This is a genomic window from Paucibacter sp. TC2R-5 (assembly GCF_025717605.1).
GTDB lineage: Bacteria > Pseudomonadota > Gammaproteobacteria > Burkholderiales > Burkholderiaceae_C > Paucibacter_A > Paucibacter_A albus.
In genome coordinates, this window is record NZ_JAJIRQ010000008.1 from 57672 (window position 1) to 115342 (window position 57671).

Sequence of the window (57671 nt, forward strand, 5' to 3'; positions counted from 1 at the left end):
GGCAACACACAGCGCTTCGGCATGCCCATGGGCAATGGCGGCCCACACGCCGCTTATATGGCCTGCAAGGACGAATACAAGCGCAGCCTGCCCGGCCGCTTGGTAGGCGTCAGCATCGACGCGCATGGCGCGCCGGCCTACCGCCTGGCGCTGCAGACGCGCGAGCAACATATCCGCCGCGAGAAGGCCACGTCCAACATCTGTACCGCACAGGTGTTGCCGGCCGTCGTCGCCAGCATGTACGCGGTTTATCACGGCCCTGTGGGCCTGAAGCGCATCGCTCAGCGCGTCGCCAGCTTCACGGCGGTGCTGGCGCAAAGCCTGCAAGGCCTGGGCTGGACGCTGGCCAACGCAAGCGCCTTTGATACGCTGACCGTCAACACCGGCGGCAAGACCGATGGCATCCTCGCCGCTGCGGTGGCCGCCGGTATGAATCTGCGCCGCGCCTCGCCTGAGAGCGTCAGCATCTCGCTGGACGAAACCACCACCCGTGCCGATTTGCAAGCGCTGCTCGAGGTGTTCTCGGCCGGCAAGGCCAAGGCCGACTTCAGCGCGTTTGAGAAGGGCGTCGCCAGCCTGATCCCAGCCGAGTTGCAACGCAGCAGCACCTACCTGACGCATCCGGTCTTCAACCGCTATCACTCCGAAACCGAAATGCTGCGTTACTTGCGCGGCCTGTCGGACAAAGACTTGGCGCTGGACCGCTCGATGATCCCGTTGGGTTCGTGCACGATGAAGTTGAACGCCACCAGCGAGATGATCCCGATCACCTGGCCGGAGTTCGCCAATATTCACCCGTTTGCACCACACGATCAACTCAAGGGTTATGCGCTGCTGAACGAGCAGCTGACCGCTTGGTTGTGCCAAGCCACCGGCTATGCCGGCATCTCCTTGCAGCCGAACGCCGGCTCGCAGGGCGAGTACGCTGGCCTGTTGGCGATCAAGGCTTTCCACGAAGCTCGCCATGAAGGTCATCGCAAGATCTGCCTGATTCCTGAGTCGGCGCACGGCACCAACCCGGCTTCGGCGCAGATGGTGGGCATGACCGTCGTCGTCACCAAGTGCGACAAGGAAGGCAATATTGATCTGGTCGACCTGAAGGCCAAGTGCGAACAGCACAGTGCCAATCTGGCCGCCATCATGATCACCTACCCCTCCACTTATGGTGTGTTCGACACCCATGTGAAGGAGATCTGCGCGCTGGTGAAGAGCCATGGCGGGCGTGTCTATGTGGACGGCGCAAACATGAACGCCTTGGTCGGTGTGGCAGCGCCCGGCGAGTTTGGCGGCGACGTGTCGCACCTGAATCTTCACAAGACCTTCTGCATCCCGCATGGCGGCGGCGGCCCGGGCGTTGGCCCGGTTTGCGTGGTGGCCGATCTGGTGCCTTATCTGCCGACACACCGCTCCGGCGGCTATGTCAGCGAGACTGCAATCGGTGCGGTTTCGGCTGCCCCGCTGGGCAATGCGGCCGTCTTGCCGATCAGCTGGATGTATTGCCGGATGATGGGCGCCGACGGCCTGCAAGCGGCAACCGAGGTCGCGATTCTGTCAGCCAACTATGTGGCGGCTCGCCTAGCAGACGCGTTTGACATTCACTTCAGCAGCAATGTGACCAGCCTCAAGGGCGGCGGCGTTGCGCATGAGTGCATTTTGGACATCCGTCCGCTGAAAGATGCGACCGGTGTTGGCGCCGAAGATGTGGCCAAGCGTTTGATCGACTACGGCTTCCATGCGCCGACGCTGTCCTTCCCGGTGGCCGGCACCTTGATGGTGGAGCCGACCGAGAGCGAGTCCAAATTCGAGTTGGATCGTTTTTGCGACGCCATGCTCGCCATCCGAGCCGAGATCGCCAAGGTGGCGGACGGCACTTGGAGCCGCGAAGACAACCCCTTGGTCAACGCGCCGCACACGGCCGAGGCCTTGCTGAAGGCTGAATGGAGCCATGGCTACAGCCGCGAAGAGGCGGCCTACCCGGTCGCCACGCTGCGCCGCCAGAAGTACTGGGTGCCAGTCGGCCGCGTCGACAACGTCTGGGGCGACCGCAATCTGTCTTGCTCCTGCCCACCCATGAGCGACTACGAGGCTTGATCAGCCGCTAGCCGCTCGAACCGACTGCGCGCACCACTGCCGCGCCGTCGGTTTTTTTTCGCAGACATTTTTTGATGGAGGCCCCTTATGGCCGTCTCAGTTTTCGACTTGTTCAAGATCGGTATCGGGCCATCGAGCTCGCACACGGTCGGCCCGATGCGCGCCGCGCGCTTGTTCGCGCTGCGCCTGCGCCACGAAGGACTGCTGGACAAAACCACCCGCGTGGTCTCGCAGATGTATGGCTCGCTGGGTGCGACCGGCAAGGGCCACGGCACCGACAAAGCGGTACTCTTGGGTCTGGCCGGCCATGAGCCGGACAGCGTCGATGTCGAGCAAGTATCGCTTTACCTAGACGGCATACGAGGCGGCAATTTGAGCCTGCTGGGCGAACATCCGATTGCCTTCAACGAGGCCAAGGATCTGGTCTTCTTCCGCCGCCAAAGCCTGCCCTTTCATGCCAACGGAATGCGCTTTGTGGCCTATGACGCGAACGAGGTAGAGATTCAGGAGCGCACCTATTACTCCGTCGGCGGCGGCTTTATCGTCAGCGACGAGGTGGCGGCCGACGGCAGCAAACAAAAGGTCATCGCGCCCGATTCGCAGGTGCTGCCCTACCCTTTCCACAGCGGCGACGATTTGCTGAAGATTTGCAAAGAGCACGGCATCAGCATCGCCGAGATCATGCGCCGCAATGAGCGCCATTGGCGCAGCGACGAAGAGACCCGCGCCGGCCTGCTGAAGATCTGGCAGACGATGCAGGACTGCGTTGTGCGCGGCTGCAAGACCGAAGGCGTGCTGCCGGGCGGCTTCAAGGTCAAACGCCGCGCCGCACAACTGCACCGCGACCTGACGGCCAACCCAGAAGCTGCTTTGCGCGACCCTCTGCAGGTGATGGACTGGGTCAATCTGTACGCGCTGGCCGTCAATGAAGAGAACGCTGCCGGCGGCCGCGTGGTCACGGCGCCGACCAATGGTGCGGCCGGCATCGTGCCTGCTGTCTTGCACTATTACACGCGCTTCTATCACGGCGCCAATGAAGAAGGCGTCATTGATTTCCTGCTAACCGCCGCAGCCATCGGCATCCTGTACAAGGAAAACGCCTCGATCTCGGGCGCCGAGGTCGGCTGCCAGGGCGAGGTCGGTGTTGCCTGCTCGATGGCAGCCGGTGCGCTCTGCCAGGTGATGGGCGGCACGCCTGAGCAGGTCGAGAACGCGGCCGAGATCGGCATGGAACACCATCTGGGCCTGACTTGTGACCCAGTCGGCGGCCTGGTGCAGATCCCCTGCATCGAGCGCAATGCGATTGCTTCCGTCAAGGCGATCAACGCCGCTCGCATGGCCTTGCGCGGCGACGGCACCCACTTCGTCAGCCTGGACAAGGTCATCAAGACCATGCGTGACACCGGTGCCGACATGATGACCAAGTACAAGGAAACCGCACGCGGCGGGCTGGCGGTGAATATCGTCGAGTGCTGACGGCCGCTCTCAAACGTTCAAAGTTTGATGCCGATCGGCGGGTTGTCCTTGGGCAACCAGCGCCGATAGATTTTGAGAAAGCTGCCGTCACGCTTCATCTCGCGCAAATGCGCGACCCACGTGTTGACCGTCGCATCAGGGGTGTCAAGCGAAAAAGCGATATAGCCTTCCGAGCTGGCGTAGCTGTAGACTATCTCCAGCGAATCCTCCGCAATGCCGGCCTTGGCCAGAATGTCAGGCATCGACAGCCGTTCGGTCGCAAAGAAAGGTGCCCGCTTGGCCAACAGCATCTTGATCGCGGTGACCGGCTCACTCACGCTGACCAAGTTTTGAAAGCCCAAGGTTTTCAATTCTTCGGCGGTAAACCAGTCGCGCACAACCAGCACCGCCGAGGCTCGCTTGGCATCTTCCATGCTGCGTAGCCGCATGCCGTTTTGGGCCGGTGCATAGATCGAACTGTAAAAGGTCACGATCGGACCTACCCACTTGAACTGTTTTTCCCGCTCTGGTGTGCGAGCCATCGAAAACAGCCCGACCTCGCCCCCGCCCTTCGCCTCTCGAAAGGCTCTTGCCCAGGGCAAGAATTCAATCGCCAAATCTGACCCTTGGCGGCGTTGAATCTCCTGCACGATCTCCACAGCCAAGCCACGCGGCAGGCCTTGTTCGGTGAAGTTGATCGGCGGAAATTCCTCACTCAAGAGCCGCAAGCTTGCGGCACAGGACGATACCAGGCATAAAGCGAAACCAAGCATTGCAAGGCCTCGTTGAACAAGTTGACAGAGAGACAGCTGCTTGGTCATGAGAGCCCAAGGATAGCAGCGGGAGCTTGGCCGCCAAAAGGAAAGGGGCGCCGAAGCGCCCCTTTTCCACAAGCAGCGCTTGCTCAATCAGTCATCGCCCCCCGGCGCCAGCGTCAAGCCGCCAAGCGAGGCCTTCTCGGCCGCGCCAGACTTGAGCTTGGGCTTGCGCTCCCGCACCAGGTAGGAGTACAGCACCGGCACCACGATCAAGGTCAACAGCGTCGACGTGATGACACCGCCGATGATGGCGCGGCCCATCGGTGCTTGCACCTCGCCGCCCTGGTTGAAAGCCAGCGCCATCGGCAGCATGCCGAACACCATCGCCGCCGTCGTCATGATGATGGGCCGCATGCGCACCAGGCCGGCTTGCAGCAAGGCTTCGGGGATGGTCGCCCCGCCTTTGCGCGCTTGGTTGGCAAAGTCGATCAGCAAAATCGCGTTCTTGCTGACCAGGCCCATCAGCATCACCAGGCCGATCATCGAGAACACATTCAACGTAGAGCCGGTCAAGAGCAAAGCCAGCATCACGCCGATCAAGGCCAAGGGCAGCGAGGCCATGATGGCAATCGGCTGCACAAAGCTGCCGAACTGACTGGCCAGCACGATGTAGATGAAGATCACGGCCAGACCCATCGCGGCGAGCAGACCCTTGAAGGCCTCCGCCTGCTGCTTGCCGGCGCCGTCCACATTGAAGCTCACCCCGGGCGGCAACTGCATGGACTTGATCATCTTCTGCACGTCGGCATTGACATCGCCGGAGGCACGCCCCTCGGTGCCGGCAAACACGGCCTCGCGGCGCTGCAGGTTCTGACGCCGGATCACCTCAGGGTTGAAGACCGACTCGATCGTGGCGACTTGATCCAGCGAGATCGGCGAGCCATCTTTGGCGAACGCGACCGGCAGCTTGAGCATCTGATCAACCCGCTGACGTTGCTCGACCGGCAGACGCAAGAGCACCTCAACCTGATTGCCGTCCGGCGTGGTCCAGTAGGTGGCCACGTCGCCATTGACATAGGCGCGCAGCGAGGCGGCGAGTTGCGGCGCGGTCAGGCCCAGCTCACGCACGGCCGAATCCTTCAGCTTGACAGCATAGGCCGGCAAGCCTTGCTTGACGGTGGTTTCCACGTCTACCGCACCGGGTACCTTCTTGATGCGAGCGACCAGATCATTGGCGACCTCGGTCAAGACGGTCGGATCGGAGCCCAGGATGGTGATCCAGATCGAGCGGTCGCCGCCGACGCTGGCGTCCACGCCGGGCAACTTGGCGATGTCGGCGCGGAAGGCGTCTTCCAACTGCTTCTGGCTGCGCTTGCGGTCTTTCTTGTCCACCAGGGCAATGCTCAAGGTAGCCTGATTGCGGCCGGTACTCATGCCCTCACCGGTGCCGCCGACGCTGGTCGAGATGGTCTTGATTTCCTTGTATTGCGACAAGATCTCTTCGATCTGCGCGACCTTGGTATTGCTGCGCTCCAGGCTGGAGGCCGTTGGCATGCGCAGATTGACCTGGATGAAGCTGTCATCGGTTTTTGGGGCGAACTCGCTGCCGACAAAGGCGCTCAAACCCAAGGCCACGACAAAGCTGGCCACGCCTATCGACATCACCAGGCCGCGCGGCGTGATGGTGGCAAAACGCAGGCGGCGTGGCTGGCTGCGATCACGCAGGCCCTCGGCGTCAAACGGGCGACCAAAGGCCGGCAGCGGCGGCACAAACACGCGGTAGCGCCGGCCCGAAAAGGCCCAGCGAATCGTGCGCTCATAGGCGATGTGCAAAAGGTCCATGCCCCGGTCGGTGGCGCGGATCAGGTGGCCGATCACCGGTACGCGTTTCAGATAGGTGCTCGGTGGGTCTTTCCAAATCGAGCTGAGCATGGGGTCCAGCGTAAAGCTGACGAACAAGCTCACCAGCACCGCCACCGCCACCGTGATACCGAAGGGGTAGAAGAACTTGCCGATGATGCCGCCCATGAAAGCGATGGGCACAAACACCGCGCAGATGGCAAACGTGGTGGCCATGACGGCCAAGCCAATTTCGTTGGTGCCGTCAAACGCGGCGGTGCGGTGGTCTTTGCCCATGCCGACATGGCGCACGATGTTCTCGCGCACCACGATGGCGTCATCGATCAGCAAGCCGATGCACAGGCTCAAGGCCATCATGGTCATGAAGTTCAGCGTGAAGCCAAGCGCATGCACGGCGATGAAGCTCGAGATCACCGCGATTGGCAGCGTCAGGCCGGTGATGATGGTCGAGCGCCAGCTGTGCAGGAACAAAAATACGATCGCCACCGTCAGCAAAGCGCCTTCGACCAGCGTGTGCTTGAGGCCTTCCAAGGAGTTCTTGACGTTGTCGCTGGACGCATAGATCAGATTCAGCTCGACGTCCTTGGGCAGGTTCTTGCGCAGCTCTTCCATCGCCTCCTTGACGCCTTCGCCGGTGGTCACGATATTGGAGTCTTGCTGCTTGAAGACGCTGAAGGTCACTGCTTGCGCGCCATTGATGCGGGCCAGGCTGTCGGGCTCGCGCTCGCGCTCGACCAGGGTTCCCAAATCACCCAGAGTCAGCACCAGATTGCCGCGCCTGGCGACGACGATATTGGCGAACTGCTTGGGGTCTTTGACCCGGCCTTCAACGCGCAGGATTGCGTCGGCGGTCTTGTCGGAGATCAGCCCGACCGGTTGATCGGTATTGGCTTCGCGCAAGGCGGTCGAAATCTCCGCCGGCGTCACGCCATATGCACGCAGACGCAGCGGGTCCAGATCGATGCGCACCTCGCGCAGCACCATGCCGCTGACATCAACCCGCGCCACGCCGTCGACCCGGCCCAGGCGCTTGGCAATGATCAGCTCGCTCATCATCGACAGCTCGCGCGCCGGCCGCGTCTTGCTCATCAAGGCCGCCAGCACGATGGGCTGGTTGTCCTCGATCTGCGCGCGCGCCACGGTTGGCGTCTTCACATCTTTAGGAAAGGCGGCCTGAGCGGCGGCGACGCGGTCGCGCACCTCCTGCATGGCGCGGCCCATATCGGTGTTGAGGCCAAACTCGACCTGCGCTTGCACACGGCCCTCGAAACTGCGCGACATCACCTTCTCGACGCCGGCAATGGTGTTCAGCGCCTCTTCCAGTGGCTTGGCCACTTCGCGCTCGACCGCCTCAGGCGAAGCGCCGGGGTAGCGTACGTCCACCGAGGCGACGGGGATGGAGATATCGGGCATGTTTTCCACGCCCAGCTTGCTGTAGGAAAAAATACCCAGCACGCACAGCGCCACCATCACCATGGTCGCGAAGACCGGGTTCTGGATTGAAACTTTGGTCATCCACATGATCTGGGCCTCAGTTCGACGCGGCGGCGGTGGACTTTGTGGCTTCGGCAACCTTGGTCTTGCTCACCACCACCGAGGCCTTGGCGCCTTCGCGCAAATTGTCAAAGCGAGCCGCCAGCACTTGCGAGCCGGGGCTGAGGCCTTGCAGCACCTCGACCCGACCTTCGCGCGCATCGCTGCGTCCTGTCGTGACGATACGGCGCAGCAAAGCGCCGTTCTCGATCAGCCAAACGCCGTCTTGGCCAGCATTGCTGGTGACAGCAGCCACCGGCACGGTCAGGCGCTGCGCGTCATCGGGCAGCTCCACCTTGGCGACCGCATATTGGCCGGCACGGAACTCTTCCTTGGGGTTGGCCAATTCCAGCGTCACGCCGATCGAGCGCGTGCCCGGCTCGGCCGCCGGGGCGATGCGGCTGATGCGCGCCTCGACATTGCGGTCCGAGCCCTCAACGCGAATTTGCACCGGCATGCCGGGCTTCAAACGGCTGACTTCGTGCGTGCCAACCAGGCCGGCCAGCTCCAGGCGGCTCAAGTCAACAATGCTCAAAATCTGCTGCTCGGGCGACAACTTCTCACCCGGCAGCGCATGGCGTTTGGATACGACGCCGCTGATAGGCGCCACCAAGGCCGCTTGGCGCAGCGTCACTTGCATGGTGTCGAGCTGCGCCTTGGATGTGGCCACTTGGGCGCGCGCGGTCTCAAGGCTTGCCCGCGAGGTGTCGAGCGCGGTAGAGGCGATGAACTTCTGCTCGGCCAGGCCTTGATTGGCCTTGTACTGGCGCTCGGCCTGGTCCAGCTGCGCGCGTGCCGACTCGACACTGGCGCTGCGCTCGGCGACCCGGTAGCGCAGCTCTTCCAGATCCAGCTGGCCCAAGGCTTGGCCGGCCTTGACGCGGCTGCCTTCGCTGACGCTCAGGTTCAGCAGTGTGCCGGTCGACTTGGCACGCACGATGACCGTGCCGGGTGCTACCAGGGGGCCGGAAAACTCGATCAAGGCCGGCATGCTGGTCAGGGTCGGCTTGATCACCTCGGCCGGCACAAACTCCAACGCCACCGCCGCCTTGTCCTCACCTGGCTTGGTCGGCTTGGCAGCCGGATCGCCCTTGCTGGCAAATACTGCAACTGCCCCACCGACCAGCACTGCGGCGGTAATACCGCCGAAAAGCCATTGTTTGCGCATGGAGTCCCCTTATTCATCTATTGCCGAAGTGGCCGCAGTGTAGGGACTGGGCCAGGGCCCTGCGATGGTCATCGTGACGAGTTGCAGAATTCAGGGCACGATCTGCACTCGGCAGCGATCATCTGATGAATGCGTTCTGCCGTCTATCCCAGACCAAGCTGCGCCAACAGCAAACAGCGCTCGCCAAGGCCGCCACCGCCGCCACGCCGAACACCGCTGCATAGCCGGTGTAGGACACCAGCCAGGCGCCGGCCAAGCTGCCCAAAACGCCCGAGCAACCATAGCCCAGGACGGTGTACAAGGCTTGGCCGCGGCCGCGCAATTGGCCGGGGAAATAGCGCGTTACCAGGGCGATGCAGGCGGTGTGCTGGGCGGCGAAGGTGATCGCATGCAGACATTGGGCCAAGAACAAGACCCACAAGCTGCCGGCAAAAGCACCGGTCACGCCAAAGCGCAAGGCCGTCGCCAGCGCTGCCGCGATCAGCCAATGATGCAGGCTGCCGCGCTCCATCACCCTGCCCTGCAAGGCAAACCAGGCAATCTCCACCACCACCGATGCGGCCCACAAGAGCCCAACGATCTGCTTGCCGTAGCCGAGCGAATCCAGGTAGAGGCTGAAGAAGGTGTAGAGCGCGGTGTGTGCCAGCACGGTCAAGAACACGCCGGCAAAGAACCAGCGCACCTCAGGGCGGCGCATCACCTCTGCAATAGGCGGGCTGGGCGCATGCGCCGAATGAGGCTGCTCCGGCTGCTCGGGCAAGCGCCATGCCATCACCACCACCAGTCCCAGCAAGACCAAGGTGGTGATGGCGAAAGCCTGCATTCCGAAATGCTCAAACCACCAACCGGCCAACAAGACGGTGGCCAAGAAACCGACCGAACCCCAGACCCGTACCTGGCCATAACGGCGCGCATCCATGCCGCCCTCGGCCGTCATCAACTGCGCCGCGACCAAGGTTTCCATCAGCGGCACGATGGCCGCGTTGAAGGTGAACATCAAAAAGGTGGCGGCGGCCAGCGTTGTCACCGAGGCCCAAGGCGCAGGCACAAGAAAACCCAAGCCCGCACAAAAGCTGGCCAAGGCGGCCCAACGGATGATCTTGGTACGCTGCCCATGCCGGTCGGCCAAGGCTCCCCAGGCATAGGGCGCAAACAGCCGGGTCCAACTGGCCAAAGAGACCAGCAAGCCGATCGCTACCACCGGCAGACCCAGTTCCTTGTACCAAAGTGGCGCGTAAGGGTTGAAGCCGCCGATGGCTGCGAAGTAGGCACAAGATAGCGCGCTGCAAGCCGCCAGCGTGCGTTTGGACGCTGCGGCTTCAGGCATGGAGTTGGGGCATCAGCTTTGGGCTTGAGATGGAATGCTAGAAGCCGCGATGGCTTCGATAGGCAAGACCACATCGCCGCATTGCGCACGGTGGCGCAAGACGTGATCCATCAAGACCAGGGCCAGCATCGCTTCGGCGATTGGCGTGGCACGGATGCCGACGCAAGGGTCGTGGCGGCCAAAGGTTTCGACCGATGACACCTCACCGGCCCGGTTGATCGAAGCCTTGGGCGTGCGAATCGAGCTGGTCGGCTTGATCGCGAGCGAGGCAACGATGTCCTGGCCGGTCGAGATGCCGCCCAACATGCCGCCGGAGTTGTTCGAGGCAAAGCCTAACGGTGTTAGCTCATCGCCATGCTCGCTGCCGCGCTGTGCGACGACGCCAAAACCCGCACCGATTTCGACGCCCTTGACCGCGTTGATGCCCATCAAGGCATAAGCGATGTCCGCATCAAGCTTGTCGAACAGCGGCTCGCCCAGGCCCACGGGCACGCCGGTGGCCTCCACGCGGATGCGCGCGCCGACCGAGTCGCCGGACTTGCGCAGCGCGTCCATATAGGCTTCGAGCTCTTCAATCTTGCTCGCATTGGCGGCAAAGAAGGGGTTGTTGCCCACATGCTGCCATCCCTCGAAGGGGATCTCCAGCTCACCCAGCTGCGTCATGCAGCCGCGGAACTCGCAACCGTATTTTTCTTTCAGCCATTTGCGTGCCACGGCCCCGGCGCCGACCATGGGGGCTGTGAGGCGGGCCGAACTGCGGCCGCCGCCGCGCGGGTCACGCAGACCGTATTTGCGCCAGTAGCTGTAGTCGGCGTGTCCGGGGCGGAAGGTGTCGAGGATATTGCCGTAGTCCTTGCTGCGCTGATCCTGGTTCTTGATCAAAAGGCAGATCGGCGTGCCGGTGGTCAGGCCTTCATAGAGACCGGACAAGATTTCGACCGCGTCGGGCTCATTGCGCTGGGTAACGTGGCGCGAGGTGCCTGGGCGGCGGCGATCCAGCTCGGGCTGGATATCGGCCTCGCTCAGAGGCAAGCCCGGTGGGCAACCGTCGATCACGCAGCCAATCGCGGGGCCATGGCTTTCGCCGAAATTGGTGACACGGAACAACTCGCCGAAAGTACTGCCTGACATGGGGAACCTGTTTAGCTGGGGGCGGATGGATTCTATCGGCCGCCAAACAAAAAGCGGCCCGAAGGCCGCTTCTTCAAGAATCTCAACGAATCACAACTTGGATTCGCCCGCGCTCTCGGGGTTGTCTTCGAGCGGCCAATCGCGGATATAGGCCTTGAGCATGCGGTTCTCAAAGTCCTGGCCGTCGACCACGGCCTTGGCAACGTCATAAAACGAGATCACGCCTTGCAAGGTCTTGCCGTTCAGGACCGGCATATAACGGGCATGGCGCCCCAGCATCATGCGGCGCACTTCGTCGATTTCGGTCTCCGGCGTGCAGGTCAGCGGATGGTCGTCCATCACGCCGCGCACCCGCAAGGTGCCAACCGAACCGCCGTTCTTGACGACTGCTGCGATGACCTCGCGGAAGGTCAGCATGCCGACCAGATCGCCATGCTCCATCACCACCAAGGAGCCCATATCGCGCTCGGCCATGGTAGTCACCGCCTGCGACAGAGCTTCCTCTGGCGTCACAGTGAACAGCGTGCCACCTTTGACCCGCAAAATATCGACGACTTTCATGCGCTGACTCCTGAATGAGTGGGTCGCCGATATGGCTCAAACCCAAATTTTTTACTGACTAGAAACATAGCACACAATGCGCCCAACTAACACCTGGGAGACACCATGTCAGGCTATGCAGCCCCTGCTTTTGACACCTTGGCGCTACACGCCGGGGCCGCACCCGACCCAAGCACTGGCGCACGCGTGACGCCGCTGCACCTGAGCACCTCGTTTGTATTCGAGAACGCCGAGCATGCCGCCTCGCTGTTCAATATGGAGCGGGCCGGCCATGTCTATTCGCGGCTGTCGAACCCGACCACCGCCGTGTTCGAGGAACGGGTCGCTGCGCTTGAGGGCGGCGTGGGCGCGATCGCCACGGCCAGCGGCCAAGCGGCGCTGCATCTGGCCATCGCCACGCTGGCGGGCGCGGGCTCGCACATCGTCTCGTCCGGCGCGCTCTACGGTGGTTCGCACAATCTGCTGCACTACACGCTGCGCCGCTTCGGCATCGAAACCACGTTTGTGAGACCCGGTGACATTGCGGGCTGGCGCGAGGCAATCCGACCCAATACCAAGCTGCTGTTCGGCGAGACGCTGGGCAACCCCGGCCTGGATGTGCTGGACATTCCGACCATCGCGTCAATTGCCCACGACGCCGGCCTGCCCTTGCTGGTCGATTCGACGTTGACCACGCCCTACTTGATGCGGCCGTTCGAGCATGGTGCCGATCTGGTCTATCACTCCGCGACCAAGTTCTTATCGGGTCACGGCACCGTGGTTGGCGGCGTGCTGGTCGACAGCGGCGCCTTCGACTGGCAGGCCGCTCACGACAAACATGGCCTATTCCCGGAACTGTGCGAGCCCTATGCCGGTTTTCATGACATGGTATTTGCCGAGGAAAGCACCGTCGGCGCCTTTTTACTGCGCGCCCGCCGCGAGGGCCTGCGCGACTTTGGCGCTTGCATGAGCCCGCACACGGCCTGGTTGATTCTGCAGGGCATCGAGACCTTGTCTCTTCGCATGCAGCGTCATGTACAGAACGCACAGAGGATCGCCGAGTTCCTGGATGCTAACGAGATGGTCGAGCGGGTCGGCTTTCCCGGCTTGTCCAGCCACGCCAGCCACGCCTTAGCGCAGCGCCTGCTGCCGCGCGGCTGCGGCTCGGTGTTCAGCTTTGATCTGAAGGGCACGCGTGCCCAGGGCCGAGCCTTCATCGAGGCACTGCAGATCTTCTCCCACCTGGCCAATGTTGGAGACTGCCGCTCGCTGGTGATACATCCGGCATCGACCACGCACAGCCGGATGGATGACGCAGCCTTGGCGCTGGCCGGTATTGCGCCGGGCAGCATTCGCCTCTCGATTGGCTTGGAAGATGCTGACGATTTGATCGCCGACTTGAAACGCGCGCTGAAAATCGCAGCCAAGGCCTAGGAGCAAAACAGCATGAAATTGATCGTCAATGGCTTTGAAGCCTTTGCCTATACCGGCGGCAAGCCGCTGGACCCCGCCCTGCCCGCCATCGTCTTTATTCACGGTGCGCTCAATGACCACAGCGTCTGGACCTTGCTGGCACGCTGGTTCGCCCACCGTGGGCATGCGGTGTTAGCGGTCGATCTGCCCGGCCATGGGCGCAGCGCCGGGCCGGTCTTGAACAGCATTGCCGACTTGGCCGATTGGGTCTGGGCCTTGCTTGACGCCGCTGGCGTTCCGCAAAAGGCGGCGCTGGTCGGCCACAGCATGGGCTCGCTGATTGCGCTGGAGGCAGCGGCCCGCCAGCCTGCGCGAGCCAGCCATCTGGCGCTGCTGGCCACGGCCTATCCGATGAAGGTCTCGGAAGCCTTGCTGAACACGGCGGCAGCGCAGCCCGACAAGGCGATCGCCATGGTCAATCAATTCTCCTTCTCGAGCTGGGCCAGCAAGCCGTCTTACCCGGGGCCGGGCGCTTGGCTGCAAGGCGGCGAAATGGCACTCAAGCGCCGCATCCAGGGCCGGCAAACAGAGGTCAATCTGTTCGAGCATGACTTCAGGCTTTGCGATGCCTACAGCGGCGGCTTGGAAGCGGCAGCCAAAGTGAAAGCACCCAGCACCTTGATCCTGGGCGCGCGCGACCAGATGACGGCGCCCAAGCAGAGCAAGACGCTGGCCGAAGCACTGCCTAGCGCCAAGACCGTCATGCTGCCCGCTGGCCACTCCTTGATGAGCGAAGTGCCGGATGCCTTGCTGGCAGCACTGCGCGTCGCGCTGAAGGCATAGGCACTAGGAATTAGGCCAAGCCCAATATCGGCCGCAGCTCTTTGAGCATGTCGGTCGTCATCGCGCGCAGGTCGTACTTGAGCTGCCAGCCCCAGTCGCGCACGGCCTCGCTGTCGTCGATGCGCTGCGGCCAGCTGGCGGCAATCGCTTGGCGGAAGTCCGGCGCATAGCTGATCTCGAAGCCCGGAATCTGCAGCGCGATCTCGGCCGCAATCTCGGCCGGCGTGAAGCTGACGCCGGCCAGGTTGTAGCTGCCGCGCTGCTTGATGTTTTCTGCCGGCGCTTCCATCAACTCGATCGTCGCCCGCAAGGAGTCGGCCATATACATCATCGGCAAGCCCTGACCCTGTTCCAGGAAACAGCTGTACTTGCCGGTCTTCAGCGCTGAGTGAAAGATCTCGATCGCGTAGTCGGTGGTGCCGCCGCCCGGGGGGGTCTTGTAGCTGATCAGGCCGGGGTAACGCAGGCTGCGCACATCGACGCCGTGATTCTTGTGATACCAGGCGCACCAGCGCTCGCCCGCCAGCTTGGAGATGCCGTAGATGGTGGTGGGGTCCATCACCGTGGTCTGCGGTGTATCCAGCGCCGGCGTCGACGGGCCGAACGCGGCGATCGAGCTGGGCCAGAAGATGCGGTCCAGCTTTTGCGTGCGCGCCAGCTCCAGCACATTCAGCAGTCCCTTCATGTTCAGGTCCCAGGCCCACATTGGGTGCTTCTCGCCGGTCGCAGACAGGGCTGCGGCCAGGTGATAGATCTGCGTGATGCTGTGGCGCTTGACCACGGTGGCCAGCGCCGCCGCATCGGTCACGTCCAGCATTTCATGCGTCAGCTGAGGCACGCGGCCTTCGGGCGCCAGATCGCTGGTGATGATGTTGGCGTCGCCGTGGCGCAGCGCCAGTTCCTGGGCCAGCTCGGAGCCGATTTGGCCGTTGGCGCCGATGATCAGAATCTTGGTGGTGCTCATTGAAATTGCTTATTCAGGCGGTTTTGATCAGACCCAGCTCAAGGCCGGCTTGGGTGAAGGCGGCAACCGCTTGCTCCAGTTGCTCGCGCGAATGCCCGGCCGACACCTGCACGCGGATGCGCGCCTGACCCTTGGGCACGACGGGGAAGAAGAAACCAACGGCGTAGATGCCTAACTCCAAGATCCGTGCACTGAGCTTTTGCGCCAGCACCGCGTCGTGCACCATGATGGGCACGATCGGATGGGTGCCCGGCTTGATCTCGAAACCGGCTGCCTGGATGGCCTCGCGGAAGTAAGCGGTGTTGGCTTCGAGCTTGTCGCGCAGCGCGGTCGAGCCTTCCAGCAGATCAAGCACGGCAATCGAGGCGCCGACGATGCTGGGCGCCACCGTGTTAGAGAACAGATAGGGGCGCGAACGCTGGCGCAGCAACTCAATCACCTCGCGCCGGCCGGTGGTGAAGCCGCCCGAGGCGCCACCCAAAGCCTTGCCCAAGGTACCGGTGATGATGTCTATCTTGCCGAACACATCGCGGTATTCATGCGTGCCGCGGCCAGTCTTGCCGACAAAGCCGCTGGCATGGCATTCGTCAATGCCCAAGAGCGCGCCGTAGCGGTCGGTGATCTCGCGGATCTTGTCGAGCTGGGCAATCGTGCCGTCCATCGAGAACACACCGTCGGTGAAGACCAGGGTGAAGCGCGCACCGGCTTCTTTGGCTTCGATCAGGCAACGCTCCAGGTCGGCCATATCGTTGTGCTTGTAGCGAAAGCGCTTGGCCTTGCACAGGCGGATGCCGTCGATAATGGACGCATGGTTCAGCTCGTCGCTGATGATGGCGTCTTGCTCGCCCAGCAGCGGCTCGAACAGGCCGCCATTGGCATCAAAAGCGGCCGCGTAAAGAATGGTGTCCTCGGTGCCCAGGAAGCGCGCCAGGCGTTGCTCCAAGGTCTTGTGCAGGTCTTGCGTGCCGCAGATGAAGCGCACCGACGAGAGCCCGTAGCCATGGGTGCGCAAAGCTTCGTGGGCGGCCTCAATCACCTGCGGGTGGGAGGACAGGCCGAGATAGTTGTTGGCACAGAGATTGATCACCTCGCGGCCATCTGCGGTGTGCACCAGTGAACCTTGCGGACCGGTGATGACGCGCTCGCTCTTGTACAGGCCGGCGGCGCGAATGCCCTCCAGCTCGGTGTTCAGGTGGGCATAGAAGTCAGCGGCATTGTTCATTGAAGGTCTCCTGATGCACAATTCGTTAAATTGGACGTTGTTCGATATATCGAACCAACGTGCAGTATCCAAGATTACTGATCCGAGGTCAAGTATGTCCGCACCCACCATAGACAGTCTAGAGCCGCCCAAAGTCGGCGCTACTTTGCAGGCTTTACGTCAGGCGCAGGGTTTGTCGCTGGACGAGCTATCCCGCCGCGCGGGTGTCAGCAAGTCGATGCTGTCGCAGATCGAACGTAACCAGGCCAACCCGACCGTCGCCGTGGTCTGGCGGCTGGCGAATGCATTGCGGGTCGAGATGTCCGAACTTTTGGGAGGCGAACGGCCGGCAGCTCCGGCGATCGAGCGGGTCGCCGCACATTCGATTCCGAGCATGAGCAGCCCGGACGGGCTGTGCCAGCTTCGCATCCTGGGTCCGATTGACCTGGCGGGTCAGTTCGAGTGGTATCAGCTGACGATAGAGCCGGGCGGCGCCTTGGACTCGGCCGCCCATGAGCCAGGCTCGCGTGAGCACTTGAGCGTGCTCAGCGGCAGCCTGGAGATCAGCGCCGGCGGCAGCAGCCAGAACTTGCTTGGCGGGGAAACTGCCCGTTATGCGGTGGACGGGCCACACTCGATTCGCAATAAATCAGCCACCGAAGCGGCGGTGGCCTTGTTGGTGGTGCTACACCCCTAAGAGATGGGCCAGACTGATTTTTTCCCAATCGCTGCGCTGCCATAGCGGCGCCAAGGCGGTTGAACGCTGCGCCAGGCAGGCATTCAACAAGGGCGCCGCCGGCGTCTGCTCCGGCACCACCAAAAGCACCAAGCGCTGGGCGCCGCTTTCTTCGAGCCGGGCAATCAGGTCGAGATCGCCCAGCTGATCCAGCACCGGTTCCAGCTGCAGCGGGTCAATGCGCAATCGTCGCGCCAGCCCCAAGCTGCTGGCGCCACCCTCGCCGAGTTGCTGGCTCAGGCGCAACTCGCGCAAGACACCCAAGCTCAACTCCAGGCTCAAGCCGGGCACATCGGGGCGACGCAACATGCCGCTGCTCAAGCTGGGCGCATTGGCGGCCAGCAAGGCGCCCAATAAAACGATCACCCAACCCGAATAGAGCCAGACCAGAAAAATTGGCACGGTCGCAAAAGCGCCGTAAAGCGTTGAGAAGGTCGGCACCGACTTGAAATACCAGGCCAGCACGCTCTTGGCCAAGTTAAAACCCAAGGCTACAAACACACCGCCGGCCAAGGCATGGCGCCAACGCACCACCGTGTTGGGCACGTAATGAAACAGCGCGGCCACGCCGCAAGCCATCACCAACAACTCGATGGCATTGAACATCACACCGACACTGAAGGGCAGTGTGGTGAAGTAATCATGCCCCGTGGTCACGGCATAACTGGTGAGTGCCAAGCTCCCGCCCAGCAGCAATGGCCCCAGGGTCAAGCTAGCCCAGTAGACCAAGACGCGCTGCGCCATGGGCCTGGGCCGCTGCACGCGCCAGATCGAGTTCAAGGTGCGATCTATGGTCAGCATCAAGGCCAGCGCAGAAAAGCCCAAGAAGACCAGGCCGACGGCGCCGAGCCGGTTCGCCTTGGACGCGAACTGGGTCAAGGCGCCCAAGACGGGCTTGGCAATATTGGCCGGAATCAAGCTCTTGACGAAGTACTGCTCCAAGGCCGCTTGAAAGGATGCGAAGATCGGAAAGGCCGTGAACAAGGCCAGCATCACCGTCAACAGCGGCACCAAGGAAATCAAGGTGGTGAAGGTCAAGCTCCCGGCGGTGAGACCCAGATGCCCCTCCCGAAAACGCAGCCGCAGGCTTTGCACGGTCTGCCGCCAAGGCCAGCGATTGAGGGTCGAAATCAGCAGTCGAAGCCAGCTCTTCAGGTCGAGCTTTTCAGTGGAGAGATTGCGCATGCTGGCTATGATGCCAGCATGTCTGCCTCTCACTCCCAGAATCCGCCCTCCCCGGCTGAGCCGCTGCGCACCCAAGCCAGCTCGCGCGAAGCGTTTTCCCGCAACCTGGCACTCGCGGCCTTGATCGCCCTTTTTCTCTTGAGCGTAGCCTGGGAGCTCTGGTTGGCGCCGACCGGCCGGGGCACCCTGGCCATCAAGGCCCTGCCTTTGCTGGTGCCCATGGCGGGTTTGTGGCGCTACCGGCTCTACACCTTCCGCTGGCTCAGCTTGATGATCTGGCTCTACTTTGCCGAGGGTGCGGTGCGCGCCGCCAGTGAAAGCGGCATAGGCATGTGGCTGGCCATTGCCGAGGTGCTCTTGAGCGTATTGATCTTTGTCGCTTGCGCAATGCAGGTCAGGCTGCGCCTGGCTGCGGCCAAAGCCCACACCGCAGCGGCCAATGCCCAGCCAAGCTGAATTTCTGCAAGCGTTGCGCGGCGTCCTTGGCGAGGCCGGTTTGCTGTGCGAGGGCGACCTCAGCAATTACGAGCAGGACTGGCGCCGCCGCTATGAAGGTCGCGCGCTGGCGGTTGCCAGACCGGCCGACACGGCCCAAGTGGCCGCCGTCGTCAAGCTCTGCGCGGCCTACGGGGTCGGCCTGGTGCCGCAAGGCGGCAACACCGGCTTGGTAGGTGGCTCGACGCCCGATGCGTCTGGCGAGCAACTGCTGCTCAGTTTGTGCCGCATGAAGCAAGTGCGGGCCATAGACGCTGCCAATCTGACCATGACGGTCGACGCCGGCTGTGTGCTGCAAGTGGTGCAGGACGCAGCCGCAGAACAAGGCCTGCTCTTCCCCTTGAGCCTGGCTTCGGAGGGCTCCTGCACGATAGGCGGCAACCTCGCCAGCAACGCCGGGGGCACGCAGGTATTGCGTTACGGCAACGCACGTGATTTGTGCCTAGGGCTTGAAGTAGTGACAGCCGACGGGGATATCTGGAACGGTTTGTCAGGCCTACGCAAAGACAATACCGGCTACGACCTGCGCCACCTTTTTGTCGGCAGCGAAGGCACGCTGGGCGTGATCACCGCCGCCACCCTGAAGCTCTACCCCCGCCCCAAGGCGCAAACGACGGCGCTGGCGGCATGCGACTCATTGGACGCGGCCGTGCAATTGCTGGTCCTGGCGCAAAGCCGCGCCGGCGCAAGCCTGAGTGGCTTTGAAGTGATGAATGCGGTGTCGCTGGGCTTGGTGAAAAAACATTTCCCGCAACTGCAGCAGTCCTTGGCCCTCAGTCCCTGGACGGTCTTGCTGGAGCTGTCAGACACCGAAAGTGAAGCCCATGCCAGCGCCATGTTCGAAAGCTTGCTGGAGGCCGCCTTGCAGGCCGGTGTGATCAGCGACGCGGCGGTGGCTGCCAGCCAGGCGCAATCGCAGGCGATGTGGCATTTGCGCGAGTCGATACCGCTCGCTCAGGCGCAAGAAGGGCTGAACGTCAAGCACGACATCGCCCTGCCTGTCTCGGCAATCCCGAGTTTTGTGTCCGGCACCGACACGACCTTGAAGGCGGTTTTTGCCGGGGTTCGTCTGGTCAACTTTGGCCATCTCGGCGACGGCAATCTGCACTACAACGTGCAAGCGCCAGAGGGCGTGCCGGCCAAGGATTTTTTGAGCCAGCATGAAGTGGCCATCAAGCAAATCGTCTATGACGCAGTAGCCGCACATGGCGGCTCATTTTCGGCCGAACATGGCATAGGCCAATTGAAGCGCGCAGAACTGGCCGCACGCAAAGACCCGGTCGCCTTGCACATGATGCACGCCATCAAAAAAGCCCTCGACCCCAAGGGCTTGATGAATCCGGGCCGTATGCTTTGAGCTAAGGCGATGCTCAGGGAGGCATGCCGATGTGTTGCTGCAAAAATCGCTCGACCCGGCCCCAGAAGTCCTTGTTTGTTTCCATCGCCCGCCAGCCATGGCGTTCCTCTGGATAGAGCACCCATTCGACGCTTTTGTGTCCGGCGGCCGCCAAAGCGTCGCGCATGCGCAGGCCATGCTCCATCGGCACGCGGCGGTCCAAAGCACCATATGCCATCAGCAGCGGACGTTTGAGGCGGGCAGCTTGCTTCAGCGGCGAGGTGGCATCCAAGCGCTCGCTGTCCGCGTCCGGGTGTCCGATCAAATTGACCAAGTCATAACTGCGGCCGAGTTCGCTGGCATCGCTATTGAGCGAGCTGAATAGCAGCTTCAAATCCGACACGCCGACCCAGTTGATGCCGCAGCGGAACAACTCGGGCTGTTTGATCAAGCCCATCATGGCCGCATAACCGCCATAACTGGCGCCGGCAATGCAAATGCGATTGGGGTCAGCCGATCCGCTCTTGATCGCCCACTGCACCGCATCGGCCAAGTCATCCTGCATGGCAAGGCCCCATTGCTTCCATCCGGCCCGACTATGTGCAGTCCCATAGCCGCTGCTGCCGCGGAAATCGGGCTCTATCACCAAGTAGCCACGCGAGGCCAGGAACTGCGCCTCGGCACTCCATTCCCAATGATTGCCTCGCACATAGGGGCCACCATGCACGAGCAGCACGGTCGGCAGCATTGCCTTGCTATTGGCGCCGGTGGGCATGCTCTTGGGGCGAGTCACAACCAGGGGCAGACTCAAACCATCGCGTGCGCTGATGCGCATAGGCTCACGCCTGGCCATCTCCTGCGGCTTGATCCAAGGGCGCGCGGACAGCAAGGGCTTGAGGGTCAAGCTGTCGGGCTGGAAGCTGCTGAAGATAGTCGGCTGACGGTCGGAGCTGGACTTGACCAAGACCAGTTTGGCGTTCAGGCAGTCGCGGCAGTCGATTTGGTTGACGGTGGCGGGCAGCGCCTTGTCGACCGCGGCCTGCAGCACCTTCATCTGCGCATCAAACCAGACGCTGTCCCTAGACTCCCCTTCATAGTGAATCCCCAGCAGGCGGCCGGTCTTTTCATCAAACACCAGCTCACCGCTGAAGTCATAGCCCTTGATGTTCATCACATCCTGCAGCGCCGCCTCGGGCTTGGCCGTATCCATGCGCAGCAAGGCTTGGGTGCCTGTGGGCTGGCTTGGGTTGCCGACCAGGTAGAGCTGGCCGCGTGGGCCAGCCTCGTACCAGCTGGGCAGACTGCTGTTGAACCGTTCGTCCTCTCGCCACAGGATCCAGTTGCGAGCATCGGCCGAGGGCAAGTACATCGCGTAGCGATCCTTGTCAATCGCCGTGGCTGCCACCGGGCGCCCGGTCTTGTCGACCAGCCAGGTGTAGACATGGGGCGGCGCGTTATCCAACACCGAACTCTTGCGGCCGTTGCGTGTATCCAGCCGTGCCAACACGGCCGAGGTGAATTCGCCCAGCCCGTTGTAGCGACTCTCTTCAATGATGACATCATCACTGCCATCCTCCAGCACTCGGTGCAGATGCCAGGTCCAAGGCAGCAACTCCTCGCGGCGCTCCTTGAACAGCGAGTTCTTCAGCGCCGCGATACCGTCCGCGTTGACGCTGGGGCGGCTGCTCTCGGCGTTGACCAATTGCTTGAGATTTTCGCCGTCCACATCGATGGCCCACAGACCTTGGGCGACCGGCTTTTCGCTCGCCTCCTGCAGCTGCGCTACGTCAAACACCAGGCGCTTGTTATTGACCCAGAAGACCCGGTTGATGTCGGTATCCCCGAGGCCGATCACGGCCTTGGAGGCCGAGAAATCATGCAAATTGACAACCGCCAGTTGGGTACGGCGCCCCTCGGGCGAGGTGACGATGGCCATCAAACGGCCGTCCGGCGAGAGCACCCCGCCGCGGTACATGGGTAGACGAAAAAAATCCTCTATGGGCGGCAAGCCCTGGCTCGGATTGGCTCCGGCCAGGCCACAGGCCACCCATAGCGAAGCCATCGCCAGCACGCGCTGGCCGACTCTGAAAAGGCTCATTCTTATCGTCCTCCCGAGCTGTGATCGCTCAATGTGGGGCGGACTGTAAGCGGATCAGAACCGGCAACACCCTGGGGCAAGCCCTAGGGCAAAGCCCTGGGCGGCTTGGCTACTTATTGCCCAAGCGAAGCTTCCGCCGCCGCTTTGACGGGCTTGCGGCGAATCAGCGCCACCAGCTTGCCCAGCATGCGCCAGACAAAGCGCACAAACATCAGCGTCAGGATGGCCTCGACAAACGTCATCACAAACGCGACCAAGCCGTTCCAGCGCGCCGATCTGCGCTGGAATTTCGCAAACATGCGGTCGCGTGCGATTTCAATGCTGTCGTAGAAGGTCGGGATCACCAGCAAGGTGAGCAAGGTCGAGGTGATGGTGCCGCCAATAATGGCCACCGCCATAGGCCGGTAGAACTCGCTGCCCTCACCCAGGCCAATCGCGACCGGCAACATACCGGCAATCAGGGCAAAGGTGGTCATCAGAATCGGCCGCAGGCGCTTGCGGCCGGCGGTCATCAAGGCATCTTCGCGGTCCATGCCCTCGGACTCCAACTGACGCGCGGCGTCCAGCAACAAAATCGCATTCTTGGCCACCAAGCCCATCAGCATGATGACGCCGATGAAGCTCATCAAGTTCAAGGTGCTCTTGCTCAGCAGCAAGGCCAGCACCACACCGATCAGCGACAGCGGCAGCGACAACATCACCGCCAGCGGCGCTGTGAAGCTGCCGAACTGCATCACCAGCACCAGATACATCAGGCCAATGCCCGACACCAAAGCAATGCCCATCTCGGTGAACACCACTTCTTGCTGGCGCGAGTCGCCTTCCAGCTCCAGGCCATAGCCGGGCGGAAAGTTGATCGCCTTGGCAATTTTGACGGCATCGGCCGTCACTTCGCCGGGTGAGCGGCCCTGCACATTGGCGGCCACCGCGATCGTGCGCTTGCCGTCGGCATGCTGGATCTTGCTCGGGCCCTTGCCCATGGTGACCTTGGCGATTTGTTCGAGGGGCACCATCACATTGCTGCCGCTGACGGCAATCGGCAAGCGCTCGATATTGCTAGCGTCAACTCGGTCGTCCGGGTGCAGACGCACCGCCACATCGCGGGTCTCCCCGGCCGGGTCAACCCAGTCACCCACCTCAACGCCGGCAAAGGAGACTCGCAATGCCTGCGCCGCATCGGTCACCGAGATACCCAGCGTGTTGGCCAAACCACGGTTCAACTCGATCTGCAATTCGTCTTGCGGGTCCTGCTCAGACAGCCCCACATCGACCGCGCCCTTGATGCCACGCATCTGTTCCATGAAAGCATTGGTGATGTCCAGCAGTTTGCGCGAGTCGGTGCCGGTGAAACGGATCTGCACCGGCTTGCGTCCGCCACCATTCAGGTCATCGGACACGGCATACTCCGCGCCGACCAGGCTCTTGACCTTTTCGCGCAGTTCGTTGGCCACCTCGGTGGCTGAACGCTTGCGCTGGTTGCTCTTGCCGATGTCCACATAGATGCGCCCACCGCCGACGTTGACATTGGAGTTGGTCGCGACCGTCTCGGGCATAGCCCGCGCCAATTGGGCCGCAGCCTCCAGCTTCAGACGCGAATACTCCAGGCTGGCGCTCGCTGGCGTGCGAACCTCAACCGCCACCATGCCGGAATCGGTGACGGGCAAGAAACTGGAACCACCGAATTTGACTTGCAGCGCCAAGGCGCCGACCAAGCTCAGCACCGCAAACACGGCCATCCAGATGCGGTGATGCAAAGCCCAGGCAATCACATGTCCATAACGCTCGGTTTGATGATCAAACCAGTCATTGAAACGAGCCAGTAGGCGGCCAAGCGCGTTCTTGGGCGCCAAATGATGGTTCGGTGGGTCGCCCCAGTAGGCCGACATCATTGGGTCGAGCGTGAACGAGATGAACAAGCTGACCATCACCGACGCGACGACGGTCAAGGCAAAGGGCCGGAACCATTCGCCCGACACGCCCGGCATAAAGGCCACGGGGATGAAGACCGCAACGATGGCGAAGGTGGTCGACGCGACGGCCAAGCCAATCTCGGCTGTGCCCTCAAGTGCAGCGGTGCGCCGGTCCGAGCCGCGCTCCATATGGCGCACGATGTTCTCGCGCACCACGATGGCATCATCAATCAAGACCCCGATGGCCAGCGACAAGCCCAGCAAACTCATGAAGTTCAGGGTGAAGCCGGCCAGCCAAACCGCGATGAAGGCAGCGATCACCGAGGTCGGCAGCGCCAAGGCGGTGATCAGCGTCGAGCGCCACGAATTCAAGAAAACATAGACGACGAAAATCGTCAGGCCCGCCCCCAAGACCAGAGACTCGATCACGTTGTTGAGGCTGTTCTGCGCGTCCTTGCCGCCGTCCTGCGTGACCTCGAGCTTGGCGCCTTCGGGCAAGGTTTTGTTGATCTCCTCAACCAGCTTGCGAACCTTGTTGGCCACCGTGACCGTGGAGGCATCTTTCGAGCGGGTCACCGCGATGCCGACATTGGGGTTGCCATTGCGCAGGCTGACGCGGCTGATTTCGGCAAAGCCATCCTCGATGCTGGCGACCTGCGACAGGCGCACCAACTCGTTGCCGCGGCGTTTGACCACGATTTGCTTGAAGTCGGCCGGCGACTCGAGGCGTCCGATCAAGCGAATGCTTTGATCTTCCAAGGTGCCGCGCACCTTGCCCACAGGCGCGGTGCTGTTCTGATTGCGTAAGGCCGCCACCACCTCGGTCACCGAGACATTGTTCTCGCGCAGCTTTTCGGCATGCAGCAGCACGCTGAGCTCACGCTTGAGGCCGCCGTTGACAGTCACGACGGCCACACCGGGAATGCCGCGGAATTTGTCGGCCAACTGGTCTTCGGCGATGCGTGAAATTTCCGCGTGACTTTGCTTGCTGCTGGAAAGTGCCAGCTGCATGATGGGCTCAGCCGCCGGGTCATTGCGCTCCACCACCGGTTCGCGGATTTCGGTCGGCAGCTTGTAGCGCACGGTATCGATCGCGTTACGCACCTCGTCCGAGGCTTCGATCAAGTTCTTGTTGAAGTTAAAGATCAGGACGATCTGGGCATAACCTTCAGACGCTGTAGAGCGCACGCGGTCAACACCCGAGATGCTCTGCATTGATTTCTCAATGCGGTTGATCACCTCACGCTCGACCGTCTCGGGCGAGGCGCCAGGATAGGCGATGCCGACCACCAGCACCGGCTCTTGCACGTCCGGGATCTGGTTGACCTTCAGCTTCTTGAGTGCCAGCAGTCCCAGGCACATCAGCGAGATGATGATGACGATCGTGGCGATCGGCTTCTTGATGCTGAAATCGGAAAGAAACATGGCTTACTTCCCTGCTGAGGCGGCGCGCGCGGCACTGGCAGCGGCGGCCGCCGCTGCGGGTACGCTGGCCTGGGGCGAAGCCACCTGTTTGATCTTCTGCCCGTCTTGCAAATTGGAGCCGGGCTTGCGCAAGATGCGCTCGCCTGCCTTCAAGCCACTCAGAACGACAAACTCGCCGCGCCTGGCATCGCGCTCTCCGAGCTTGATAGGCGTCTTCTTCAACACCTCGCCGTTGATCACCCAAACGAAGGCCTCATCACCCGCGCGCAACAACGCGCTATCGGGCAACATCAGGCTACTGACGCTGCCTGTTTCGACGCGGCCTTCTGCATACAAGCCGGCCACTTTAGGCGCGCTGCCGGGCGCGAAATCCACCAGCACTTCCAATTGCCGAGTGGTTGCATTGGCGGCCGCCTCGATGCGGCGGATCTTGCCGCTGAAGTTCTTTTCGTCCAGTCCGTTGACGCTGAAACTGACCGTTTGACCTGGCTTCAAATCGCTCATGCGGTCGGCCGATACCAGCCCTTCAAAACGCATGCTGCGCGGGTCTATGACCTTGAATAACTCTTTGCCCACCAGGGCCGTGTCACCGGCCGAAACCTTGCGCTCACTGAGAATGCCGTCAAACGGCGCGCGCACTTCGGTGCGCTGCAATTGCTGGCGCGCCTGCGCCGCCCTGGCTTTGGCCGCGACCTGATCACCCTGAGCGTTATTGCGCCGCTGCTCTGCATCTTCGGTGGCTTGGAGTGAACTCATGCCCTGGGCCTGCAAGGTCTTCAAGCGCTGATACTGGCGCTCGGCCTGCTCGAAGGACTGTGCGGCCACCCGGGCGGATTCATCGGCCGAGGTGAGTTGCTCGCGAATAGAGCTGTCGTCCAGGCGCGCGAGCAGATCTCCTCGTTTGACCAATTCACCATTTTCCTTGAGCACCTGCAGCACTACAGCCGACACCTCGGCGCGCAGATCGGCACGCTTCTCGGGCTGAATGGAGCCGGTGATCACCGGGCCGGAAGAAAAATCTGCCAAGCTCATGGTGATCTGATCTTCCGGGGCCAGCAGCAAGGCAATGCTTGACTTGGCGGCGTCTGCGGAGCTGTCCTTCTTGCCGCTGTCTTTACCGCAAGCGCTGAGGCCCAGTGCAAGGACAAGGGTGAGCAAGGCAGGCAAGGCGCGCAAGGCGTTCTGGAATGGACGCGTCATCTGACGGACTCCGAAAAGATATGTTGATTGGAATCAAGGAAAGCAGCGCGCCAGCATAAACGACAACTTGGACGCATCCGTTCGTCATGGACAGAAAGCCCGCCCTACAGCCTAGAGGCTGCTTACTGAATCGGGCCTTTCAAGGCCGCCGGTAGCAACAGGGGCATGACAGCAATGCCCTCCTCGACCAATTCGGCCACCTCAGTGGCGCTGGCTTGCCCACGGATGCCGTGGGCTTCGGTCTCGCCGTAATGGATACGGCGCGCTTCTTCAACGAAGCGATCTCCAACATCTTCGGTGTTGGCGAGCACAGCGGCGACGGCTGAGAGCAGATGGTCGTGCATGCGGGCGTTCACATGGCCAGGCAACTCGGGCTTGGCCACGCCGGCCGGTGCAGTCGAGGCTTGCGGCGTGATGGGCACGGCCGGTCCGCCCCGCAAGTGCGAGACATTGAGATGCGGTGCGCTGGGCATGCGCGAAATATGGATGTCAGCGCAGATCGGGCAGCTGATCAAGCCGCGCTGCAGTTGTGACTCAAAGTCCGCAGCCGAGGCGAACCAACCTTCGAAGCCATGATGATGGCCACATCTGAGGTTCAGAACCAACATTGCAGACTAAACACTCGCTTGCGCAGGCCGCCAATCAAGCGCCCACTGACCGCTCTGCCAGCGCGTTAGCCACAGCAGGCCAATCAGGGTTTTGGCGTCAGTCATAGAGCCAGCCGCGGCGAAGGCGTCGAGCTCTGCCGTGCTGTGCGTGACGATGTCCAAGAACTCGCCAACATCCAGCGAACGCTGGCCGGCCGTCAGGCCTTTGGCAAAGAAAATCTCAATGCCCTCGTCCGAGTAAGCGATCGCGTTGTGCAAGACCCCGGCGTGTGCCCATTCGCGAGCGCTATAGCCGGTCTCTTCCAATAGCTCACGCTGCGCGCAATGCAGCGCAGCTTCTCCCGCGTCCAGCTTGCCGGCGGGGAACTCCAGCATGACGCGGCCCATCGGGTAGCGGTACTGGCGCTCAAGCAGCAAGCGTCCATCATCAAGAATCGGCACGATCATCACCGCGCCAGGGTGGACGATGTACTCTCGACTTGCCTCCCCACCGTCGGGCAGGCGCACGATATCGCGCTTGACCTTGAGGAAACTGCCCTCGTAGACCGCGGCAGATTGCAGGCAATGTTCGCGCAGATGTGCGTCTTCGCTACTGCCGCTCTCAGGCTTCATGCCGGCCTCGGCGCAGATAGCACCAGACAAAGCCAGGAAAGCCCAGCGTGATAAAAAGGCAGATTGCGGCGCCGTAAAACTCCCAACCCTGCGGGTGGCGCTGACCAATCCTGGCCTCCAGGGCAAAGCCCAGCGCCAAGGTCAGACAAGCTAAAATCGCCAACTCGGCCAGCCGCCAGCCGACGGCCTTGGGCCGTCGCACAGGCCCCACCAACAACAGCCGGTGGCTGAAATAGGGTAAATTGGCCGCGACGGCGGCGGTGAGCAAGACCAGCCAGACGGCTGCTTCTGAATCCATTGTGCGTCTGCGTCGCGAACTCAGGTCGCCAAGGTTTTGACGATTGCGGTGGCACAAAGCGCCATCAAGCCGCCCGGCAAAATACCAAACACCAGCACGGCGGCACCGTTCAAAGACATCACCATGCGTACATCGCTCGGCGCAGTCAGGGGCGCGCTATCGGTGGGCTCATCGAAGAACATCACCTTGATCACTCGCAGGTAGTAGTAAGCACCGATCAAGGAGACGGCGACCGCAACCACGGCCAAGGCCGTGTAGCCCATCACATTGGTGCCAACCAAGGCCTGCAAAACTGCCAATTTGGCATAGAACCCTGCCGTCGGCGGCACACCGGCGAGCGACAGCATGAAGATCGTCATCACAGTGGCGTACCAAGGGCTGCGCTTGGCCAGACCGGCCAAATCGCTGATCTCCTCGGCTTCATGGCCTTGCCGCGAGAGCAGCAAGATCATGCCGAAAGTGCCCAGCGTGGTCATCGCATAAACGATGACGTAATACATGGCCGAGCTGTAGGCATTGGCTGCCGACAAGGTGTTGTCGTTGACGACCCCGGACGCGAGGCCCAGCAACATAAAGCCCATTTGAGCGATGGTCGAATAAGCCAGCATGCGCTTCAGGTTGGTCTGCGCAATGGCAACGAAGTTACCAACGAAGAGTGAGGTCAAGGCCAGGACGATCAACATTTGCTGCCAATCAACAGCCAAGCCCATCATGCCTTCCACCAGTAGACGGATGGTGATGGCGAATGCCGCCAGCTTGGGCGCCGCAGCGATGAGCAGAGTGACCGCCGTGGGTGAGCCTTGATAGACGTCGGGGACCCACATATGGAACGGTGCAGCGCCAAGTTTGAAGGCCAGACCGGCGACAACAAATACGGTGCCGAAGATCAAGACTGACTTGTTAGGCACACCGGTGCTGATCACATCGAAGACCTGCGGGATAGACAGCGAGCCGGTCGCGCCATACATCATCGACAAACCGTAGAGCAAGAAGCCGCTGGCCAAAGCGCCCAGCACGAAGTACTTCATCGCAGCTTCTGTCGAGAGCAAATGGTCGCGACGCAGAGCCACCAGCGCGTAAAGCGACAGACTCATCAGCTCCAGGCCCAAATAGATGACCAGGAAATTATTGGCCGACAGCATCACGCATATGCCCAGCAGCGAGAACAAGCTCAGGCTGAACAACTCGCCCTTGAGCAACTCCCGGGAGGCCGCATAGGGCCGGGCATAGACCAGCGTCACGATGGTCGCAATGCAGGCGAAGAAGGCCAGCAAATGCCCCATCGGATCGGACACCACCATGCCTTGCATGGCGTAGACGGTTTGACCGTCTTGGAAGTAGACCCAATGCACACCGGCCACAACAGCCAGGGTCAGCTGCGTCAACCAGTAGGTCGGACGGCGGGCAGGATCCTTCACAAACAAGTCCAGCATGGCGATGGCACAAGCCATCAGCAGCAGTGCAATTTCGGGGTAAACCGCGAGCCAGTTCATATTAGTCATTTGTCAGTGGCCCTAAGAATCAACCGGGGATCAGCTTGGAAGTTGCCACATGCTTGAGCAACTCGGTCACTGATACCTGCATCACATCGGTAAATGGTTTTGGATAGAGACCCATCCACAGCACGGCAATGGCCAGCACCGCCATCATCAGGAACTCACGTGCATTGAGGTCTTGCAGGTTCTTGACGTTGTCATTGGTGACAGGGCCGAAATACACGCGCTTGTACATCCACAGCGAGTAGGCTGCGCCAAAAATCAAGGCGGTTGCGGCAATCGCGCCGATCCAGAAGCTGTACTGCACCGCGCCCAGAATCACCATCCACTCGCCGACGAAACCTGCCGTGGCGGGTAGGCCGCAATTGGCCATGGCGAAGAACAGCGCGAATGCGGCGAACTTGGGCATGGTGTTCACAACGCCGCCATAACTGGAGATTTCGCGGGAATGGACACGGTCATAAAGCACGCCGATCGACAAGAACATCGCGCCCGATACGAAACCGTGCGAAATCATCTGCACCAAGCCACCAGCCACGCCAAGTTGGTTAAAGATGAAGAAGCCCAGGGTCACAAAGCCCATGTGCGCGATCGAGGAATAGGCGACCAGCTTTTTCATGTCTTGCTGCACCAGCGCGACCAGGCCGATATAGACCACGCCGATCAAGGACATCGCAATGATCAACCAGGACCATTGATGGGCGGCGTCCGGAGCGATAGGCATTGAGAGCCGCAGGAAACCGTAAGCACCAAGCTTGAGCATGATGGCCGCCAGCACGACCGAGCCGCCGGTGGGCGCCTCAACGTGGGCGTCAGGCAACCAGGTATGCACCGGCCACATCGGCACCTTGACCGAGAAGGCAGCCAAGAAGGCAAAGAACAACAGCGTTTGCGCCCCGCCGGTCAGCGGCAACTTGTGCCAGGTCAGGATGTCGAAGGACCCGCCCGACTGGAAGTACAAATACAGCAGCGCGATCAGCATCAGCAAGGAGCCGGCCAGCGTGTACAAGAAAAACTTGAACGCCGCATAGACGCGCTTAGGGCCGCCCCAGACGCCGATGATGATGTACATCGGGATCAGCGTTGCTTCAAAGAAAACATAGAACAGCAAGCCGTCCAATGCCGCGAACACGCCAATCATCAGGCCCGACAGAACCAGGAAGGAGCCCATGTATTGATTGACGCGCGACTCGATGACTTCCCAAGCAGCAATCACCACGATGACCGTGATGAAAGCCGTGAGTGGCACAAACCACATCGAGATACCGTCCACGCCCAGGTGGTAGCGCACATTGAAGCGCTCGATCCAGGGCTGGTTTTCGACAAACTGCATGGCAGCGGTCGTATTGTCAAAGCCGCTGATCAAAGGCAGCGTGACGGCGAAGCAAGCCAGGGCGGCGAGCAAGGCGAACCAACGCACCATCTTGACTTGGTCGTCACGGCCCAGGGCGAGCAAGAGCAGGCCGCTGGCGATGGGTAGAAAAATGGCAAGACTAAGCAACATAAGATCTCCGCCCTTGATCAAAGACCAGCCAGGGTCTTGAATTGGGGCCATATAAACGGCCACAGCTGCCACGTCATCAAGCCGAGCACGCCCAGAATCATCACCAAGGCATACCAGTACAAATGACCGGTCTGCACCAAACGAACCACAGCTGCGAGCCGACCCACCGTGCGGGCCGAGCCGTTGATCAACACACCATCAATCAACGCGCCATCGCCGCCCTTCCAGAAGGCCAAGCCCAAACCGCGCGCGGCCTTGGCCAATACGTTCTCATTGAACCAGTCGAGGTAGTACTTGTTTTCCAGCACATTGACGATCGGTGACAAAACGCGGCCAATCGCCTTCGGTATGCCGGGTGCAACCATATAGAACACATAGGCTGTGACGACACCGCCCAGAGCCAGCCAGAACGGCAGGGTACTCAGGCCATGCATGGCCATCGCTGCCGCGCCATGGAATTCGTGAGCCAGTTCTTCCATCGCGTGATGAATCTCGTGGTTGACGAAGATCGCATCCTTGAAGAAATCACCGAACAGCATGGGCTGTATCGCCAAATAGCCGATCACCACCGACGGGATCGCCAGCAGGACTAACGGCGCAGTCACCACCCATGGCGACTCGTGTGGGACATGCGGCTCATGGTGACCGTGGTCATCATGGTGATCATGCTCGCCTGGGAAAGGCTTGTGGCGGAAGTTTTCCTTGCCGTGGAAGACCAGGAAATACATGCGGAATGAGTAGAAGGCGGTTACGAACACACCGATGATGACGGCCGCATAGGCGTAAGGTGCGGCCGGCAGATGGCTGGCGTGCACCGCCTCGATGATGCTGTCCTTGGAGTAGAAACCGGCGAACAGCGGCGTGCCGATCAGCGCCAAGGAGCCCAGCAAGGACGTGATCCAGGTGATAGGCATGTACTTGCGCAGCCCACCCATATTGCGGATGTCCTGGTCGTGGTGCATACCGATGATCACTGAGCCGGCGCCGAGGAATAGCAGCGCCTTGAAGAAGGCATGGGTCATCAAGTGGAAGACCGCCACCGAATAGGCCGAGGCACCCAAAGCCACCGTCATATAGCCCAGCTGCGACAAGGTCGAGTAAGCGACCACGCGCTTGATGTCATTCTGAATGATGCCCAGGAAGCCCATGAACAAGGCCGTGATGGCGCCGATGATCAGCACGAAATTCAAAGCAGTGTCGGACAACTCGAACAGCGGGCTCATGCGCGCCACCATAAAGATGCCGGCCGTCACCATCGTGGCGGCATGGATCAGCGCGGAAATTGGCGTCGGGCCTTCCATCGAATCAGGCAGCCAGACATGCAGCGGGAACTGCGCGCTCTTGCCCATGGCGCCGATGAACAAGCAGATGCAGGCGACCGACAACATCATCCAGTCGCTGCCCCACAAAGGCGCGTTGAAGCCGATTTTGGCCAAATCGTCCGCCTTGGCGAACACTTCACCGTAGTTCAAGGAACCGCTGTGCGCGACCAGCAGGCCAATGCCCAGAATGAAGCCGAAGTCACCGACTCGGTTGACCAAAAAGGCCTTCATATTGGCAAAGATCGCCGTCGGCTTGGTGTACCAGAAGCCGATCAACAAGTAACTGACCAGACCCACGGCCTCCCAGCCGAAGAAAAGCTGCAACATATTGTTGCTCATCACCAGCATCAACATGCTGAAGGTGAACAAGGAGATGTAGCTGAAGAAGCGCTGATAGCCCGGGTCTTCCGACATATAGCCGATGGTGTAGATATGCACCATCAGCGACACAAAGGTCACCACGCACATCATCATCGCGGTCAGGCCGTCAACCAGGAAGCCGACCTCCATCTTCAGCCCGCCTATCACCATCCACTCGTAAATGGTCTGGTTGAAGCGCGCGCCTTCGTTGACCACCGCATTCAGGGTCATCACCGAAAGGATGAAGGCGATCAAGACGCCCAGAATGGTGACGGTGTGAGCGCCGGCTCGGCCGACCTGTTTGCCGAAAAGGCCCGCGACCACGGCACCGGCCAGGGGCGCCAGTGGCACCGCCAGCAGCATGTTCTGTGAGAGTTGTGCAGACATATGGCGGTCAGCCCTTCAGCGCGTCGAGCTCTTCGACATTGATGGTGGCGCGATTGCGGAACAGCACGACGAGAATGGCCAAGCCTATCGCCGACTCGGCTGCCGCCACGGTCAGAATGAAGAACACAAAGACCTGACCCGCGATATCACCGAGGTAGTGAGAAAAGGCCACAAAGTTCATATTCACCGCCAGAAGCATCAGCTCGATCGCCATCAGGAGCACGATCAGGTTCTTCCGGTTCATGAAGATGCCCACGACGGCGATGGCGAACAACATCGCCCCCAGCGTCAGAAAATGGCCCAGCGTCAATGTCATCATGATTTGGCTCCTTGCTCGGCCGCCGCTTCGACGGGTGCTGCGACCACGTCAACCGTGGGGGCGACCTTGATGATGCGCAGTCGGTCGGCCTTCTTGACCTTGACTTGTTCTGACGGAATCTGCGTGCGTGCGTCCTTACGACTGCGCAATGTCAGGGCGATGGCCGCAATGATGGCGACCAACAGCAGCACGGCTGCGATCTCAAGCGGATACAGATACTGCGAGTAGATCGCAATGCCGAGCACCTTGGTGTTGCCCATCTGCAATTCAGCCGCGCTCAACTCTGGCGCGCTGCTCAAACGGAAGCCCCCCATAAGGATCGCTGCCATCTCCAACGCGATCACCGCGCCGACAAAGCCTCCAAGTGGCAAATGCTTCCAAAAGCCGTTGCGTACACCGTCCGAATTGATGTCCAACATCATCACAACGAACAGGAACAGCACCATGACCGCGCCGATATAGACCAGCACCAGCGCAATGGCGAGGAACTCGGCTTTCAGCAGCATCCAAATACAAGAAGCAGTGAAAAAGGCCAAGATCAAAAACAAGGCTGCGTGCACGGTACTGCGCGCCGTGATCACACGGAACGAAGCGCCGAGCAAGACGGCCGAGAAGAGATAAAACAATACGGTTGTGATGTCCATGCGTATTCCTGCAAGCAGGCTTTGCGAGTCAGGCTAGACCGGTCCGGTCATGCCCACTTCGTTCAGCGGTACTTGGCATCGGCCTCCTTTTGGGCAGCGATCTCGGGCTCGAAACGATCGCCGACGGCCAAGAGCATGTCCTTGGTGAAGTACAGATCGCCACGTTTTTCGCCGTGGTATTCAAAAATGCTGGTTTCGACAATCGAGTCGACCGGGCAGCTCTCTTCGCAGAAGCCACAGAAGATGCACTTGGTCAGGTCGATGTCGTAACGGCTGGTGCGGCGCGAGCCGTCGTCCCTAACTTCCGACTCAATCGTGATCGCCATCGCCGGGCAGACCGCTTCGCAGAGCTTGCAAGCGATGCAGCGCTCTTCGCCATTCTCATAGCGGCGCAGCGCGTGCAGGCCACGGAAGCGAGGCGACAGCGGCGTCTTTTCCTCCGGGAACTGAACCGTGATATTGCGAGATAGGAAATGCCGGCCGGTCAGGGCCAGGCCCTTGAACAGCTCGATGAGCATAAAGCTCTTGATGAAGCTAACTGCAGACATGGGGCGGCCTCATCACTTCCAAATGTTGTAAGGCGACTGAATCCAGAAGCCGACAACGAGCAGCCAGACCAGAGTCACGGGAATAAAGATCTTCCAGCCCAAGCGCATGATCTGGTCATAGCGATAGCGCGGGAAGCTGGCACGAATCCACAAGAACATGGTCACCACGGCAAACGTCTTGGCACCCAACCAGATCCAGCCAGGAATGAAGTCAAGCGCTGCAATCGGCGACAGCCAACCGCCCAGGAACAGTGTGACGGTCAGGATAGACACCAGCCACATATTGGCGTACTCGGCCAGAAAGAACATCGCAAACGACATGCCCGAGTACTCGACCATATGGCCGGCGACAATTTCAGATTCGCCCTCAACGACGTCAAACGGGTGGCGATTGGTTTCGGCCAAGCCGGAGATGAAGTACACCAAGAAGATCGGCAGCAGCGGCAGCCAGTTCCAGGACAGGAAGGACAGACCCATTTCGGCAAACTGACCCTTGCCCTGCCCCATCACGATGTCGCTCATATTCAGGCTGCCACTGACCATCAGCACGACAACCAAGGCAAAGCCCATCGGGATTTCGTAACTGACCATCTGTGCCGATGCACGCAGCGCACCGAGGAAGGCGTACTTCGAGTTCGAGGCCCAACCGGCGATGATGACACCGTAGACTTCCAGCGAAGTAATGGCCATCAGGAACAGCAAGCCGGCATTGATATTGGCCAGCGCCACATCAGGGCCGAAGGGAATCACCACCCAGGCGGCCAGCGCCGGCATGATGGTCATGATGGGGCCTAGGAAGAACAAGCCCTTGTTAGCCGCTGTCGGAACGATGATTTCCTTGAAAATCAATTTGACCGCGTCGGCAATCGGAGTCAGCAAGCCGTAGGGACCGACCCGGTTCGGACCAGGGCGGATCTGGGTCCAGCCGATCGCCTTACGCTCCCACAGCGTCAGGTAGGCGACGCAAATCATCAGCGGCGCTACCACCGCGATGATCTTGATCAGATTCCACAGCACCGGCCAGATCAGCGTGGAAATACCGCCGAACAGCTGCGCGCCGCTTTGGTAGAAGGTTTCAATCATTGCTGTTCTCGCCTCAAACCTTGCTGACGTTCAAGCCGCCAAAGATAGAACCCAAGGCCGCTGTTTCAGGCAAGCCACTAGGTACACGCAGCACATTGGCCGGCAACTTCGCATCCAACTTGGCCGGCAGTTGCACCGCGCCTGCGCCGTCCTGGCTGATGCGCACCGTATCCCCTTCGTTCAGACCTAATTGCGTCCAAACAGCGGACGGCAAATGGGCCACCGCGGCTTGCCGCGCATCATTGCTCAGCTGCAGCGAGCTGGTAAAACGAACCAAGGCATCTGCCGCATAGATCGGCAGCTCGGCCAGTCGCTCTATTGCAGCTGGCGTTGCGCTCTGCAGCGCGGCTGAACCGGCATTGCTCAGGCGCGAAGCGAGATTTGCCTCGACGCCCAGCGCCTCGGTGCGGACTTGCTCAGAGCTGTCCTGGCTGAAGCCGTCCAGTGCCAGCAAATTGCCCAGCACGCGAAGAATCTTCCAGCCGGGCCGGGTGTCACTCAGCGGTTTGACCACGCCGACGAAGCTTTGCGCCAGACCTTCGGCGTTGACGAAAGTTCCCGAGGTCTCGGTGAACGGCGCAGTTGGCAGCAGCACATCGGCGTAGTCGAGGCCGGTTTTGAACGGGCTCATCACCACGACCATTTCGGCTGAAGCCAAGGCCTTGGCTGCAGCGGCCGCGTTGGATGAATCCAGCACCGGGTCGGTATTCAAAAGCAACAAGCCCTTCAGACCTGCATCGCCCAGCATCTGGCCGGCGTTCAAGCCGCCCTGCTGAGGTAAGGCGTTAACCAGCTGTGCGCCGACCGTGTTGGCGGCAGCTGTCAGATAGCCAACACTGGCACCGGTTTGCTCGGCAATCCAGTTGGCCAGGCTCAACAGGCTAGCGGCTTGCGGATGTTCTGCCGCGGCATTGCCGAGCAGCACGGCCTTGTGCTGACCCGACAGCAAGGCATTGGCAATCGCCTGAGCGGCCTCCGTTGCCGTACCGGCCGCAGGGGCAGTGACGCCATTTGCTGCGGCAACCGCAGTCGCCACATCGGCCAAGGCCTGAACCCAGCTACTTGGAGCCACCGTGATGCGGGCAGCGACCGGCATCAGCCAGTCATCTTCGCTGGCATGGATGCTCATGATCTGCGCGCCATGGCGAGCCGCATGACGCAAACGCAAGGCGAACAGCGGATGGTCCTTACGCAAGAAGGAACCCACCACCAGCGCACGGTCAAGCTGGCTCAGCCCGGCAATCGGCATACCCAGCCAATGCGCTTGGCCGGCAGCGGCGCTATTGCCGAAGTCGCTGTGACGCAGGCGGTAGTCGACGTTCTGACTGCCCAAGCCGCGCACCAGCTTGGCCAGCAAATGCAATTCCTCGACGGTGCTGTGGGCCGAACCCAGAGCGCCGATTGCGGCCGGGCCGTGCTCGGCGCGAATGACCTTCAGGCCGTTCGCCACATACTCGAGCGCGGTACTCCAGTCGACCGTCTTCCAGGCGCCGCCCTGCTTGATCATCGGCTGCGTCAGGCGCTGATCGCTGTTCAGGGATTCATAGGAGAAGCGGTCGCGGTCGGCGATCCAGCATTCGTTGACGGCGTCGTTCTCCAGCGGAACGACGCGCATGACCTGGTTGCCCTTGACCTGAACCACCAAGTTGGCGCCGGTGCTGTCATGCGGGCTGATGCTCTTGCGGCGCGACAACTCCCAGGTGCGGGCGCTGTAGCGGAAAGGCTTGCTGGTGAGTGCGCCGACCGGGCAGATGTCGATCATATTGCCCGACAACTCGGAGTCGATCGTACGGCCGACAAAGGTCTGGATCTCGGCATGCTCGCCGCGATGCGCCATGCCCAGTTCCATCACGCCGGCAATTTCTTGGCCGAAGCGAACGCAGCGCGTGCAGTGGATGCAGCGGCTCATCTCCTGCATCGAAATCAGCGGGCCGACGTTCTTCTGGAACACGACGCGCTTTTCTTCGGTGTAGCGCGACTTGCCAGCTCCATAGCCGACGGCCAGGTCTTGCAACTGGCACTCGCCGCCCTGGTCGCAGATCGGGCAATCCAGCGGATGGTTGATCAGCAAGAACTCCATCACGCCTTGCTGCGCTTTCAGCGCCTTGTCGCTCTTGGTGCGGACAATCATGCCCTGCGTGACCGGCGTGGCGCAAGCCGGCATCGGCTTGGGTGCCTTCTCCACATCGACCAAGCACATGCGGCAATTGGCGGCGATGGAGAGCTTCTTGTGATAGCAAAAATGCGGGATGTAGGTGCCGGCTTGCTCGGCCGCATGCATCACCATGCTGCCGGCCGGGACCGTTAGCTTTTGACCGTCGAGTTCGATTTCAATCATGTCGTGTCCTGTCCTGCCTCAGCTTGAGGCCGGCACCAGAGCCGTTTTGTGTTCGATCAGATGAACGAACTCGTTTCTGAAATTCTTGATCATCGCGCGCACTGGCATCGCCGCTGCGTCGCCCAAGGCGCAAATTGTGCGGCCCTGGATGTTGTCGGCGACCGAGTTCAGCAGATCGATGTCTTCCGGCTTGCCTTGCCCATTGGCAATACGCTCGACCACGCGATGCATCCAGCCCGTGCCTTCGCGGCAAGGCGTGCACTGGCCGCAAGACTCATGCGCGTAGAAGTAAGACAGACGCAGCAGGCTCTTGACCATGCAGCGCGAATCATCCAAGACGATGACGGCGCCCGAGCCCAGCATCGAACCGGCCTTGGCGATGGAGTCATAGTCCATCGTGCATTCCATCATCACGTCGGCGGTCAACACCGGTGACGAGGAGCCGCCAGGAATCACGGCCTTGAGCCTGCGCCCCTTGCGCACGCCACCGGCCAACTCCAAGAGTTTGGCGAACGAGGTGCCGAGCGGGATCTCGTAATTTCCGGGCTTTTCCACATCGCCGGAGACCGAGAAAATCTTGGTGCCGCCGTTGTTAGGCTTGCCAATCTCGAGGTAAGGCTGGCCACCATTGCGGATGATCCATGGCACCGCGGCGAAGGTCTCGGTGTTGTTGATCGTGGTCGGCCGGCCGTACAAACCAAAGCTGGCTGGGAACGGCGGCTTGAAGCGGGGCTGGCCCTTCTTGCCTTCGAGCGACTCGAGCAAGGCGGTTTCTTCACCGCAGATATAAGCGCCAAAACCATGGAAGGCATGGAGCTGAAAACTGAAGTCCGAACCCAGGATGTTGTCACCCAGGAAGCCTGCCGCGCGCGCCTCTTCCAGTGCGGCTTCGAAGCGCTCATAGACCTCGAAGATTTCGCCGTGGATGTAGTTGTAGCCGGTCTGGATGCCCATCGCGAAGGCGGCAATCGCCATACCTTCGATGACGATGTGCGGGTTGAACATCAAGATGTCGCGGTCTTTGCAGGTGCCGGGCTCGCCCTCGTCGGAATTGCAGACCAGATACTTGGCGCCCGGAAACTGGCGCGGCATGAAGCTCCACTTCAGACCGGTCGGGAAGCCCGCACCGCCGCGGCCACGCAGGCCCGAAGCCTTGACTTCGGCGATCACCTGATCTTGCGTCAGCGGCGTGCCCTCGGGAGCGCCCTCGCCTTTGAGGATCTTGCGCAAGGCGGCATAACCACCACGAGCGACGTAGTCCTGCAGGCTCCAATTCTTGCCATTCAGGCCGTCATAGATTTGCGCGCCGAGGTGGCGATCATGGAAACAGGTTTCAGTACCCTGACTTTGAAACTTGGAGAGGTCCAGCATGCTTCTTTCCTCTTCCTCAGTTCTTTACAGCCGACTGTGCAGCGGCATGCGCCATGAGCACATCGACAAGTTCGTCAAGCCGCGCGTTGCTCATGAAGCTGCACATCTGGCGGTCATTCACCAGCATCACCGGCGAGTCGGCGCAAGCGCCCAAGCATTCGCTTTTCTGCACGGTGAACAAGCCGTCGGCGGTGGTGCCGCCCTCTTCCACGCCGAGCTTCTCACACAGGTGGTTCAGGGCTTTTTGGCCGTCGCGCAACTGGCATGGCAGGTTAGTGCAGACGTTCAACTTGAACTGACCGAGCTTGCGCTGGTTGTACATGTTGTAGAAGGTCGTCACTTCGTACACGGCGATGGGCGGCATGGCCAGATAGGCGGCAATGGCATCCTCGCTGGCGCGCGAGACAAAGCCGATTTCGTCTTGCACGATAGACAGGCAGGCCATCACGGCCGAAACCTTTTGGTCCGCAGGGTACTTGGCCACTTCGCGCGCAAAACGGGCCGCCGTGGCTTCACTCAGAATGTATTCTTCAGTGCTCATCATCGAATTACTCACCGGTCGATCTCACCAAACACGATGTCCATCGTGCCGATGATGGCCACCGCGTCGGCCAGCATGTGGCCCCGCGCCATTTCATCCAGCGCAGCCAGATGCGCGAATCCAGGAGCCCGAATCTTCAGACGATAAGGCTTGTTGGCGCCATCGCTGACGATGTAGATGCCAAACTCGCCCTTGGGGTGCTCCACCGCCGCATAGGCCTCACCCTCGGGCACTTGGAAGCCTTCGGTGAAGAGTTTGAAGTGATGGATCAACTCTTCCATATTCGACTTCATGTCGACGCGGGAAGGCGGTGCAATCTTGTGGTTGTCGGTAATCACCGGACCGGGGTTGGCGCGCAGCCAAGCCACGCATTGCTGGATGATGCGATTGCTCTGGCGCATTTCTTCGACGCGCACCACATAGCGGTCGTAGGTATCGCCTTCGGTGCCGACCGGCACATCAAAGTCCAGCTTCGCATAGGCGTCGTAAGGCTGGGTCTTGCGCAAATCCCAGGGGATACCGCAGCCGCGCAGCATCGGGCCGGTGAAGCCCATATTCAAAGCGCGATCGGGCGTCACCACGCCGATGCCAACGGTGCGCTGCTTCCAGATTCGGTTGTCGGTCAGCAGCGTTTCGTAGTCGTCGACATTGCCGGGAAAGCGATTGCAGAAGTCCTCGATGAAGTCCAGCAACGTGCCGCTGCGGTTCTCGTTCATCTTGGCCAAGGTCTTGGCATTCTTGATCTTGGAAACGCGGTACTGCGGCATCGTGTCTGGCAGATCGCGGTAGACACCGCCCGGACGGAAATAGGCTGCATGCATGCGCGCGCCAGACACCGCTTCGTACATATCGAACAGATCTTCACGCTCACGGAAAGCGTAAATCAGCACATTCATTGCGCCGCAGTCGAGGCCGTGGGCACCCAACCACATCAGGTGATTCAAGAGCCGGGTGATCTCGGCAAACATCACGCGGATGTATTGCGCGCGCTCGGGCACGGCCACGCCCAACATCTTCTCGATCGCCAAACAGTAAGCCTGCTCATTGGCCATCATCGACACATAGTCGAGCCGGTCCATATAGGGCAAGGACTGGATATAGGTCTTGCTCTCGGCCAGCTTCTCAGTGGCGCGGTGCAGCAGGCCGATATGCGGATCGGCGCGCTGGATGACTTCGCCGTCCAATTCCAGAACCAAGCGCAGCACGCCGTGGGCGGCCGGATGCTGGGGCCCGAAGTTCAGGGTGTAATTTTTGATGTCGGCCATCTTCAGATTCCGCCGTAATTGTTTTCGCGGATGATGCGCGGCGTGATTTCACGCGGCTCAATCGTCACCGGCTGGTAGACCACGCGCTTTTGCTCGGCGTCATAGCGCATTTCGACATTGCCCATGGTGGGGAAGTCTTTGCGCATTGGATGGCCAATGAAGCCATAGTCGGTCAGGATGCGGCGCAGGTCGTCATGACCTTCAAAGATGATGCCGAACAGATCGAAGGCTTCGCGTTCAAACCAGTTGGCGGAATTCCAGATCGGCGTCAAAGCGTCGACGCGCGGGAAGTCATCGTCGGCGCAAAAAACTTTCAGGCGCAAACGCCAGTTGTTCTTGACCGACAACAGGTGCGTGGACACAGCGAAACGCTTGCCACTGTAATCTCCGTTGTTGTAGCCGCTGTAGTCCAGACCACACAGATCAATCAGCTGCTCGAAGGCCAACTCCGGGTGGTCACGCAAGACAGTTGCCACTGCCAAGTAATCAGCAGGTGCTACTTGGATGGTGATTTCACCGAACTGGCTTTTGAGGTGCTGAATTTTTTCGCCAAAGACGGATTCAAGGACCGTCTGCAGAGTGTCAAGTTTGCTCATCTGTGCTCAATCTTTCAGCGCGCGATCGTGTTTTCGCGGCGAATCTTGGCCTGCAACTGAAGGATGCCGTAGAGCAGCGCTTCGGCTGTGGGCGGGCAACCGGGGACATAGACATCAACAGGCACAATCCGGTCGCAACCCCGCACGACCGAATAGCTGTAGTGGTAGTAGCCACCGCCATTGGCGCAGGAACCCATCGACAAGACCCAACGCGGCTCGGCCATCTGGTCGTAAACCTTACGCAGAGCAGGCGCCATCTTGTTGCACAGCGTGCCGGCCACGATCATCAAATCGGACTGCCGTGGGCTGGGCCGAAACAACATGCCGAAACGGTCAATGTCATAACGGGCAGCACCCGCGTGCATCATTTCCACCGCGCAGCAGGCGAGCCCGAAGGTCATCGGCCACAAGGAACCGGTCTTGGACCAGTTGATCAGCTTGTCCACCGAGGTGGTGACAAAGCCTTCTTTCAAAACGCCTTCGATACCCATTGCAAGCTTTCTAACGTCATAGCCATCAAGGCCGAGCGTCGGGTCGCATTCATTCCGACCCGCCTGTCAGCCGCTAGGCTGGCATCCCCAAGGGGATCATCCAAGGCAAGCCTTGAACGAGGGGCTTTATATCACTCCCAGTCCAAAGCACCCTTGATCCACTCGTAGGCGAAGCCCACAACCAGAATGCTCAAGAAACTAATCATCGCCCAGAAACCAGTCGGCCCAATTTCCCGGAGCGCAACCGCCCAAGGGAAAAGAAACGCAATTTCCAGGTCAAACAAAATAAACAAAATCGCCACGAGGTAATAGCGCACATCGAATTTCATGCGCGCGTCTTCAAAAGCCTCGAAGCCGCATTCATAGGGGGAGTTTTTGGCCGCATCGGGCCGATTCGGGCCCAACAGAAAGCCGAGCACTTGAGGCGCCACGCCGACGCCGGCGCCGACCAGGATGAAGAGGATGACGGGTAAGTACTGATCCAAGTTCATGGGTGACGCTCTTTAAAAACCGCCGTACGCCTCCAGGCCCCGGCCATGTTTCAGAAGTAATTCAGAAGAAAAAACTACGGGCGCGACGCCGGCGATTTCTCGCCTACGAACTACGCCCGTTTTGCACGACCAACTCGCTTTACCCAATCACTTTGGGATTCAGCTTGCGATGATGCTCAAGGGCAAATATCTCACGGCTCCAACCCCAAGATACTAACCGATGATTTGGTGCCGTCGGCGAGACTCGAACTCGCACAGCTTTCGCCACTACCCCCTCAAGATAGCGTGTCTACCAATTTCACCACGACGGCTATAACTAATTTCTTTGACTATTTTTTGACAGCAGGAGGAGTTGCCATCTAGTCAGCCTCGAATTCTATACTGAAAATTTATCGCTCCAGCCAAGCTGGTGAGAAATTATCAATCTTTAATCGAGGCCAGCACCATCACTTTGGCGCAACTTCCGATGCGGCGCCCGCAACCGGCGCAACCGGAGCGCCTGGAATAGCAGCCGCACCCGAGGCTGCAATGGCAACCGGCGTTGCTTTGTCGAGAATGGTGTCCTTGCTACCGGCACCCGAGCGGTGGTTGGCCAGATAGGCCATTGCCAAGGTGCTCACGAAGAACACCGTCGCGCAAACCGCCGTGCTGCGCGACAAAAAGTTAGAGCTGCCGGTAGCACCGAACAAGCTGCCCGAGGCACCGCTGCCAAAAGAGGCACCCATATCGGCTCCCTTGCCATGCTGAACCAAGACCAAGCCGATCATCACCAAGGCGCTCAGCAACTGCAACACCAATACCAAATTCATCCAAAACTGCATTTCAAACACTCCAAAGGTTCTTCAACATGCCCGACCCAAGCGGCCGGACTGTGGGGAAAAAATTACATTGCAGCCCGACAAATGACCGCAAAGTCGGCCGCCTTCAAGGATGCGCCGCCAATCAAGCCGCCATCAATATCGGGCTGAGCGAACAACTGCGCAGCGTTGTCTGGCTTGACGCTGCCGCCATAGAGAATGCGCATGTTGGCGGACTTTTGCGTCGCCGCATGCAACTGCATACGCAGCACCGCATGCACCGCCTGCGCCTGCTCAGGGCTGGCCGTCAGGCCTGTGCCGATCGCCCAGACCGGCTCATAGGCCAAGACGATTTCACCGATGCAATGCGTCAAGGTGTGAATCACCGCCGCGAGTTGGCGCTTGACAACCAACTCGGTCTGGCCCGCCTCGCGCTCGGCCAAGGTCTCGCCGACGCAAACAATTGGCGTCACGCCATGCGCCAAGGCAGCCTTGGCCTTGTCTGCCACCAATTGATCACTCTCATGATGAAGGGCCCGGCGCTCGGAATGACCGACGATCACATAACGGCAACCCAGATCTGACAGCATCAGGGAAGAAACCTCGCCCGTATAGGCGCCCTGCTCATGCGCCGAGCAATCCTGCGCACCCAACAAGATTGCCTGACCGGTCAAAGCCAAAGCGGTTTCCGCCAAATAGGGAAAAGGCACGCAGACCGCTACATCGGCGCTCCATGGGCCCGCTTCTTTGAGCGCACTCAACAAGGCCGCATTGGCAGCGCGGCTGCCATGCATCTTCCAGTTGCCGACGACTAGTTTTTTGCGCATTGCCAACTCTCCTGTCTCACCAACTCAAAACGATTTTGCCGACATGCTGGCCGGACTCCATCAAGGCATGCGCCATGGCGATTTGATCGGCCGCAAAGCTGCGATAAATCACCGGTTTGATGACCGTGCGGGCAGCAAGCAATGGCCAGACGCGTTCGCGCAAGGCCGCCGCGATCCCGGACTTGAAAGCCAAGGAACGCGGCCGCAGGGTCGAGCCGCTGATCGTCAACCGACGACGCAAGACGGCCCCTGCATCGATATGAGCTTCGGTGCCACCCTGCACCGCAATGATGACCAGACGGCCATCATTGGCGAGGCATTGAACACCACGCTCGATATAGCCACCCGCCACCATATCGAGAATCACATTGACACCGGCGCCGTCGGTAGCAGCCTTCACTTCGGCAACGAAATCTTGCTCTTTGTAATCGATGGCCAGATCAGCACCCAACGCCAGGCAAGCCTTGGCCTTGGATGCACTGCCAACCGTGACATAGACGCGCGCGCCCATCGCCTTGGCGATCTGAATCGCAGCCACACCGATACCGCTGCTGCCGCCATGCACCAACAGGCTTTCGCCCGACTGCAAGGCCGCTCGCTCAAACACATTCGACCAAACGGTGAAGAAGGTCTCGGGCAGACTGGCTGCCTCGAGCATGCTCCAACCGGCCGGAACCGGCAGGCAATGCCCGATCGGCGCAACGCAGACTTGCGCGTAGCCGCCACCCGGCGTCAAGGCGCAGACTGCATCACCCAACTTGAAGCCGGCCGCCGCCAACTCCTGCGCATCGCCGCCAACAATTCGCCCAGCCACTTCAAGCCCAGGCAACTCACTCGCCCCAGGCGGGGGCGGATAAGCCCCCTTGCGCTGCAAGACGTCGGGACGGTTGACGCCAAAGGCCTCAACCGCGATCAACAGCTCCCCTGCCCCGGCTTGCGGGTCGGGGTAGTCGACCAATTGCAGCATTTCCGGGCCGCCCGCTTGGGCGATGCGAATTGCTTTCATGTCAGTGGCTAGGCTAGCTGCGTCGCTCTTTACTGAGCTTCGCCCACGACCGGCGCAGGCGCCGCATCACGGTCGACCAAGACCTTCATCGACAGCTTGATACGGCCCTTCTCGTCGGTTTCCATGACCTTGACCTTAACGATCTGGCCCTCCTTGAGGAAGTCCGTCACCTTCTCGACGCGCTGGTGAGCGATCTGGCTGATGTGCAGCAGACCGTCCTTGCCAGGCAGCAGGTTGACGAGCGCGCCGAAGTCCAAAATCTTGGTGATCGGGCCTTCGTAGATCTTACCGATTTCAACTTCGGCGGTGATCTCCTGAATGCGCTTCTTGGCGTACTCGGCCTTTTCGGCATCGGTCGACGCGATGGTGATCGTGCCGTCTTCGGTGATGTCGATGGTGGTGCCGGTTTCTTCGGTCAGCGCACGGATGGTCGCACCACCCTTGCCGATCACGTCACGGATTTTTTCCGGATTGATCTTCATCGTGTACAGACGCGGCGCAAACTGCGACACCTCGATATTGGCAACACCCATCGCCTCGACCATCTTGCCCAGGATGTGCAGACGAGCTTCCTTGGCTTGTGCCAAAGCGACCTGCATGATTTCCTTGGTGATGCCCTGGATCTTGATGTCCATCTGCAGCGCGGTGATGCCGCCTGTCGTGCCGGCAACCTTGAAGTCCATATCGCCCAAATGATCTTCATCACCCAGAATGTCGGTCAGCACAGCGAAACGGTTGCCGTCCTTGATCAAGCCCATGGCGATGCCGGCCACGTGCGCCTTCATCGGCACACCGGCGTCCATCAAAGCCAGGCAGCCGCCGCAGACCGAAGCCATCGACGAGGAGCCGTTCGACTCGGTGATTTCAGACACCACGCGCATCGAGTACGGGAAATCTTCCTTGCTTGGCAGTGCAGCGATCAGCGCACGCTTGGCCAGACGGCCGTGGCCAATTTCACGACGCTTGGGGCTACCGACGCGACCGGTTTCGCCGGTGGCGAACGGAGGCATGTTGTAGTGCATCATGAACGTGTCTTCGAACTCGCCGGCCAGCGCGTCGATGCGCTGAGCGTCACGGTTAGTACCCAAAGTCGCCACCACCAGCGCCTGTGTTTCACCGCGGGTGAACAGGGCCGAGCCGTGGGTGCGCGGCAGGATGGAATTGCGGATCTCGATCGGGCGCACGGTGCGGGTGTCGCGGCCGTCGATGCGGGGCTCGCCGGCCAGGATCTGGCCGCGCACGATGCGGGCTTCGATTTCGAACAGCAGGCTTTCGACTTCGACCTTATCGAACTCGATGCCGTCAGCCTTCAGGCCGGCCATCACATTGGCAGTGACGGTGCGGCAAGCTTGCGTACGCGCTTGCTTGTTGCGGATTTGATAGGCAGCAGCCAGACCTTCTTCGGCCAGCGCGCCAACCTTGGCGATCAGCGGCTCATTCTTGGCTGGGGCGACCCAGTTCCAGCTTGGCTTGCCGGCATCGCGCACCAACTCGTCGATCGCGGCGATCGCGATATTGCCTTGCTGGTGACCGAACACCACGGCGCCCAACATGATTTCTTCGCTCAGGCCATCGGCCTCGGATTCCACCATCAAGACCGCAGCTTGTGTACCGGCAACCACCAGGTCCATCTTGCTATTGGCCAGCTGGGTCTTGCCCGGGTTCAGCACATACTCGCCGTTGACATAACCCACGCGCGCTGCGCCGATCGGGCCATTGAACGGAATGCCGGAGATGGCCAGCGCTGCGCTCGAAGCGATCAAGGCGGCGATGTCGGCCTGCACTTCAGGGTTCAAGGACAGCACGTGGACGACCACTTGCACTTCGTTGTAGAAACCTTCAGGGAACAGCGGGCGGATCGGGCGATCGATCAAACGGCTGGTCAAAGTCTCCAACTCGCTGGGGCGGCCTTCGCGCTTGAAGAAGCTGCCGGGGATCTTGCCGGCGGCATAGGTTTTCTCAAGATAGTCAACGGTCAGCGGGAAGAAATCTTGGCCTGCCTTGGCATCGGTTTTGGCGACCACGGTGGCCAAAACCACGGTGTCGTCGATGTTCACGATCACGGCACCGCTGGCTTGGCGAGCAACTTCGCCGGTTTCCATCGTGACGGTGTGCTGACCCCATTGGAAGGTCTTGGTGACTTTATTGAACAAACTCATTGTGTCTCTCCTTTATGCCGCACCTGCGGGCACTACAGGCCCGCTATTTGGCTGGTTTGAAGCGGCTTGCGGCGCCGCAACTGGACCGAGAGTGAGTCTGGGTTTGGCGGGATGCCATTCCAAAACATCGCCAGCAAAAACTTCAAACGAAGCTCGGTGCAAGGTATTGGAATGACACAGCAGCGCCACGTCAGCTCAACTCAAAACGATTTTCTAAAAGACAAAGAGCCTGTGCTGGACATAGACCCAGACAGGCTCCTTGATCTCGCTCTCAAATTACTTGCGCAGACCCAACTTCTGGATCAGAGCAAGGTAACGCGAAGCGTCCTTGGTCTTCAGGTAAGTCAGCAAGCTCTTGCGCGAGTTGACCATCTTCAGCAAACCGCGACGACCGTGGTGGTCCTTCTTGTTGGCCTTGAAGTGGGGGGTCAGCGCATTGATGCGTGCTGTCAGCAGAGCGACTTGGACTTCAGGCGAACCCGTGTCATTTGCGCTGCGTGCGTTCGCTTGAACGACTTCTGCCTTGTTGAAACTTTCGACTGCCATGATGCGTTCCTAGATGCCGGAAGCCGCTGGCAAGCCAGGTAATTTGCCCTGGCGCACAGACGGTTTCCATTGTTTCACTTGCGGTCACGGGTGAAACCGACCCGAGCCGTGCCTTTGTCTGCTGCCTCTTACCAACGCGCTTGAAAATCAAACGCTCTGAGTCCAGGCAACAAAACTCGCTGATTATAGACCAAGATTACCCTGCAAGCCTTGGCCCTGTAACCAACCAGACTCCAAAGGCGACCCGAAATGGAGCCGAACCGACTCTTTCCAAGTGCCCGATAACTGTATTTTTACAGCCTCTTGAATCCGCCAATTCAGCGCCAAACTTCGATGTCATGGGGCTTGCGGCGCTTTGAATTCTCAAAGCGTTGGATGCAAAGCCCTTTAGGAGCTAGCCATGTTTGTGATTCCCGTGAGCCGTCATTCCGCTGAATTTACCCGCCAGATCGAGCGTCTTTTGGCCAAGCCAGAGCGCGACGCCGTGGCGCTGCGCACCCCGCCGCTCGATGTCAGCGAAACCGATCAAGCCTATATCTTGCAACTTGACCTGCCCGGCATCGCCAAGGACGCCGTCAAGATCACTATCGAAGGCCGCCGCATCAGCATAGACGCAGTGCAAGCAGCCGCAACTGCGCCGCAAGATGCCAGCGTCCCGGCGGAGCGCCCGCTGCACCGCGAACGCTCGTTGACACGTTTCTCGCGCAGTGTCGTGTTGCCCACCGAAGTCAGTCAATCGGACTCCAAGGCCACACTGGAAAACGGCGTGCTGACGTTGACTTTGGTCAAGCGCCAACCCGTTGGGGCCAGCCACCTGACTGTCAATTGAGCGTCATTTGAGCGGACTCAGGCGCTGCCCAGGTTCCAGCGCGGCCTGACGGCAAAGCCGCCATCGTTTTGCAAGTCGGCCATGCCGCGCTGCAAACGCATGGCGGCGGCCATCGCGATCATCGCGCCGTTGTCGGTGCACAGGGTGAGCTCGGGGTAATGCACGCGCACCCCGCGTTTGCCGCAGGCTGCATTCAACTGTTCGCGCAGCATCGCGTTGGCACCCACCCCGCCGGCCACCACCAGGCGCTTGAGCCCAGTCTCTTTCAATGCCAGCAAGGATTTGCGCACCAAGACCTCAACAATGGCCGCCTGCGTGGCCGCAGCCAAATCGGCGCGCTGCTGCTCGGTCGGCGCCTCGCCCAGGCGCTTGACTTGGGTCAGCACCGCCGTCTTCAAGCCAGCAAAGCTGAAGTCCGGCTTGCCGCTGCGCAGCATCGGGCGCGGCAGATCAAAAGCCTTGGCATCGCCACTCAGCGCCAGGCGGGCCAGATGCGGCCCTCCGGGATAGGGTAAGCCCAAGAGCTTGGCACTCTTGTCGAATGCTTCGCCGGCGGCATCATCAATGGTTTCGCCCAGCATTTGATAGCTGCCGACATCATTGACCCGCATCAGCTGCGTGTGGCCGCCCGACACCAGCAAGGCCACGAACGGAAACTCGGGCGCATCCGCTGATAAGAACGGCGACAGCAAATGGCCTTCCAGATGATGAATACCCAGCGTCGGCTTGCCCAAAGCCGCGGCCATCGCCACCGCCACGCCGGCCCCGACCAGCAAAGCGCCGGCAAGACCTGGCCCCTGCGTATAGGCGATCACATCGACATGCGCCAAGGGCACTGCAGCCTCGGCCAGCACCTCGCGCGTCAGCGGCAACACCCGCCGAATATGGTCGCGCGAGGCCAACTCGGGCACCACGCCGCCGTAAGCCTGGTGCATGCTGATTTGGCTGAACAAGGCCTGCGCCAGCAAGCGCGGGGCGCCTTGCGAGCGATCGCTCGGCACCTCGATCAAGGCGACGCCGGTTTCGTCACAAGAAGACTCGAATCCCAGTACCAACATAGCCGTGATCAGTGATTTTCTTTGGCGTGATTGATCGAGTATTTGGGAATCTCTATCGTCACATCCTTCTGACCCAGGATGGCCTGACAGCTCAGGCGTGAATCGGGCTCCAAGCCCCAGGCGCGGTCCAGCATATCTTCCTCGCCCTCCTCCATCTCGGACAAAGAGCGCATGCCTTCGCGCACGATCACATGGCAGGTGGTGCAGGCACACACCATATCGCAGGCATGTTCGATGGCGACCTTGTTGTCCAGCAAGGCCTCGCAAATCGAGGTGCCGGCCGGGGCGCTGACCGTCATGCCTTCGGGGCAATATTCGGCATGAGGAAGAATTTTGATGACGGGCATGGCGATCCTTGGAGGGGCTGATTGGCGCTGAATTAGAGCTGCTCGATATTGCGGCCAGTCAAGGCGCGCTGAATGCCGCGATTCATGCGCGCGGCGGCAAAGGCCTCGGTACCCTTGGCCAGGGCCTCGACGGCGGCATCGATGGCATTGCCATCCTCACCCTGGGCCGACAGCTGCAAGGCTTGCAGCAAGCCGGCAATGTGATCACGCTCGGATTGCTCGAGCAAGTCGGCGTCGGCCGCCAGCGCCGAATGCGTCGCCAGCGTCATGCGCTCGGCCTCGACCCGCGCTTCGCGCAATTTGCGTGCGGCCATATCGGCCTCGGCGCTGGCAAAGCCGTCTTTGAGCATGCCGGCAATCTGATCATCGCTGAGGCCATAACTCGGCTTGACGACAATGGCCGTCTCCACGCCCGAGCCCAACTCCTTGGCCGAAACGCTCAGCAAGCCGTCGGCATCGACCTGAAAAGTGACGCGGATGCGCGCTGCGCCCGCCACCATAGGCGGAATCCCGCGCAACTCGAACCGAGCCAAAGAGCGGCATTCACTGACCAACTCACGCTCGCCTTGGAGCACATGCAGCGCCATTGCGGTCTGGCCGTCCTTGAAGGTGGTGAAGTCTTGCGCTTGCGCTACCGGAATGGTCGCGTTGCGCTCGATGATGCGCTCGACCAAGCCGCCCATGGTCTCCAGACCCAGCGACAGCGGGATCACGTCGAGCAACAAAATATCGCCGTCGGCCGCATTGCCGGCGAGTTGATTGGCTTGAATGGCCGCGCCCAGCGCCACCACTTCGTCGGGATTCAGATTGGTCAACACCTCGCGGCCGAACAAGTCGCCCACGACTCTGCGCACACAGGGCATGCGGGTAGAGCCGCCGACCATCACCACGCCAGCCACCTCGTCCGCCTTGACCTTGGCGTCGCGCAGCACACGCCGCACCGAGGCCAGGGTGCGATCAAGCAAGGCCTGGCTCAATGATTCGAACTGCGCGCGCGTCACCAAAGCGTTCAAATCGCCGCCATCCAGCTTGGCCTGCAAGACCACGCTGTCGGCGCTGGACAGCGCTTCTTTGGCCGCGCGCGCCGCCACCAAGATCGCGCGTTTGTCATGGGCGGTGTCGGCGCTGAGCCCCGCTTGCGCCAAGGCCCAATCGGCCAGCACGCGATCAAAATCATCGCCACCCAGCGCGGCATCGCCGCCGGTGGCGACCACCTCGAACACACCCCGGCTCAGACGCAACAAGGAAATATCAAAAGTGCCACCGCCCAGGTCGTAGACGGCGTAAAGACCTTCACTGCCGTTGTCCAGGCCATAGGCAATCGCCGCGGCCGTGGGCTCATTGATCAGGCGCAGCACATTCAGGCCGGCGAGTTGCGCCGCGTCCTTGGTCGCTTGGCGCTGCGCGTCATCAAAATAGGCCGGCACGGTGATCACCGCGCCAAATACATCATCAGCAAAACTGTCTTCGGCACGAAAGCGCAGCGTCGCCAGGATTTCTGCCGAGACCTCGACCGGCGACTTGCTGCCTTCGCGCGTAAGCAGCGACACCATGCCGGGCGTGTCCTCGAATTGATAAGGCAGCTGCTCCCGATTACCGATATCGGCTAAGGCACGGCCCATCAAGCGCTTGACCGATACGATGGTGTTGACGGGATCTTCGGCCTGCGCCGCCAGCGCCAGGGCGCCGATCTGACGCCGTCCATCTTCGAGGTAACGCACGGCCGACGGCAGGATCACTTGGCCAGCTTCATCGGGCAGGCATTCGGCCACGCCGCTGCGCACGGCCGCCACCAGGGAATGCGTGGTGCCCAGATCGATGCCTACCGCGATGCGGCGCTGATGCGGGTTGGGCGACTGCCCGGGTTCGGAGATTTGCAGCAATGCCATTGTTATTGTCCTAGGGCGTCCAAGCGCCGGTCGATATCGGAGCGAAATTTGGCGATGAACATCAAGGCCCTGACCTGCTCGGCGGCCGCCTCGGTGCGCTGCTGTTCATCCAATAAAAGCTGCACATCCGCCAGCAGTTCGTCTTCGCGCTGCGCCAACTCGGCGTCCAGCTTTTGCACATCGGCCGCACTGGCCGCTTCATCCAAAGCCTCGCGCCAGGCCATTTGCTCCATCAGGAAGGCCGTGGGCATGCGGGTGTTCTCGTTCAAGCGCAGCGGCGCGCCGCGCAACTCGCACAGATATGCCGCGCGCTTAAGCGGGTCGCGCAGCCGTTGATGAGCCTCGTTGACCCGCACCGCCCATTGCATCGCAATGCGCTGCGCGGCCGCGCCCTCGGTCGCAAACTTGTCTGGGTGAACTTTTGCCTGCAATTCCTTCCAGCGCGCATCAATCTCGGCGCGCATTTGCGCCTGCCGTGGCGGCAAACCAAACAGACTGAAGTCGTCGTCGTCGAGTTTCATCAGCAATACATTTCAGCGCTCAAGCGCTTAGTTCAGGGACCGGCGCCAAGAAAAAAGGCGCGGCAAGTGGCCGCGCCCTAGAACTTGGGCCAGAACTTTACACGCGGAAGGACTCGCCGCAACCGCAGCGGTCTTTCTCACGCGGATTGCGGAACTTGAAGCCCTCGTTCAGGCCTTCGCGCACGAAGTCCAGCTCGGTCCCTTCTAGATAGGGCAGGCTCTTTGGGTCGATCAAAATCTTGATGCCGTGGCCCTCAAAGACAATGTCCTCGGGCGCCACTTCGTCGGCATATTCGAGCTTGTAGGCCAAGCCCGAGCAGCCGGTCGTCTTGACGCCCAAGCGCACGCCCACGCCACGGCCACGCTTGGTGATGTAGCGCGTCACATGGCGCGCGGCTGCTTCTGTCATCGTCACGGACATGCGGGCAACCCTCGCTTACTGAGCTGCCGGCGCTGCCGCCGATGCGTGCTTGGCGCGGTAGTCATCCACCGCCGCCTTGATCGCATCTTCGGCCAGGATCGAGCAATGGATCTTCACGGGTGGCAGCGCCAGTTCTTCGGCGATATGGGTGTTCTTGATGTCCAGAGCCTGGTCGAGCGACTTGCCCTTGACCCATTCGGTCACCAGCGAGCTCGACGCGATCGCCGAGCCGCAGCCATAGGTCTTGAACTTGGCGTCTTCGATCAAACCGGTGGCCGGGTTGACCTTGATCTGCAACTTCATCACGTCGCCGCAGGCGGGTGCACCGACCATGCCGGTGCCGACCGAGTCATCGCCCTTTTCAAAGGCGCCGACATTGCGGGGGTTTTCGTAGTGATCAACGACCTTGTCGCTATATGCCATGGTGTTCTCCTGTCTGTTTGTCGGTCCTATCTCGTCCGAGATAGGTTGGGGCTCAATGTGCTGCCCACTGAATCGTGCTGATGTCGATGCCGTCCTTGTACATATCCCAAAGCGGCGACAACTCACGCAACTTGGCGACCCGGTGCCTCAGCGTCGTGATCGCATAATCAATTTCTTCAACAGTGGTGAAGCGGCCAATCGTCATGCGCAGCGAGGAATGCGCCAGCTCATCGCTGCGGCCCAAGGCGCGCAAGACATAGCTGGGCTCCAGGCTGGCCGAAGTGCAGGCCGAACCGGACGACACCGCCAAGCCCTTGACGCCCATGATCAGCGACTCGCCTTCCACATAGTTGAAGGAGATGTTCAGGTTGTGCGGCACGCGGCGCTCCAGATCGCCGTTGACGAAGACCTGTTCGATATCGCTCAGGCCGTCCAGCAAACGCTTGTGCAGCATGCGGATGCGCTCGCCTTCGACGGCCATCTCTTCGCCCGCCAAACGGAAGGCCGTGCCCATGCCGACGATCTGGTGCGTGGCCAGCGTGCCTGAGCGCATGCCGCGTTCTTGCCCGCCGCCGTGCATCTGCGCTTCCAGTCGGATGCGCGGCTTGCGACGCACATACAGGGCGCCGATGCCCTTGGGGCCATAGGTCTTGTGCGAGGCCAGGCTCATCAGGTCCACAGGCAACTCGGCCAGATTGATGGCGATCTTGCCGGTCGCTTGCGCGGCATCGACGTGGAAGATGATGCCGTGCTCACGGCACAAAGCGCCGATCGCCGGGATGTCTTGAATCACGCCGATCTCGTTGCTGACGTAGAGCACCGAGGCCAAGATGGTGTCGGGGCGAATCGCCGCCTTGAAGCGCGCCAGATCCAGCAGGCCGTTGGCTTCGACCTCGAGGTAAGTCACCTCAAAGCCTTGGCGCTCCAACTCACGGCAGGTGTCCAGCACCGCCTTGTGCTCGGTCTTGAGCGTGATGATGTGCTTGCCGCGGGTCTTGTAGAAATGCGCCGCACCCTTGATCGCCAAGTTAATCGACTCGGTGGCACCCGAGGTCCAGACGATTTCGCGCGGGTCGGCGCCAATCAATCCGGCCACTTCTTCGCGTGACTTCTCGACGATCGCTTCTGCTTCCCAGCCCCAGGCATGGCTGCGGGAAGCCGGGTTGCCGAAATGCTCGCTCAGCCAAGGCACCATGGCGGCAACAACACGGGGGTCCACCGGCGTGGTGGCGCCGTAATCCATATAGATAGGGAAATGCGGGGTCATGTCCATGTTCAGGTTTGCTTGTTCAGTGATGCTTATTTGGTGAAGGAATTGCCGAGGGCAAAGACCGAATTCGGTGCTGTGATGCGGATGGGCTTGAGCACCGGCTGCGAAGAAATCGCCCGCTTCAGCGGCGACTCTTCAATCGTCACACCCTTGGCCAATTGATCCTCAACCAGCTTGCGCAGCGAGACGGAGCTGAGGTATTCGATCATCTTGGCGTTCAAGCTGGTCCACAACTCATGCGTGATGCAGCGGCCGGTATTCTCGCCCATGCAGTTCTCATGACCGCCACAGCCGGTCGCGTCGAGCGGCTCATCCACGGCGACGATAATGTCGGCCACGGTGATATCGCTGGACTTGCGTCCGAGCGAGTAGCCGCCGCCGGGGCCGCGCGTGCTCTCAACCAATTCATGCCGGCGCAGCTTGCCGAACAGCTGCTCCAGATAGGACAAAGAAATCTGCTGCCGCTGGCTGATGGCGGCCAGCGCTACCGGCCCGCCGTTTTCACGCAGGGCCAAATCAATCATTGCGGTAACGGCAAAACGACCTTTGGTGGTAAGACGCATAAACCCTCCTTTTGGTCCACATGAACACAAGTCGGCAGCACCTGAGCCGCCCGATCCCGGCTAAACCTGCAAAACGGGTTTACCCTTGATCAATTCCGACTATTTTACTCAATTATTACCAAACTTGCTGGAGCGGTAAAAAAACCAGGTCCTTGAAGGGCTATAGATGGTCGTGCACGACGGCGCCGAACGCCTGCTCGCGCAGCTGAGCCAGCTGATCGCGCACCCGCGCGGCCTTCTCGAATTCGAGGTTGCGTGCATGTTCCAACATCTGCTTCTCCAGCAAGCCCATGCGCTTGCTGAGATCCTTCTCGCTCATTTGCTCCACCGCCGCCACTTGCAGCAGCTTTTGATCATCGCGGCCGCTCTTCTCGGAGTAGACGCCGTCGATCATGTCCTTGATGCGCTTGTTGATGCTGCGCGGCGTGATGCCATTGGCCTCATTGAAGGCCAATTGCTTGGTGCGCCTGCGCTGGGTTTCGCCCATCGCCTTTTTCATTGACTCGGTGATGCGGTCGGCATACAGAATTGCCTTGCCGCGCAGATTGCGCGCCGCCCGGCCAATGGTCTGAATTAAGCTGCGCTCGGAACGCAAAAAGCCTTCCTTGTCGGCGTCCAGAATCGCCACCAGCGAGACCTCAGGAATGTCCAGACCTTCGCGCAGCAAGTTGATGCCGACCAGCACGTCAAACACGCCCAGGCGCAGGTCGCGAAGAATTTCCACCCGCTCGACCGTGTCGACGTCCGAGTGCAAGTAGCGCACCTTGCAGCCGTTGTCGCTCAAGTAATCGGTCAGTTGTTCGGCCATGCGCTTGGTCAAGGTCGTGATCAAGACCCGCTCATTCACCTCGACCCGCTCACGGATTTCTTGCAGCACGTCATCCACCTGATGGGTGGCCGGCCGCACTTCAACCAGCGGGTCGACCAGGCCGGTGGGGCGCACTACCTGCTCCACCACCTGGCCGGAGTTCTCCTGCTCATAAGCGGCCGGTGTCGCCGACACAAACACCGCCTGGCGCATCTTGCGCTCGAATTCGGCGAACTTGAGCGGCCGATTGTCCAGCGCCGAAGGCAGGCGAAAACCATATTCGACCAAGGTCGATTTGCGCGCCCGGTCGCCGTTGTACATGCCGCCGAACTGGCCGATCAGCACATGGCTTTCATCCAGGAACATCAAGGCATCTTTGGCCAGATAGTCGACCAAGGTCGGCGGCGCTTCGCCGGGCTGAGCGCCGGAGATATGGCGGGTGTAGTTCTCGATGCCCTTGCAGTGGCCGACCTCGTTGAGCATTTCCAAGTCAAAGCGGGTGCGCTGCTCCAGGCGCTGCGCCTCAACCAATTTGCCGTCCTTGATGAACTCCCCCAGGCGCTGACGCAACTCCTCCTTGATGCCGTCCATCGCGGCCAGCACGCGCTCGCGCGGCGTCACGTAATGGCTGCTCGGGTAGACCGTGAAGCGCGGGATCTTCTGGCGGATCTTGCCGGTCAGCGGATCAAAGAGTTGCAAGGTTTCGACTTCATCGTCAAACAGCTCGATGCGCAGCGCCAACTCCGAATGCTCGGCCGGGAACACATCAATGGTGTCGCCGCGCACCCGGAACGCACCGCGGCTGAACTCGACCTCGTTGCGGGTGTACTGCATGCGGATCAACTGGGCAATCACGTCCCGCTGGCCCATCTTGTCGCCGGTACGTAGCGTCATCACCATCTGGTGATAGTCAACCGGGTTGCCGATACCGTAGATCGCCGACACCGAGGCCACGATCACCACATCACGCCGCTCCATCAAGCTCTTGGTCGCGGAAAGGCGCAGCTGCTCGATATGCTCGTTGATCGCACTGTCCTTTTCGATGAACAGGTCGCGCTGCGGCACATAGGCTTCGGGCTGGTAGTAGTCGTAATAGCTGACGAAATATTCGACCGCGTTGTTCGGAAAGAAATCGCGGAACTCGCCATACAACTGCGCCGCCAAGGTCTTGTTGGGCGCGAAGATGATGGCCGGGCGGCCCAAGCGCGCGATCACATTGGCCATCGTGAAGGTCTTGCCCGAGCCGGTCACGCCCAAAAGGGTC

At 60.7% G+C, this 57671-nt stretch carries 51 protein-coding genes and 1 tRNA gene (2 of these 52 cut by a window edge); 8 read left to right on the plus strand and 44 right to left on the minus strand.

Annotated elements, in window-relative coordinates; translation table 11 throughout:
* A protein-coding gene (gene gcvP / locus LNV08_RS17965) for an aminomethyl-transferring glycine dehydrogenase (RefSeq protein ID WP_263535118.1) crosses the window boundary here: on the plus strand, positions 1-2091 show its 3' portion. It extends 807 nt beyond the left edge of the window; the window shows 2091 of its 2898 coding nt (coding positions 808-2898); its start codon lies beyond the left edge, outside the window; the stop codon is at positions 2089-2091.
* A gap of 87 nt (positions 2092-2178) precedes the next feature.
* The gene (locus LNV08_RS17970; protein ID WP_263535119.1) at positions 2179-3567 is read left to right on the plus strand and encodes an L-serine ammonia-lyase; all 1389 of its coding nucleotides are present in this window, start codon (positions 2179-2181) and stop codon (positions 3565-3567) included.
* Between the two features lie 17 nt (positions 3568-3584).
* Here the strand turns inward: LNV08_RS17970 and LNV08_RS17975 are convergent, their stop codons facing one another.
* From LNV08_RS17975 to LNV08_RS18000, 6 genes are all read right to left on the minus strand, one after another.
* The gene (locus LNV08_RS17975) at positions 3585-4265 is read right to left on the minus strand and encodes a substrate-binding periplasmic protein (protein ID WP_263535120.1); all 681 of its coding nucleotides are present in this window, start codon (positions 4263-4265) and stop codon (positions 3585-3587) included.
* 189 nt (positions 4266-4454) lie between these two features.
* Entirely contained in the window at positions 4455-7685 is a 3231-nt protein-coding gene (locus LNV08_RS17980) for an efflux RND transporter permease subunit (RefSeq protein WP_263535121.1), read from the minus strand.
* A gap of 10 nt (positions 7686-7695) precedes the next feature.
* Positions 7696-8865, minus strand: coding sequence for an efflux RND transporter periplasmic adaptor subunit (locus LNV08_RS17985; RefSeq protein ID WP_263535122.1), 1170 nt, complete (start codon positions 8863-8865; stop codon positions 7696-7698).
* Between the two features lie 118 nt (positions 8866-8983).
* Positions 8984-10192, minus strand: a complete 1209-nt coding sequence (locus LNV08_RS17990) for an MFS transporter (protein WP_263535123.1) — start codon at positions 10190-10192, stop codon at positions 8984-8986.
* Between the two features lie 12 nt (positions 10193-10204).
* Positions 10205-11323, minus strand: coding sequence for a chorismate synthase (aroC, locus tag LNV08_RS17995; RefSeq protein ID WP_263535124.1), 1119 nt, complete (start codon positions 11321-11323; stop codon positions 10205-10207).
* A gap of 90 nt (positions 11324-11413) precedes the next feature.
* The gene (locus tag LNV08_RS18000; protein ID WP_263535125.1) at positions 11414-11884 is read right to left on the minus strand and encodes a CBS domain-containing protein; all 471 of its coding nucleotides are present in this window, start codon (positions 11882-11884) and stop codon (positions 11414-11416) included.
* Between the two features lie 105 nt (positions 11885-11989).
* On the opposite strand from LNV08_RS18000, the gene LNV08_RS18005 reads away from it, so the two are divergent.
* Both LNV08_RS18005 and LNV08_RS18010 read left to right on the plus strand, forming a co-directional pair.
* A complete protein-coding gene (locus LNV08_RS18005) occupies positions 11990-13297 on the plus strand; it encodes an O-acetylhomoserine aminocarboxypropyltransferase (protein ID WP_263535126.1) in 1308 nt (435 codons plus the stop codon).
* Positions 13298-13309: 12 nt separating this feature from the next.
* Positions 13310-14119 carry an alpha/beta fold hydrolase gene (locus LNV08_RS18010; RefSeq protein WP_263535127.1) on the plus strand — a complete coding sequence of 270 codons (810 nt, stop codon included), beginning with the start codon at positions 13310-13312 and terminating at the stop codon, positions 14117-14119.
* A gap of 10 nt (positions 14120-14129) precedes the next feature.
* Here LNV08_RS18010 and LNV08_RS18015 read toward each other — a convergent pair whose 3' ends face one another.
* Both LNV08_RS18015 and kbl read right to left on the minus strand, forming a co-directional pair.
* The gene (locus LNV08_RS18015; RefSeq protein WP_263535128.1) at positions 14130-15083 is read right to left on the minus strand and encodes an NAD-dependent epimerase/dehydratase family protein; all 954 of its coding nucleotides are present in this window, start codon (positions 15081-15083) and stop codon (positions 14130-14132) included.
* A gap of 13 nt (positions 15084-15096) precedes the next feature.
* A complete protein-coding gene (gene kbl / locus LNV08_RS18020; RefSeq protein WP_263535129.1) occupies positions 15097-16305 on the minus strand; it encodes a glycine C-acetyltransferase in 1209 nt (402 codons plus the stop codon).
* Between the two features lie 94 nt (positions 16306-16399).
* On the opposite strand from kbl, the gene LNV08_RS18025 reads away from it, so the two are divergent.
* Positions 16400-16981 carry a helix-turn-helix domain-containing protein gene (locus LNV08_RS18025; protein WP_263535130.1) on the plus strand — a complete coding sequence of 194 codons (582 nt, stop codon included), beginning with the start codon at positions 16400-16402 and terminating at the stop codon, positions 16979-16981.
* On the opposite strand, the gene LNV08_RS18030 is transcribed toward LNV08_RS18025, so the two are convergent.
* On the minus strand, positions 16970-18205 hold the full coding sequence (locus tag LNV08_RS18030) for a YihY family inner membrane protein (protein ID WP_263535131.1): 1236 nt from the start codon (positions 18203-18205) through the stop codon (positions 16970-16972). The two genes, LNV08_RS18025 and LNV08_RS18030, sit on opposite strands and share 12 nt — an antisense overlap.
* Before the next feature lie 18 nt (positions 18206-18223).
* Between LNV08_RS18030 and LNV08_RS18035 the strand changes: the two genes are divergently transcribed.
* Positions 18224-18661, plus strand: a complete 438-nt coding sequence (locus LNV08_RS18035) for a DUF2069 domain-containing protein (RefSeq protein ID WP_263535132.1) — start codon at positions 18224-18226, stop codon at positions 18659-18661.
* Positions 18645-20057 (plus strand): FAD-binding oxidoreductase, encoded by a 1413-nt coding sequence (locus LNV08_RS18040; protein WP_263535133.1) that lies wholly within the window; start codon positions 18645-18647, stop codon positions 20055-20057. Before LNV08_RS18035 ends, LNV08_RS18040 begins: the two co-directional genes overlap by 17 nt.
* Positions 20058-20070: 13 nt before the next feature.
* Here LNV08_RS18040 and LNV08_RS18045 read toward each other — a convergent pair whose 3' ends face one another.
* The 26 genes from LNV08_RS18045 to rpsO form a co-directional block, all read right to left on the minus strand.
* Entirely contained in the window at positions 20071-22134 is a 2064-nt protein-coding gene (locus LNV08_RS18045; RefSeq protein ID WP_263535134.1) for an alpha/beta hydrolase family protein, read from the minus strand.
* A 113-nt stretch (positions 22135-22247) separates the two neighbouring features.
* Entirely contained in the window at positions 22248-25469 is a 3222-nt protein-coding gene (locus tag LNV08_RS18050) for an efflux RND transporter permease subunit (protein WP_263535135.1), read from the minus strand.
* Between the two features lie 3 nt (positions 25470-25472).
* Positions 25473-26669 (minus strand): efflux RND transporter periplasmic adaptor subunit, encoded by a 1197-nt coding sequence (locus tag LNV08_RS18055; protein WP_263535136.1) that lies wholly within the window; start codon positions 26667-26669, stop codon positions 25473-25475.
* Between the two features lie 122 nt (positions 26670-26791).
* Positions 26792-27277, minus strand: a complete 486-nt coding sequence (locus LNV08_RS18060; RefSeq protein ID WP_263535137.1) for a DUF1178 family protein — start codon at positions 27275-27277, stop codon at positions 26792-26794.
* A 6-nt stretch (positions 27278-27283) separates the two neighbouring features.
* Positions 27284-27889, minus strand: a complete 606-nt coding sequence (locus LNV08_RS18065; RefSeq protein ID WP_263535138.1) for an NUDIX domain-containing protein — start codon at positions 27887-27889, stop codon at positions 27284-27286.
* Positions 27879-28187, minus strand: a complete 309-nt coding sequence (locus LNV08_RS18070) for a DUF2818 family protein (RefSeq protein WP_263535139.1) — start codon at positions 28185-28187, stop codon at positions 27879-27881. The genes LNV08_RS18065 and LNV08_RS18070 overlap by 11 nt, the downstream gene beginning before the upstream one ends.
* Positions 28188-28207: 20 nt before the next feature.
* The gene (gene nuoN, locus LNV08_RS18075; protein WP_263535140.1) at positions 28208-29689 is read right to left on the minus strand and encodes an NADH-quinone oxidoreductase subunit NuoN; all 1482 of its coding nucleotides are present in this window, start codon (positions 29687-29689) and stop codon (positions 28208-28210) included.
* 19 nt (positions 29690-29708) lie between these two features.
* Positions 29709-31187, minus strand: coding sequence for an NADH-quinone oxidoreductase subunit M (locus LNV08_RS18080; RefSeq protein WP_263535141.1), 1479 nt, complete (start codon positions 31185-31187; stop codon positions 29709-29711).
* A 17-nt stretch (positions 31188-31204) separates the two neighbouring features.
* Complete coding sequence (gene nuoL, locus LNV08_RS18085) at positions 31205-33256, minus strand: NADH-quinone oxidoreductase subunit L (protein ID WP_263535142.1); 2052 nt, start codon at positions 33254-33256, stop codon at positions 31205-31207.
* 7 nt (positions 33257-33263) lie between these two features.
* Entirely contained in the window at positions 33264-33572 is a 309-nt protein-coding gene (gene nuoK / locus LNV08_RS18090; RefSeq protein WP_263535337.1) for an NADH-quinone oxidoreductase subunit NuoK, read from the minus strand.
* Entirely contained in the window at positions 33572-34219 is a 648-nt protein-coding gene (locus LNV08_RS18095) for an NADH-quinone oxidoreductase subunit J (RefSeq protein WP_263535143.1), read from the minus strand. Before LNV08_RS18095 ends, nuoK begins: the two co-directional genes overlap by 1 nt.
* A 62-nt stretch (positions 34220-34281) precedes the next feature.
* Complete coding sequence (gene nuoI, locus LNV08_RS18100; protein ID WP_263535144.1) at positions 34282-34767, minus strand: NADH-quinone oxidoreductase subunit NuoI; 486 nt, start codon at positions 34765-34767, stop codon at positions 34282-34284.
* Positions 34768-34779: 12 nt separating this feature from the next.
* On the minus strand, positions 34780-35850 hold the full coding sequence (nuoH, locus tag LNV08_RS18105) for an NADH-quinone oxidoreductase subunit NuoH (protein ID WP_263535145.1): 1071 nt from the start codon (positions 35848-35850) through the stop codon (positions 34780-34782).
* 13 nt (positions 35851-35863) lie between these two features.
* A complete protein-coding gene (nuoG, locus tag LNV08_RS18110) occupies positions 35864-38188 on the minus strand; it encodes an NADH-quinone oxidoreductase subunit NuoG (protein ID WP_263535146.1) in 2325 nt (774 codons plus the stop codon).
* Positions 38189-38206: 18 nt separating this feature from the next.
* Positions 38207-39559 carry an NADH-quinone oxidoreductase subunit NuoF gene (gene nuoF / locus LNV08_RS18115; RefSeq protein ID WP_263535147.1) on the minus strand — a complete coding sequence of 451 codons (1353 nt, stop codon included), beginning with the start codon at positions 39557-39559 and terminating at the stop codon, positions 38207-38209.
* A gap of 16 nt (positions 39560-39575) precedes the next feature.
* Positions 39576-40103 carry an NADH-quinone oxidoreductase subunit NuoE gene (gene nuoE / locus LNV08_RS18120; RefSeq protein ID WP_263535148.1) on the minus strand — a complete coding sequence of 176 codons (528 nt, stop codon included), beginning with the start codon at positions 40101-40103 and terminating at the stop codon, positions 39576-39578.
* Positions 40104-40111: 8 nt separating this feature from the next.
* Positions 40112-41365: an NADH-quinone oxidoreductase subunit D gene (locus tag LNV08_RS18125; protein WP_263535149.1), complete on the minus strand. Its 1254-nt coding sequence runs from the start codon at positions 41363-41365 to the stop codon at positions 40112-40114.
* A 2-nt stretch (positions 41366-41367) separates the two neighbouring features.
* Complete coding sequence (locus tag LNV08_RS18130) at positions 41368-41961, minus strand: NADH-quinone oxidoreductase subunit C (protein ID WP_263535150.1); 594 nt, start codon at positions 41959-41961, stop codon at positions 41368-41370.
* 14 nt (positions 41962-41975) lie between these two features.
* A complete protein-coding gene (locus LNV08_RS18135) occupies positions 41976-42452 on the minus strand; it encodes a NuoB/complex I 20 kDa subunit family protein (RefSeq protein ID WP_046113908.1) in 477 nt (158 codons plus the stop codon).
* A 131-nt stretch (positions 42453-42583) separates the two neighbouring features.
* A complete protein-coding gene (locus tag LNV08_RS18140; RefSeq protein ID WP_263535151.1) occupies positions 42584-42943 on the minus strand; it encodes an NADH-quinone oxidoreductase subunit A in 360 nt (119 codons plus the stop codon).
* Between the two features lie 226 nt (positions 42944-43169).
* Positions 43170-43254, minus strand: a tRNA-Leu gene (locus LNV08_RS18145).
* 135 nt (positions 43255-43389) lie between these two features.
* Entirely contained in the window at positions 43390-43764 is a 375-nt protein-coding gene (gene secG, locus LNV08_RS18150; protein WP_263535152.1) for a preprotein translocase subunit SecG, read from the minus strand.
* A gap of 62 nt (positions 43765-43826) precedes the next feature.
* Complete coding sequence (tpiA, locus tag LNV08_RS18155; RefSeq protein WP_263535153.1) at positions 43827-44567, minus strand: triose-phosphate isomerase; 741 nt, start codon at positions 44565-44567, stop codon at positions 43827-43829.
* 16 nt (positions 44568-44583) lie between these two features.
* On the minus strand, positions 44584-45573 hold the full coding sequence (locus LNV08_RS18160) for an NAD(P)H-quinone oxidoreductase (protein WP_263535154.1): 990 nt from the start codon (positions 45571-45573) through the stop codon (positions 44584-44586).
* A 29-nt stretch (positions 45574-45602) separates the two neighbouring features.
* Positions 45603-47732: a polyribonucleotide nucleotidyltransferase gene (gene pnp, locus LNV08_RS18165; protein ID WP_263535155.1), complete on the minus strand. Its 2130-nt coding sequence runs from the start codon at positions 47730-47732 to the stop codon at positions 45603-45605.
* Between the two features lie 276 nt (positions 47733-48008).
* The gene (rpsO, locus tag LNV08_RS18170; RefSeq protein ID WP_263535156.1) at positions 48009-48278 is read right to left on the minus strand and encodes a 30S ribosomal protein S15; all 270 of its coding nucleotides are present in this window, start codon (positions 48276-48278) and stop codon (positions 48009-48011) included.
* Between the two features lie 400 nt (positions 48279-48678).
* Between rpsO and LNV08_RS18175 the strand changes: the two genes are divergently transcribed.
* A complete protein-coding gene (locus LNV08_RS18175) occupies positions 48679-49107 on the plus strand; it encodes an Hsp20/alpha crystallin family protein (protein ID WP_263535157.1) in 429 nt (142 codons plus the stop codon).
* A 17-nt stretch (positions 49108-49124) separates the two neighbouring features.
* On the opposite strand, the gene tsaD is transcribed toward LNV08_RS18175, so the two are convergent.
* The 9 genes from tsaD to uvrB form a co-directional block, all read right to left on the minus strand.
* The gene (gene tsaD / locus LNV08_RS18180; RefSeq protein ID WP_263535158.1) at positions 49125-50165 is read right to left on the minus strand and encodes a tRNA (adenosine(37)-N6)-threonylcarbamoyltransferase complex transferase subunit TsaD; all 1041 of its coding nucleotides are present in this window, start codon (positions 50163-50165) and stop codon (positions 49125-49127) included.
* Between the two features lie 8 nt (positions 50166-50173).
* Positions 50174-50512 carry an ISC system 2Fe-2S type ferredoxin gene (fdx, locus tag LNV08_RS18185; RefSeq protein WP_263535159.1) on the minus strand — a complete coding sequence of 113 codons (339 nt, stop codon included), beginning with the start codon at positions 50510-50512 and terminating at the stop codon, positions 50174-50176.
* A 32-nt stretch (positions 50513-50544) separates the two neighbouring features.
* Positions 50545-52401 carry a Fe-S protein assembly chaperone HscA gene (gene hscA / locus LNV08_RS18190; RefSeq protein ID WP_263535160.1) on the minus strand — a complete coding sequence of 619 codons (1857 nt, stop codon included), beginning with the start codon at positions 52399-52401 and terminating at the stop codon, positions 50545-50547.
* A gap of 2 nt (positions 52402-52403) precedes the next feature.
* Positions 52404-52922, minus strand: a complete 519-nt coding sequence (hscB, locus tag LNV08_RS18195) for a Fe-S protein assembly co-chaperone HscB (RefSeq protein WP_263535161.1) — start codon at positions 52920-52922, stop codon at positions 52404-52406.
* 97 nt (positions 52923-53019) lie between these two features.
* Positions 53020-53343 carry an iron-sulfur cluster assembly protein IscA gene (gene iscA, locus LNV08_RS18200; protein WP_263535162.1) on the minus strand — a complete coding sequence of 108 codons (324 nt, stop codon included), beginning with the start codon at positions 53341-53343 and terminating at the stop codon, positions 53020-53022.
* Positions 53344-53358: 15 nt separating this feature from the next.
* Entirely contained in the window at positions 53359-53766 is a 408-nt protein-coding gene (gene iscU, locus LNV08_RS18205) for a Fe-S cluster assembly scaffold IscU (RefSeq protein ID WP_263535163.1), read from the minus strand.
* A gap of 52 nt (positions 53767-53818) precedes the next feature.
* The gene (locus tag LNV08_RS18210) at positions 53819-55039 is read right to left on the minus strand and encodes an IscS subfamily cysteine desulfurase (protein WP_263535164.1); all 1221 of its coding nucleotides are present in this window, start codon (positions 55037-55039) and stop codon (positions 53819-53821) included.
* Between the two features lie 26 nt (positions 55040-55065).
* Positions 55066-55599, minus strand: a complete 534-nt coding sequence (locus tag LNV08_RS18215; RefSeq protein ID WP_263535165.1) for a Fe-S cluster assembly transcription factor — start codon at positions 55597-55599, stop codon at positions 55066-55068.
* A gap of 160 nt (positions 55600-55759) precedes the next feature.
* On the minus strand, positions 55760-57671 hold the 3' portion of the coding sequence (gene uvrB / locus LNV08_RS18220; RefSeq protein ID WP_263535166.1) for an excinuclease ABC subunit UvrB. It continues 191 nt past the right edge of the window; 1912 of the gene's 2103 nt are visible here — the last part of the coding sequence; its start codon lies beyond the right edge, outside the window; it ends in the stop codon at positions 55760-55762.

Excerpts from the sequence above, each read along its gene's own strand:
- LNV08_RS18015 (WP_263535128.1), bottom strand. The coding sequence starts at position 15,083 with ATGAGCACCACCAAGATTCTGATCATCGGCGCCAACGGCCAAATCGGC.
- LNV08_RS18050 (WP_263535135.1), bottom strand. The coding sequence starts at position 25,469 with ATGTTTCTTTCCGATTTCAGCATCAAGAAGCCGATCGCCACGATCGTC.
- LNV08_RS18010 (WP_263535127.1), top strand. The coding sequence starts at position 13,310 with ATGAAATTGATCGTCAATGGCTTTGAAGCCTTTGCCTATACCGGCGGC.
- nuoN (WP_263535140.1), bottom strand. The coding sequence starts at position 29,689 with ATGACTAATATGAACTGGCTCGCGGTTTACCCCGAAATTGCACTGCTG.
- LNV08_RS18000 (WP_263535125.1), bottom strand. The coding sequence starts at position 11,884 with ATGAAAGTCGTCGATATTTTGCGGGTCAAAGGTGGCACGCTGTTCACT.
- LNV08_RS18055 (WP_263535136.1), bottom strand. The coding sequence starts at position 26,669 with ATGACGCGTCCATTCCAGAACGCCTTGCGCGCCTTGCCTGCCTTGCTC.
- LNV08_RS18040 (WP_263535133.1), top strand. The coding sequence starts at position 18,645 with ATGCCCAGCCAAGCTGAATTTCTGCAAGCGTTGCGCGGCGTCCTTGGC.
- LNV08_RS18095 (WP_263535143.1), bottom strand. The coding sequence starts at position 34,219 with ATGGACATCACAACCGTATTGTTTTATCTCTTCTCGGCCGTCTTGCTC.
- LNV08_RS18135 (WP_046113908.1), bottom strand. The coding sequence starts at position 42,452 with ATGGGTATCGAAGGCGTTTTGAAAGAAGGCTTTGTCACCACCTCGGTG.
- LNV08_RS18125 (WP_263535149.1), bottom strand. The coding sequence starts at position 41,365 with ATGGCCGACATCAAAAATTACACCCTGAACTTCGGGCCCCAGCATCCG.
- iscU (WP_263535163.1), bottom strand. The coding sequence starts at position 53,766 with ATGGCATATAGCGACAAGGTCGTTGATCACTACGAAAACCCCCGCAAT.
- aroC (WP_263535124.1), bottom strand. The coding sequence starts at position 11,323 with ATGTCAGGCAGTACTTTCGGCGAGTTGTTCCGTGTCACCAATTTCGGC.
- LNV08_RS18160 (WP_263535154.1), bottom strand. The coding sequence starts at position 45,573 with ATGAAAGCAATTCGCATCGCCCAAGCGGGCGGCCCGGAAATGCTGCAA.
- LNV08_RS17970 (WP_263535119.1), top strand. The coding sequence starts at position 2,179 with ATGGCCGTCTCAGTTTTCGACTTGTTCAAGATCGGTATCGGGCCATCG.
- LNV08_RS18045 (WP_263535134.1), bottom strand. The coding sequence starts at position 22,134 with ATGAGCCTTTTCAGAGTCGGCCAGCGCGTGCTGGCGATGGCTTCGCTA.
- fdx (WP_263535159.1), bottom strand. The coding sequence starts at position 50,512 with ATGCCCGTCATCAAAATTCTTCCTCATGCCGAATATTGCCCCGAAGGC.
- nuoL (WP_263535142.1), bottom strand. The coding sequence starts at position 33,256 with ATGTCTGCACAACTCTCACAGAACATGCTGCTGGCGGTGCCACTGGCG.
- LNV08_RS17990 (WP_263535123.1), bottom strand. The coding sequence starts at position 10,192 with ATGCCTGAAGCCGCAGCGTCCAAACGCACGCTGGCGGCTTGCAGCGCG.
- iscA (WP_263535162.1), bottom strand. The coding sequence starts at position 53,343 with ATGTCCGTGACGATGACAGAAGCAGCCGCGCGCCATGTGACGCGCTAC.
- nuoK (WP_263535337.1), bottom strand. The coding sequence starts at position 33,572 with ATGACATTGACGCTGGGCCATTTTCTGACGCTGGGGGCGATGTTGTTC.
- LNV08_RS17980 (WP_263535121.1), bottom strand. The coding sequence starts at position 7,685 with ATGTGGATGACCAAAGTTTCAATCCAGAACCCGGTCTTCGCGACCATG.
- LNV08_RS18065 (WP_263535138.1), bottom strand. The coding sequence starts at position 27,889 with ATGAAGCCTGAGAGCGGCAGTAGCGAAGACGCACATCTGCGCGAACAT.
- LNV08_RS17985 (WP_263535122.1), bottom strand. The coding sequence starts at position 8,865 with ATGCGCAAACAATGGCTTTTCGGCGGTATTACCGCCGCAGTGCTGGTC.
- tsaD (WP_263535158.1), bottom strand. The coding sequence starts at position 50,165 with ATGTTGGTACTGGGATTCGAGTCTTCTTGTGACGAAACCGGCGTCGCC.
- nuoE (WP_263535148.1), bottom strand. The coding sequence starts at position 40,103 with ATGATGAGCACTGAAGAATACATTCTGAGTGAAGCCACGGCGGCCCGT.
- LNV08_RS18175 (WP_263535157.1), top strand. The coding sequence starts at position 48,679 with ATGTTTGTGATTCCCGTGAGCCGTCATTCCGCTGAATTTACCCGCCAG.
- LNV08_RS18210 (WP_263535164.1), bottom strand. The coding sequence starts at position 55,039 with ATGGACATGACCCCGCATTTCCCTATCTATATGGATTACGGCGCCACC.
- LNV08_RS18025 (WP_263535130.1), top strand. The coding sequence starts at position 16,400 with ATGTCCGCACCCACCATAGACAGTCTAGAGCCGCCCAAAGTCGGCGCT.
- LNV08_RS18140 (WP_263535151.1), bottom strand. The coding sequence starts at position 42,943 with ATGAACTTGGATCAGTACTTACCCGTCATCCTCTTCATCCTGGTCGGC.
- tpiA (WP_263535153.1), bottom strand. The coding sequence starts at position 44,567 with ATGCGCAAAAAACTAGTCGTCGGCAACTGGAAGATGCATGGCAGCCGC.
- kbl (WP_263535129.1), bottom strand. The coding sequence starts at position 16,305 with ATGAACAATGCCGCTGACTTCTATGCCCACCTGAACACCGAGCTGGAG.
- LNV08_RS18035 (WP_263535132.1), top strand. The coding sequence starts at position 18,224 with ATGTCTGCCTCTCACTCCCAGAATCCGCCCTCCCCGGCTGAGCCGCTG.
- pnp (WP_263535155.1), bottom strand. The coding sequence starts at position 47,732 with ATGAGTTTGTTCAATAAAGTCACCAAGACCTTCCAATGGGGTCAGCAC.
- nuoF (WP_263535147.1), bottom strand. The coding sequence starts at position 39,559 with ATGCTGGACCTCTCCAAGTTTCAAAGTCAGGGTACTGAAACCTGTTTC.
- secG (WP_263535152.1), bottom strand. The coding sequence starts at position 43,764 with ATGCAGTTTTGGATGAATTTGGTATTGGTGTTGCAGTTGCTGAGCGCC.
- nuoH (WP_263535145.1), bottom strand. The coding sequence starts at position 35,850 with ATGATTGAAACCTTCTACCAAAGCGGCGCGCAGCTGTTCGGCGGTATT.
- LNV08_RS18070 (WP_263535139.1), bottom strand. The coding sequence starts at position 28,187 with ATGGATTCAGAAGCAGCCGTCTGGCTGGTCTTGCTCACCGCCGCCGTC.
- LNV08_RS18080 (WP_263535141.1), bottom strand. The coding sequence starts at position 31,187 with ATGTTGCTTAGTCTTGCCATTTTTCTACCCATCGCCAGCGGCCTGCTC.
- nuoI (WP_263535144.1), bottom strand. The coding sequence starts at position 34,767 with ATGTCTGCAGTTAGCTTCATCAAGAGCTTTATGCTCATCGAGCTGTTC.
- hscB (WP_263535161.1), bottom strand. The coding sequence starts at position 52,922 with ATGAAACTCGACGACGACGACTTCAGTCTGTTTGGTTTGCCGCCACGG.
- LNV08_RS18005 (WP_263535126.1), top strand. The coding sequence starts at position 11,990 with ATGTCAGGCTATGCAGCCCCTGCTTTTGACACCTTGGCGCTACACGCC.
- nuoG (WP_263535146.1), bottom strand. The coding sequence starts at position 38,188 with ATGATTGAAATCGAACTCGACGGTCAAAAGCTAACGGTCCCGGCCGGC.
- LNV08_RS18060 (WP_263535137.1), bottom strand. The coding sequence starts at position 27,277 with ATGTTGGTTCTGAACCTCAGATGTGGCCATCATCATGGCTTCGAAGGT.
- LNV08_RS18030 (WP_263535131.1), bottom strand. The coding sequence starts at position 18,205 with ATGCGCAATCTCTCCACTGAAAAGCTCGACCTGAAGAGCTGGCTTCGA.
- hscA (WP_263535160.1), bottom strand. The coding sequence starts at position 52,401 with ATGGCATTGCTGCAAATCTCCGAACCCGGGCAGTCGCCCAACCCGCAT.
- LNV08_RS18215 (WP_263535165.1), bottom strand. The coding sequence starts at position 55,599 with ATGCGTCTTACCACCAAAGGTCGTTTTGCCGTTACCGCAATGATTGAT.
- rpsO (WP_263535156.1), bottom strand. The coding sequence starts at position 48,278 with ATGGCAGTCGAAAGTTTCAACAAGGCAGAAGTCGTTCAAGCGAACGCA.
- LNV08_RS18130 (WP_263535150.1), bottom strand. The coding sequence starts at position 41,961 with ATGAGCAAACTTGACACTCTGCAGACGGTCCTTGAATCCGTCTTTGGC.